Genomic DNA, 56,287 nt, shown 5'->3' with positions numbered 1-56,287 from the left:
CAGCGGCAGCGGGAACCCGAACAGCAGGGCGAGCACGGCGAACCACAGCGTGTTGATCACGGCGCGACCCAGCTCGGGGTCGCCGATCACGGCGAGGTAGTTGTCGAAGCCGACCCATTCCGACACGATCAGGTTCGTCTTCTGCAGGCTCATGATCACGGACTGCACGATCGGCGACCAGGAGAAGAAGACGAACACGAACAGCATCGGCAGCACGAACAGGAGGTTCGCCGCGCCGCCGCCGCGGTACCAGGTCAGAGGCGAGCGGCGGCGGGCACGTCGCACAGCGGGCGGCGGAGAGGTCTCCACCGCCGCCCGCTGCTCGGGGAGCGTCATCGTCATCGGCTGCTACTCGTCGAGCTTCGCCTGGGCGTCACTCTGGGCCTGGGCGAGGAGGGCATCGATGTCGGCGTTCTCATCGGTCAGCACCGTCTGCACGACCGTGTCGAGCAGCGAGTACACCTCCTGCGTCTTCACCTTCGGCTCACCGACCGGGGTCTGGTCCCAGATGCGGTCGCTGAACGGAGCCATCTGCTCGGTCGGCACATTGATGTAGTCCGCGATCCACTCGAGGGACTGGTCGTACAGCTCGCGGCTGAGCACCGGCAGCAGCGGGGTGCCGACGGCCTGGCCCGACTCGTTCAGAGTCTGCGCGTCGAGTACGGCGGCATCCTCGTCCATGAGCTTCTGCATGTAGTACCAGTCGATCCACGTGACACCGGCGGCCTTGGTCTTCTCGTCGATCTTCGGGCTCATCACCGCGATGTCGCCACCACCGAGCGTGCCGGGGTCGTCGCCTTCCATCGGCACGACCGTCATGCCGTAGATCGACGAGTCCATGCCGAAGTCGCGCACGAGGGCCGTGTAGATGTCGGACCCAGACGTGTACATGCCGACGTTGCCGGCCGCGAACTCCTGGTTGATCGTGCCCCAGTCGAGGTCGACCTTCGATCCGAACGACCCGTCCTCCCACTTGACCGCGTGCAGGAACTCGAGAGCGGCCTTCGTGCCGTCGTTGTCGATCGTCGACTCCGCCGTCCCGTCGCCGTTGTCGGTCTGGGTGCGGCCGCCGCGGGCGACGGTCTGCGAGGTGAGCTGCCACCCGCCCGTGTTGTTGATCGCCATCTGCGCGTAGCCCGCCTTGCCGGTGGCGTCGTGGATCGCCTTCGCGGCCTCGCGGATCTCGTCCCAGGTCTGCGGCGGGTTGTCGGGGTCGAGTCCCGCCTGCTCGAACAGATCGCGGTTGTAGTGCAGGGCGGCGGCGTAGGCCTGACGCGGGAAGCCGTAGATCTTGCCGTCGGAGCCGGTGACGCCGTCGAGGATGATCGGGTTGAACTTGTCGGTGTAGCCGAGGTCGTCGATCGCATCCGTGACGTCCATGAGCTGACCGTTCTCGAGCAGCGTCTTGGAGTCGGTGAACGGAACGGTGAAGACGTCCGGCAAGCTGCCACCGGCGAGTTGCACCGCGAAGGTCGGCCCCTCCCATTCGTACTCGACACCGATGATGTCGATGTCGGGATGCTCCTTCTCGAACTGCTTCTCCTGGGCGGCGAACGCCTCGTACGCTGCGGCATCGGCCCCGGGCGGGAACGTCGCGACGCGCAACTCGGTCTTGCCGTCCGCGCTTCCCTCATCTCCGCCGGCGGTGCAGCCGGCGAGAGCGCCGACCGTCGCCAGTGCGGCGACTCCGGCGACGAGGACCTTCGTGGGTGACTTCATTGTCTGTCCTTCCATGTGGTGCTGATCGGGTGGTGCAGGGTCAGAGGGCGCGCAGCGCAAGCCACGCGGTCGCATCGGGTGGGAGAGTGCCGTCGAGCGGCTGGCTCGAGAGCAGCAGTTCGTGATGCGCCGGCAGCGGCACGGGCGTGGCGCCGAGATTCGTGATGCTGAGGGTGTCGTCACCGCGACGGAACGCCAGCACGTCGGCACCGAGTTCGAGCCACTCCAGGTCGCTTCCGCCGAAGTCGGTCAGGCGGCGGCGCAGCGCGACCGCGCGACGGTAGAGGTTCAGCGTCGACTGGGGATCGCGTTCCTGCGCGTCGACGGCGAGCGGCGCCCAGTCGGCGGGCTGAGGGAGCCATGGCGCACCGCCGAACCCATACGGACTGGCCGACCCTGACCAGGGCAGCGGAACCCGGCATCCGTCGCGCCCCGGATCGACGCCCCCGGAGCGGAAGTGCATCGGGTCCTCGATCGCCTCGAGCGGAACCTCGACCTCGGGCAGGCCGAGTTCGTCGCCCTGATAGATGTAGAGGCTTCCTGGCAGTGCGGCGACGAGGAGTGCGGCGGCCCGTGCGCGCCGCGCGCCCAGTGCGGCGTCGGTCGCGGTGCCGAAGCGCTTGCGCTCGAACGCGAACGAAGAGTCGGCCTGCCCGTAGCGGGTGGCGGGGCGGGTCACGTCGTGGTTCGACAGCACCCAGGTCGCGGGTGCACCGACCGGAGCGTGTTCGGCCAGGGTGCGGGTGATCGAGGAGCGCATGGCCTGCGCGCTCCACGGCTGCGACATGAAGCCGAAGTTGAACGCGGTGTGCATCTCGCCGGGACGCAGGTATCGGGCGAATCGTTCGGCGTCATCGAGCCACACTTCCCCGACCAGCACGCGCTCGCCCTCGTACTCGTCGGCGACGGCGCGCCAGCTGCGATAGATGTCGTGCAGCTCGTCGCGGTCGATGTGCGGGTGACCCACGGCCGGGGCGGCCCCCGCCGGAAGGTCCGGCAGCGCCGGGTCTTTGACGGGCAGCGCCGCCGAGTCGATGCGCACGCCGGCGACGCCGCGGTCGAACCAGAACCGCAGCACATCCTCGTGCTCCCGGCGCACGTCGGGATGGTTCCAGTTCAGGTCGGGCTGCTCGGGAGTGAACAGATGCAGGTACCACTCTCCCGCGGTGCCGTCGGAGTTGCGCGTGCGCGTCCACGTCTCGCCCTGGAAGCTCGACACCCAGTTCGTCGGGATGCCGGAACCGTCGCCCCCGCGCCCCGGGTGGAACCAGAAGCGCTCGCGCTCCGCACTTCCGGGTGCGGCGTCCAGGGCCTGGCGGAACCACTCGTGCTGGTCGGAGACGTGGTTGGGCACGATGTCGACGATCGTGCGGATGCCGAGGGCCAGGGCCTCGGCGATGAGCTGCTCGGCCTCCTCCAGCGTGCCGAAGCGCGGGTCGATGCCGCGGTAGTCGCGCACGTCATACCCGCCGTCGGCCAGGGGACTCGGGTACCAGGGGGTGAACCACAGCGCGTCGATGCCGAGGCTCTTCAGGTAGCCGAGGCGCGAGCGGACGCCTGCGAGATCGCCGATGCCGTCGCCGTTCCCGTCGGCGAAGCTGCGCACGTAGACCTGATAGATCACGGCCGTGCGCCACCATCCGGCATCCGCGGGCAGGGTCACAGGGCGAGCAGGGATCGTGCTGCGCAGAACATCGGTGTCCACGGAACTCCTCGTCATCGGTGGCGATGTTCCGAATGTAGCTTTCCTCAGCACTTCGCGCAAGAACTAAACAAAATGTTGGAATTTTGCGATGACTTGCAGGCGCGAAGAAGTGCGGCGAGCACAGTGGCGCGCCGCGGCCGGCGTCAGGCGAAGGGGCCGGTGGAGGCGCGCAACACGAGCTCCGGCTCGAAGAGCAGTTCGTCACCGGGCTGGGTGTTGCCCGCGATCTGAGCGAGCAACAGCTCGATCACGGCGCGACCCATCGACTCGATCGGCTGACGTACCGTCGTGAGCGGCGGCTCGGTGCAGCTCATCAGGGCCGAGTCGTCGAACCCGACGACGCTCACCTGTCCTGGCACGGCATATCCCCCGCGCCGCGCCGCGCGCACGGCCCCGAGAGCCATGGGGTCGCTCGCGCACACGATCGCCGTCGCGCCGGCCTCGAGCAACCTCGTCGCACCCGCCTGCCCCGATTCGAGCGAGTACATGCCCCGCACCACGAGGGCGTCATCCAGCGGCGCACCGAGTCGGTCGAGCAGACGGCGCGCGGCCTCGAGCTTGCGCTGCGAGGGCACATGATCCTTCGGGCCCAGGAGCAGGCCGATGCGGCGATGGCCGAGCTGATGCACGTGCAGCACGGCCTGTTCCGCGGCGGCACTGTCATCGGTGGAGACGGTGGGGAAGCGCAGCTCCGGCACCCGGGCGTTCACGAGCACGGTGGGCAGGTTCACCTGCCGCAACCTCTCGTAGTGTTCATGCGCGGCATCCGCCTGCGTGTAGTTGCCACCGAGGAAGATCACGCCCGAGACCTGCTGTGCGAGCAGCAGGTCGACGTAGTCCGACTCGGTGACGCCCCCGGCGTTCTGCGTGCACAGCAGCGGCGTGTAGCCGTTCTGGGTGAGCGCGCCGCCCACGATCTCCGCGAAGGCCGGGAAGATCGGGTTCTGCAGTTCCGGCAGCACGAGGCCGACGAGTCGCGCGCGCTCCCCACGGAGCTTGGTCGGCCTCTCGTACCCGAGAACATCGAGCGCCGTGAGCACGGCCTGGCGTGTGGCGTCGGACACACCGGGCTTGTCGTTGAGCACACGGCTGACCGTGGCTTCGCTCACTCCGACCTTGCGGGCCACATCGGCCAGGCGCTTCGACATGGGGTCAGTGTACGCAAGTCCTTGCAAGAACGCGCAAGCGGCCTACTGCGGGTGTCAGCGGACGTTGCCGTTCGAGCAGGTCTGCTGAGCGGCCGAGTTGCCCTTGATCGTATCGGGCAGAGCCACGACGTTGTCGGGGGTCGCCGTGGGATCCGGCGTCGCCTCTTCGGTCGGGGCGGTCGGTTCCTCGACGATGACACCGTCGTTGCTGTTGTTCTCGTAGGTGATCTGCAGCTGCGCGTTCGCCTCGATCGCATCCCACAGCGCGGTCGCCGCCTCGTAGTTCGGCACGACCTTGTTCGGATTGTCAGAATCGGTGCCGCTCGGGTACTGCACGAAGACGATGTCCTCGAACGGCACCTCCTTCACGGCGAGGGCGATCTGCACGATCGTCATCGGGTTGTTGGCGAGCGATGTGCTGGCCTCGAGGTTGCTGAGGGCGGTGTTGGCGAGCTTGAGCATGACCGGCACATTGCCGAGCACCTCTCCGCTGATCAGCTTGCGCGCCAGGCTCGACATGTACTGCTGCTGGTTGCCGATGCGGCCCAGGTCGCTGCCGTCGCCGACACCATGACGGGTGCGCAGGAACTGCAGCGCCTGCAGTCCCTCGACCGTGTGATTTCCGGCCTTCAGATCGAGGCCCGTGTAACTGTCCCTGATCGGGTTGGCGAGGCAGACGTCGACGCCGCCGATCGCGTTCGTGATCTCGATCACGCCACCGAAGGTGACGGATGCCGCGAACTGGATCTCCTGTCCGCTGAGCTCCGAGATCGTCTTGACGACGCAGTTGAGCCCGGCATCCGAATACGCCACGTTCAGCGGCTGCTTGCTCATCGCCGAATGCACGTTCCCGTCTTCATCGGTGCACTCGGGGATCGGGATCATCAGGTCGCGCGGGAAGCTGACGACGGTGATACGGCGCGGCTCGTTCGACACGTGCACGAGCAGGTTCACATCGTTGAGATTGCCCTCCGAGTCGCTCCCGCTGCAGCGATCGCCGAACAGGGAGGCGTACTTCTCCTCGCAGGTGTCGACACCCGTGAGGACGAAGTTGAAGCCGCCCTCGTACTCGCCGATGTTCGGCGGCACGGCTTCCTGCCCTTCGAGCTCGACCGCGTTCGCGGCGACGGTGCTCGAGAGGTCGTAGGCGATGTAGGCACCGACTCCGAGACCACTGACCAGCACGACGGCGAGTCCGATCGCGATGAACTTGAGCAGCTGACCCACCGCACCCGGCGAGCGCAGCTGGCCGTGCCGCGCGATCGTGCGGCGACGTCGCATCTTCTCGCTCACTCAAGGGCCTTTCGGATCAGCAGTCGGTGCGGGGCCACCGTGCTCTACATGCGGAGGGTGTGGGATTCGAACCCACGAGACATCTCTGCCCACTGGTTTTCAAGACCAGCTCCATCGGCCACTCGGACAACCCTCCCGACAGACGAATCTGCCGACAACGCGTGAGTCTAGCCGAGTTCTATTCTCCCGCGTGCACCTGAGCGCGTGCTGGAAGCGTGTCCAGGGCGCGCGCGAGCCCACCGTCCACGACGTCAGCGGTGACCTCGTTCGCCGCGTCCTTGACCACATCGGGCGCCTGTCCCATGGCCACGGCACGTCCGCCGAGGGACCGTGCCCACCCGAACATCCCGATGTCGTTGCGTCCGTCTCCCGCGACGAAGACCCGGTCGCCCGCCAGCCCGAGTTCTACGCGCACCTGCTCCAGCGCGGTGCCCTTGTCGACGCCCTGCGGAGCGATGTCGAGCCACGCCGTCCAGCCGATCGCGTAGGAGACCTCGTTGAGGCCGGCATCGGCCACCAGCCGGTGGAAGTCCTCCTCGTCGTGACCGGGCGAGACCACGACGACGCGCGACACCGGCTCGGCGGCGAGCTCGTCGAAGGTCACGCGGCGTCCGCCGTCGAGCGTCCAGTCGTCGAGTTGCTCGGTGTACAGCCGCTGTCCGGATGCGAGCTCGACCATGTAGCGCGCTTCGGGCAGGCGATCGCGCAGCAGCGCGAGCACGGGACTGGGGTCGAAGGTCTCGACGTTCCAGCGTTCCCACCCGTCGCCGTCGCGACGCATCGTCACCGCACCGTTCGAGCACACCACGTACTCGGCCGTCATGCCGAGCTCTTCGACGTAGCGACGCGTCGCCATCCAGCTGCGTCCCGTCGCGATCGTCACGACGTGTCCGGCGTCGCGCACGCGCGCGATCGCCTCGGGCACGCCGGGGCTCATCGTCTCGTCCTGCAGCAGGATGGTGCCGTCGACGTCGAGCCCTACGAGCCAGAGCGCGGTCATGCGATCGGCTCCAGCACCTCGAGGCCGCCGAGGTACGGACGCAGCACCTCGGGCACGCGCACCGATCCGTCCGCCTGCTGGTGGGTCTCGAGCAGGGCGACGATCCATCGCGTCGTGGCCAGCGTGCCGTTGAGGGTGGCGACGTGCTGCGTCTTGGCCGCCCCCTCCTCGCTCGCGGGGCGATGACGCACGTCGAGGCGGCGCGCCTGATAGGTCGTGCAGTTCGAGGTAGACGTGAGCTCGCGGAACGCGCCCTGCGTGGGCACCCACGCCTCGATGTCGTACTTGCGTGCCGCGCTCGACCCCAGGTCGCCCGCGGCCACGTCGATCACGCGGTAGGACAGGCCGAGCGACGTCAGCATCTCCTCCTGCAGTGCGACCAGACGCAGGTGCTCCGCCTCGGCGTCGGCGGCATCGATGTAGACGAACATCTCGAGCTTGTTGAACTGGTGCACCCGGATGATCCCGCGGGTGTCCTTGCCGTGCGAACCGGCCTCGCGGCGGTAGCAGGTCGACCATCCGGCGTACCGCAGCGCACCGCGCGAGAGGTCGACGATCTCGTCCTTGTGGTAGCCCGCGAGCGCGACCTCGCTGGTGCCGACGAGGTACAGATCGTCGTCCTTGTCGAGGTGGTACACCTCATCGGCGTGCTCACCGAGGAAGCCGGTGCCCTGCATGATCTCGGGGCGCACGAGCGTCGGCGTGATCAGGGGCACGAAGTCGTTCTGCAGCGCCTTGTCGAGGGCGAGGTTCATCAGCGCGATCTCCAGACGCGCACCGATGCCGCGCAGGAAGTAGAAGCGTGCGCCCGAGACCTTGGCACCGCGCTCCATGTCGATCGCCCCCAGGAGCTCGCCGAGCTCCAGGTGGTCGCGCGGCTCGAAGTCGAACGCCGGCACCTCGCCGACACGGCGCAGCTCGACGAAGTCCGCCTCGCCGCCCACCGGAACGCCGTCGATCACGACGTTCTCGATGCGCCCGAGCGCCGCCGCCGCCGCATCCGACGCTTCGCCCGCCGTCACCTGCGCCTGCTTCACACGCTCGGAGAGGTCTTTCACCTGGGCGACCAGCGCCGCCTTCTCCTCCTTGGGCGCCTGGGCGACCCGCTTGCCGAAGGCGTTCTGCTCGGCCCGCAGCTCCTCATACGCGCTGAGTGCTGCGCGGCGCGATCGATCGGCCTCGAGTGCGACGTCGACGGTGCCCTGGTCGTTGCCACGGGCGGCCTGTGAACGGCGGACGATCTCCGGATTTTCGCGGAGGAGTGCGAGGTCGATCATTCAACGATTCTACGGGGCGCGCTGCATCGTCCCGCCCGGTCGTGACCACCGCCCGCGCGCACGGATGTCACACTCGCGCCGCGGCGATGTCTTACTCCACAGCGGTCGGCATCCGGCCGGACCGCAGCGAAAGGAAACCCCATGACCACCCGCGTCACCTCCCTGGACCAGCTGAACCTCGCGTTCGCCGATCGATTCAACGCCCGCGATCTCGACGGCCTGATGGCGCTCAACGCATCGGACGTCGTGTTCGTGCCCGCCCCGGGGCAGCCGGTCACCGGCGAGGCCTCCGTGCGCGGAGCGCTGGAGCAGTTCCTCGGCCTGAACCTCCCGATCACGATGACCGTGCGCCACGTGTTCGAGAGCGCGGGGGTGGGACTCGCGATCGCCGACTGGACCATCACCGGCACGGCTCCTGACGGAAGCGACATCGCTCTCGCCGGAACCACGGCCGACGTCGCGGTCCACGACGACGAGCACGGCTGGCGCTACGCGATCGACAACCCCTTCGGCACCGCCTGAGCCCGCGGGAGGTCGATCGGGCGATCGGCCTCCTCAGTCGGCCTCCATGCCGGTCCGACGGCACGCCGTCATCGCTTTACGAGCCCGCGCGATGCGCTGTCGGGCCGCCGCGGGCTCGATGCCCAGCCGGTCGGCGATCTGCACGGCTGACAATCCGTCGACGACCGTCAGCAGCAGCGGCGTGCGCAGCGATTCGGGCAGGTCGTGGATCGCGCTCAGTGCGCCGTCGAGGAAGACCCTGATCTCCGCTGTGTGGATCACGCTCCCCGGAGCGGGGGTCTCGTCATCGAGCGGGGCCTCCGGCCGACGCGCACGACGTCGAGCGAGATCGATCGCCACATGGCGAGCGATCGTGTCGAGCCACGAGCACAGGCGCCCCGGCTCCGGCGTGTCGAGATGTTCGATGGACCGCCACGCACGCAGCAGGGCGGTCTGGGCGGCATCCTCCGCATCATCGACCGGAACCCCGAGCGAGATGCTGCGGCGGCGAAGACGGTCGGGCTCCCCGGAGACCATGGTCGACAGCAGCTCCCGCGCCTCGGCGGCCCCGATCTCCGACCCGTTCGACCCCATCGGATCATCCTCCCTCGTCACCCGCTCCGCCGTGGACGGCGGCAGGTGGATGCCGGGTTTAGAGTAGCGCCATGACGAAGCCTGCTCTCGGCCGACGCCAGGCGGCGCTCGTCTACAACCCCATCAAGGTCGACGAGAAGCGCCTGCGCGCACAGGTGCGCGATCTGAGCCGCGACGCGGGGTGGGAGCATCCGGCCTTCTACACGACGACCATCGAGGATGCCGGTCAGACCGCGACCGCCGAGGCCCTCGCCCGCGGGGTCGATGTCGTGCTCGTCGCGGGTGGCGACGGCACCGTGCGGGCGGTCTCCGAGGCGATCGCGAACACCGGGGTGCCCCTGGCGATCCTGCCCAGCGGAACGGGCAATCTGCTCGCCCGCAACCTCGGTCTGCCCCTCGGCGACCCGGCGGAGATGATCCGTGCCGCACTCGGTGAGCACCGCCGCCCGATCGACATCGGGTGGGCACGGCTCACCCGCGGCGACGGCTCGGAGTCCGAGCACGCCTTCGTCGTGCTCGCCGGAATCGGTCTGGACGCCGACATGATCGCCAACACCCGCTCCGACCTCAAGAAGTCCGTGGGCTGGATCGCCTACGTCGACGGCGCCGCCCGTTCCCTCGCCGGCGCGAAGCCCTTCCGGGCCGTCTTCCAGGTCGACGACGGACGGCTGCACACCACCAAGGTGCACAGCATCCTGTTCGCCAACTGCGGCACCCTTCCCGCCGGGATCGCGCTGATCCCGGACGCCTCCATCACCGACGCGCTGCTCGACGTCGCCGTCATCCAGCCCACCGGGGTGCTCGGATGGCTCGGCGTCTGGCGCAAGATCTGGTGGGACAACTCCGTGCTGCGTCGGTTCCGCGCCGGGCGCCTCGTGCTCCAGCGTCGAGGCAAGGACGCGTCCGTCCACTACTTCCGGGGCGTCGCTGCCGAGGCTGCCGCTCCCCGGCCGATCCCGATCGAACTCGATGGCGATGAGTTCGGCGAGGCCGCCCGCATCACCTGCCGGGTCGACCCGGGGGCGCTGCTGCTCGCGCTCCCCGCAGGTCATTCGATCGCGGCGCTCTGACGGCTGCGGCCGTCGGTCAGCTGACGGAGACGGTGCCGTCGAGTCCGCCGCCGACGAGGGTCAGCACGAACCCGTCATCCTCGACGGCGTCGTCGCCGAAGCTCACGATGGTCGCGCGCGGCGCCATGTCCATGGTGCAGACCTGATCGGCGTCGGTGACGAACGTCACGGTGCCCGCGTTGCCGGATCCCTCGAGCGACTCGACGACGGGGGCGCACGATGACGAACCCCACGTCAGCAGCACGAGGCTGCCATCGTCGAACCATCCGGCGGACGGCTGGTACTCGGTCGAGGTTCCCGGTGTTCCGGTGGCTGCGGCATCGCCATCGAGATCGACGTCATCCACGACATCGCCGTACGTGACCTGCAGGGTGATGTCGGCCGTGGGGTCGACGCCTTCGGGCAGCGCTCCGATGCTCGCCCGCGGCGCGAGGTCGGCCGTGCAGGCCTTCTCCGCGTCGTCGGAGGTGGGATCGACGAGCGTCACGGTGACGGTCTGCCCGGATGCGGAGACCTGATCCACCTGCGGTACGCAGGTCGACGATCCCCAGGTGACGACCGCGAACATACGGCCGTCGTCGAGCAGCGCGCCCTCGACGTCGTTGGTGTCATCGGCGCCGGCGTCGCTCGGGGCAGGTGAGCTGGTCGGAGTCTGAGATCCGGGTCCGGCGGTGCAGCCGGCGACGAGCAGTGCCGCGGCGAAGACGCCGAGGACGGAGACGAGGACACGCGACGAGGAGGTCATGCCCTCAGGGTAGCCGCGCCGACCTGAGCGGCGCATCTCATGCCGACTCGCGCCAGACCACGTCGCACTCGAGGATCCGACTCTCCGGCGACGGCGCTTCGCCGCGCAACTGCGCCAACACCGACTCGGCTGCAGCACGGCCGAGCTCGTTGGCCGACTGCCGCATGGTCGACAGCGGCGGGTCGCAACGCAGCGCCCACGAGCTGTCATCGAACCCGACGACCCCGACATCACGGGGCACGTTCCTGCCGGACGACTGCAGCACGTCCATCGCTCCGGCCGCGACCGCGTCGCTCGCGGCGAACACTCCGTCGATGTCGGGGCATGCCTCCAGCAGGGCCCGCATCCCCGCCTGGCCGTCGGCGTAGGAGTACAGCGGCACGCGCTGCACGAGCCGCGGGTCGAAGTCGTTCCCTCGCGCGTCGACGAAGCCTGCCAGGCGATCCGCGCCCGAGTCGCGATCGAGGGCGGCCGCGATCATGCCGATGCGCTTCCGGCCCGTCTCCGCGAGACGACGCGTGATCTCGCGGGCCGCGCCGCGGTTGTCGATCGCCACGTAGGCCGCGTCGCCGATGTCGTGGGGATGCCCGACGAACGTGGCGGGCAGATCCAGCTGGGCGATCGCCTTCGTGATGGGGTCGCCCTCGCGCGCCGAGACGACGATGACCCCATCGATGAGGCCGCCCGTCAGGTAGCGCGCGAGGCGCTCGATATCGCGGGCGGAGTCGGCGATCAGGAACGAGAGCTGGTAGTCGGCTTCCGAGAGTGCGGCGTTCGCCCCGAGCAGGATCGCACCGATGTTGGGGTCTTCGATGAAGAGGGAGTGCGGCTCGTGCACGATCAGACCGATCGCCTGCGTGCGCTGCATGACCAGACTCCGCGCCGCGCGGTTGGGCACGAAGCCGACCTTCGCGATGGCCGCCTCGATCGCCTCGCGCGCCTCGCTGGAGACGTACGGCTGCCCGTTGAGCACCCGGCTGACCGTGCCACGCGACACTCCGGCTTCGGTCGCCACATCCTTGACCGTCGCCCTGTGCCTGCGTTCGCTGCTCATCACGACTCATCGTATGTGCACGCGCACAACTAGGGGTTGTTGTTGACACGGGCGAGTACGGGTGTTTACTCTGTACACGTTCACAGAGTCTCAACGCGGAGAATTGGCGCTCGATCCTGTGCACGTTCACAGATCGAGGAGAGCATGACCATCCCCGCACGGCCCTTCACCCACGACGGCATCGCATTCGGCTGCGATTACAACCCCGAGCAGTGGGGTCCCGAGGTGTGGGATGAAGACATCGCCCTGATGCGGGAGATCGGCGTCGACCTCGTCGCGATCAACATCTTCGGCTGGGCACACATCGAGCCCCGTGCCGGCGAGTACGACTTCTCGCGACTCGACGACATCATCGCGCGGCTGCACGCCGGCGGCATCCGGGTCAACCTCGGCACCGGCACCGCATCTCCCCCGGCCTGGCTCACCACCGCGCACCCCGAGATCCTGCCGATGGTCGAAGACGGCACCCGTCGCTATCCCGGAGGGCGTCAGGCCTTCTGCCCGAGCTCTGCCGTGTTCCGCACCGCGGCGCTCGCCCTGGTCGAGCAGGTCGCGCGACGCTACGGCGATCATCCGGCCGTGGAACTCTGGCACGTCTCGAACGAGCTCGGCTGCCACAACGCACTGTGCTACTGCGACGAGAGCGCCGCCGCCTTCCGCGTCTGGCTGCAGCAGCGCTACGAGACCATCGACGCGCTCAACGAGGCCTGGGGCACCTCCTTCTGGAGCCAGACCTACCGCGAATGGTCCGAGATCCTCCCACCTCTGGCCACGCTCTCCCTCCCCAACCCCGGGCAGGCGCTGGACTTCCACCGTTTCAGCTCCGACCAGCTGATCGACTACTACCGCGCCGAGGCCGAGGTCATCCGCCCGCTCAGTGAGCGCCCCATCACCACGAACTTCATGGTGACCACGCACATCGAGAATCTCGACTACTGGTCATGGGCCGGTGACATGGACGTCGTCGCGAACGATCACTACCTCGACCATCGCCTCGCAGACCCCACCGCCGAGCTCGCCTTCAATGCCGATCTCACCCGCGGTCTCGCCGAGGGCGCACCGTGGTTGCTGATGGAACATTCCACGGGCGCCGTGAACTGGCAGCCGCTCAACCTGCCCAAGGGCGAGGGCGAGCTGCTGCGCAACTCCCTCACCCACGTCGCACGCGGTGCCGACGGCGTCTGCTTCTTCCAGTGGCGCGCTTCGGTGCAGGGCAGCGAGAAGTTCCACTCCGCGATGCTCCCGCATGCCGGCACCGACACGGCCGTCTGGCGCGAGGTGTCGGAGCTCGGTGGCGTGCTGGGCCGGCTGTCCGAGGTCGCGGGCTCGCGCGTCGAAGCGCACGCGGCCATCGTCTTCTCGTGGGAATCCTGGTGGGCCACCGACGCCGAAGCACGCCCGAGCCAGGCGAGCGGCTACCTCGACCAGGTACATGCCGCCTCCACGGCGCTGCACGACCTGGGCATCACCGCCGACGTCGTGCGCCCGGGCGCCGATCTGAGCGGCTACGCCCTCGTGATCGTGCCCGGCCTGCACCTCGTGCGTGCCGAGGACGCCGCCGTGATCACCGACTGGATCGCCGCGGGAGGCACCGCTCTGATCACGTACTACAGCGGCACGGTCGACGAGCAGGATCGTGTCATCACCGGCGGATACACCGGCCCGTTCCGCGACGCCCTGGGCGTGCGCATCGAGGAGTTCGCGCCGGTGGCATCGGGCACTGCCGTGCAGCTCGACGACGGCTCGTCGGCCCGGCTCTGGTCGGAGCGCGGCCGGGTCACCTCGGCCGAGGTGATCGCCTCGTTCGTGGGCGGCGCCGCCGACGGTTCCCCCGCGATCACCCGCAATGCCTGGGGTGAGGGCACCGCCTGGTACCTCGCCACGCTGCCGGATGCCGCCGACTATCGCCGACTGATGGCGAGAGTCGTCGCCGAGACCACCCTGACGCCGCCGGCCGTCGTGACCGGCGACCTTACGGCGCTCGAACTCGTCCGCCGCCGCGGCGCCGAGCTCTCCCACCTGTTCATCGTCAATCACGGCTCGAACGAGGTGACCGTCGCTGCCACCGGCACCGACCTGGTCACCGGAGCCACCATGGCCGGGCACGTCGTCGTGCCCGCCGGAGCCGTGCGCATCATTCGAGAGGAGTCGATCGCATGACCGCCACACAACTGCTCGTGACCGAGACGGGAGGGAAGCGCAAGACCGCTCCGCGAGAGCGTCGATTCACCCCGCACAAGGGTGCGATCGCCTTCTTCGCGGCCCCCTTCGGCGTGCTCTTCCTGCTCTTCTACCTGATCCCCATCGGCTACGCGATCTACCAGTCGCTGCTCGTCGTCGAGCGTGACGGCACCTACGGGGAGCCGCAGCAGGTGTTCGGCGGACTGGCCCAGTACGCCAACGTGTTCTCCAACGCCCCCTTCTGGGAGTCGGTCGGACGCGTGCTGCTGTTCGGCGTCGTGCAGGTGCCCGTGATGCTGGGGCTGGCGCTGCTGTTCGCCCTGCTGCTCGACTCTCCCGTCCTGAAGGGCAAGAAGTTCTTCCGCCTGGCCTTCTTCGCCCCCTACGCCGTTCCCGGTGTGATCGCGGCGATCATGTGGGGCTTCCTGTACTCCCCCAACCTCTCACCGTTCACCGACGTCACCCGCACGATCGACTTCCTCTCCCCGGAGTTCGTCCTGTGGTCGATCGCCAACGTCGTCACCTGGGTGTTCGTCGGCTACAACATGCTGATCATCTACTCCGCCCTGCTGGCGATCCCCGCCGAGGTCTACGAGGCGGCGCGGCTCGACGGCGCGGGCCAGATCCGCATCGCCTGGTCGATCAAGATTCCGATGGTCGCACCCGCGCTGGTACTGACCACGGTCTTCTCGATCATCGGCACCTTCCAGCTCCTCGCCGAGCCGCAGGTCTTCCGTTCATTCAGCGCCGCGGTATCGAGCACGTTCACCCCGAACATGACGATCTACGCGACGAACTCCATCCCCAACACGAACCTCGCGGCGGCGTTCTCCGTCGTACTGGCGCTGGCCACCTTCGTGCTGTCGTTCACGTTCCTGAAGATCTCCCAGCGGAAGGCAGAGCAATGAGCATGCTGACTCTGAAGCGCGGTGCGACCGCCGACGACCTGACCCCTCGTGGGCCTCGCGAGAGCCTCATCTCCCGCGGCGCCGCGATGCTGATCATGGGTGTCTTCACCCTCTACTTCCTCACCCCGATCTGGTGGCTGTTCATCGCCTCCACGAAGGACCGCGGCGACCTGCTGACGACGGCCCCCCTGTGGTTCGCCGACTGGAACCTGTTCGAGAACATCCACGACCTCGTCACCTACGACGGCGGGATCTACCTGCGGTGGATCCTCAACAGCATCGGCTATGCCGGGCTCGGTGCCCTGCTCGCGACCGTGTTCGCCGGCATGTGCGGGTATGCACTGGCGAAGTACACCTTCCCCGGACGCGAACTGTTCTTCAACGTGGTGCTCGGCGGCGTGCTGGTGCCGGCCACGGCGCTCGCGCTTCCTCTCTTCCTCCTGTTCAGCCAGGTCAACCTGACCAACACCTTCTGGGCCGTGCTGCTCCCGAGCATCGTCAGCCCGTTCGGCGTTTACCTGACGCGCATCTTCGCCTCGGCATCCGTCCCCGACGAGCTGATCGAAGCCGGCCGCCTGGACGGCGCCGGCGAGGTGCGCACCTTCTTCACGATCTCGGTGCGGCTGATGACACCCGCACTGATCACGGTGTTCCTGTTCCAGTTCGTCACCATCTGGAACAACTTCTTCCTGCCGCTGATCATGCTGCGCAGCCAGGAGCTGTTCCCGATCACCTACGGACTGTTCGCCTGGAACACGCAGCTCAACCAGATCCCCGAGCTGCGCACGTACGTGCTCGTCGGCTCGTTCCTGTCGATCATCCCGCTGATCATCGCGTTCCTGATGCTGCAGCGCTTCTGGCAGAGCGGACTCGGCAACGGCTCCGTCAAGTGACCCCCGCCGTCGGATCCCCGATGGCTTCCCTGTAACCCGAAACACCCACCGAAAGAGGACGATCATGCAGCACACGAAGAGGGCAGTCGCCACCGGCGTCGCACTGCTCAGCGCCATCGCGCTGGCGGGATGCGCCCCGAGCACCGGGTCGGACGGAAGCGCCGACGCCGCCGCCTGCACCCCGGCAGACGGAAAGGTCACGCTCGAGTTCACGTCGTGGATCCCGGGCATCGAGGATGTCGTCGCGATGTGGAACGACGAGAACCCCGACATCCAGGTCAAGGTGCAGACGGGCCCGAACGGGAACTCCGGCACGTACCAGAGCTTCTTCAGCCAGCTGAAGGCCGGCAACGCCCCTGACCTCGGACAGATCGAGTACGACGCGCTGTCGAGCTTCCGCGTGCAGGACGGCCTGGCCGACCTTTCCGCGTGCGAAGACGTCGTCGCCGCGGAAGACGACTTCATCCCGTGGACCTGGGGTCAGGTCACGCTCGGCAGCGACGAGGGCGTGTACGGCATCCCGCAGGACTCCGGGCCCATGGCGCTCTTCTACCGATCCGACCTGTTCGAGGCCAATGGCATCGATGTTCCCACCACGTGGGAGGAGTACAAGGCCGCTGCGGTGAAGATCCGCGCAGCGGGCGGGTACATCACCAACTTCTCGACCGCCGACATCAACCAGTTCGCCGGATTCGTGTGGCAGAACAACGGCGGATGGTTCCAGAACGACGGCAAGGAGTGGACCGTCGACCTGACCGGTGACGCGACCACGCAGGTCGCCGACTACTGGCAGGAGCTCCTCGACGAGGACCTCGTCTCCACCTACCCGGCCTGGACCGAGGAGTGGAACAACGCGTACAACTCCGGCGAGGTCTGGTCGTGGAACTCGGCCGTCTGGGGCGCGAACTCCATCGCGAGCGGCGCACCCGACACCGCGGGCAAGTGGTCCGTGGCCGCATCCCCGCAGTGGGAGAAGGGCGGCACGAGCGCCGGCAACTGGGGCGGCTCCTCCGTCGCCGTGTTCAAGGGCAGCGACCACCTCTACGAGGCGTCGAAGTTCGCACTGTGGCTCAACACCTCGGATGAGGCGCTGACCGCGCTCAACAAGTCGGCGAACATCTACCCGGCGACCACCGACGGGCTGAACCTCGCCTCTCTCAAGGAGGGCGTCGACTTCTACGGCGGCCAGGCCATCTACGACGTGTTCGCCGAAGCGGCGTCGCAGGTCAACCCCGACTTCGTGTGGGGTCCGACCATGACGCAGACCTATGCCGACGTGTCGGACGGCTTCCAGAAGGCGGTCACCGGTCAGGGAACGCTGCTGGATTCGCTGAAGTCCGCACAGGATTCGACCATCTCGACGCTCGAGGCGCAGGCGATCCCCGTCGCCAAGTGATCTGATCCGTCATCCCGATGCCGCGGGAGTCAGCGCACAGCTGGCTCCCGCGGCATCGTCGTATCCGGGGACCTCTCCGGGCGCCTCTCCCGGCGGTCTGAGCAGTCGCATATGGTCGCTTCCCTGCGACAGATGCGACCATTCGCGACCACCTGCCCATGGAAGCGGGCGCACCGAATCGAGCGCTACTGCAGGGCCGAGGTGAGGCGGGCGAGGTTGTCGAGGATCGTGGAGCGCAGCGGCTGCTGCATCCACTCCTCCAGCGTGAGCTCGCGGCTGAGGGAGCGGTACTTGTCTTCGACCTCGCGCATCTCGGCGACGAACTCCTCGCCACGCACCAGCATCGACACCTCGAGGTTGAGACCGAACGAACGCATGTCCATGTTGCTGGATCCGATGACGGCGACCTCATCGTCGATCGTCAGGCTCTTCGTGTGCAGGATGTAGGGCTTGCGGTACATCCAGATGCGCACGCCCGCCTTGAGCAGCACCTCGTAGTAGCTGCGCTGGGCGTGATAGACCATGGCCTGGTCGCCCTCTTCCGAGACGAAGAGCTCGACGTTGACGCCGCGGTCGACGGCGGCGGTGACCGCCAGCAGCAACGCCTCATCGGGCACGAAGTACGGACTGATGATCATGATCCGCTTCTTCGCCGCGTACAGCAGCGCGAGGAAGAGGCGCAGGTTGTTCTCGACCTCGAACCCGGGGCCTGACGGCACGACCTGACAGTCGAGGTCACCCGAACCGATCTCGGCGTGCGCGATATCGATCTCCTCGAGCACCATGTCGGTCTCGCTGTACCAGTCGGCGACGAAGATCGCATTCACGCTCAACACGACGGGACCATCGATGCGCACCATCAGATCGACCCAGTGCAGGCCGCGCTTGATGTTCTTCGGAAGGTTGTAGGTCGAGTCGGTGACGTTCTGCGACCCGAGGAACGCGATCGTGCCGTCGACGACGAGCAGCTTGCGGTGATTGCGCAGATCGGGGCGCTGCATCCTGCCCTTGAGAGGCTGCACCGGCAGCATCAGGCGCCAGTCCGCACCCATCGCGTTCAGGCGGCGCACGGTCTCGCGATAGCGCGGCTTCCATCGGTTGGCCCAGTGATCGAGGAGCACGCGCACCTCGACGCCGCGGGCCGAGACCTCTTCCAGCGCCCGGAAGAAGTTGTCGGTGGAGTCATCGGCCTGCAGGATGTAGAACTCGACGTGCACGTAGTCCTGTGCCGTGCGGATCGCCTCGGCCATCTCGTCCAGTGATTCCTGGTAGTCCGAGATGAGATGTGCACCGTTGTCTCCGGAGAGCGGCAGCGCCCCGAGCCTCTGGTTCATCTGCACGATGGGCCCGAACCAGTCGGGAGCGTGCGGGCGCAGTGTGCCGAAGTGCAGGTGCTCGCTGGTCTCGGCGATATAGGCGTTGATCTGGTCCTGCTTGCGACGGCGCGCGCGCGGAAGGCGCGGGTTTCCGATCAGCAGGAAGAGGAAGACACCGACGAACGGGATGAAGAACACGGCGAGCAGCCAGGCCATCGCCGCGGTGGGACGCCGGTTGCGCGGGATGATGATGATCGCGGTGGCACGGATGGTGAGGTCGAGCACGAGCAGGAAGGCGGCGATCCACCAACCCCAGGTCTCCGCCGTCATCGTGTCCCCTCACCCGCGCCGCGGCGATCATGGCCGGTCGGCACGGTCTCGCGTGCGTTGGCTACACAGTAGCCGATGGGTGCGACCTCGCTCAGGAGCGGGGCGGGAGTCCGCGCGCTGCGCGCTCCTCGGCCTCGATCTGCGCGTGCACCTTGCGCTCGGTGCGGTCGAAACGCAGGATGCCGCGGACCACCATGAAGAAGACGAGGCTGACACCGATGGTCGGCAGAATCGACCATGCCACCGCGAGCCAGAAATTGTCCATGCCTCCATGGTACGCGGCCGTCACGGCCTTCGACTCCTCGTCCCCAATCAGAGGATGCGGCGCAATCCATCCCCATGCCGCGAAAAGCCCCTCGCGGTTCGTACGATCCGACCAGACTCGGGCCATGACCACCGTCCTCCGCGCCTCAGGCTCCGCTGAATTCCTCCGTATCGTCCCCGCGCTCGCGGGCTTCACCCCGCGACGCAGCCTCGTGCTGCTCCCCTTCCAGGGCGCCCGCACCTGCGGTGCCATGCGTCTCGATCTGCCGTCCGACGACACCGATCTCGACATGTTCGCCGACGCAGCGGTCGGCCTGATCTCCCGGGTCGACGACACCGATGCGGTCGCCGTGGTCGTGTATGCGGATGACTCGCCCGAGCACACCGGCGACGGCCTGGTGCTCCCTCTGGCCGTCGCGGTCGACTCCCTGCTGTGGCGCGCCGAGGAGGCAGGGCTCCGGGTCGTCGACGCGCTGTGCGTGACGCCGAAGGGCTGGTCCAGCTATCTCGCCGACGATCCTCGGCTGGGAGACCTCGACGAGCTCGCCCAGACCCCCGATGTCCCCGGACTCGGCGACGTGACCGGCGATCAGCTCGCCGGCGCCGAGCTGCCGCACTCCGACCTCGCGATGAAGGAGCGCGTCGCCCGGGCGCTGCGGGACATCACCGACGTCCTCGACCATGATGCGATCGGACCCCTGTCGGGCCGGGAGAACCCCGCGGCGCTGGCGGCGATCGCGGCGCTCGACGACATTCCCGCGTTCTTCGAGTCGCTGCTCGATGAGCCCGAGAACCTCCCGATCTTCGCCACGGCGGCTCTGCTCTGGTGCCTGGATCGACCGGTATTCCGCGACGTCGCACTCGCGCAGTGGGCGACGGGCGCCGACGGCGGAGCCCGCGCCCTCGACGCGCAGCTGTCCTTCGCCCGCAGTGGTCGCATGATCCCCGACGACCTCGGGTCGGTGTTCCTGGGCGTCGGGCCTGCTCCCGACGCCGACCGGCTGCGTCTCGCGCTCGCCGTCGTCAGGCAGACCGCCGCCTCGGCGCCCCGCGCCTCACGTCCCGGCCCGCTCACCGCGGCCGCCTGGCTCTCGTGGGCGCTGGGTCGCTCGAGCCACGCCGGACACTACCTCGATCTCGTGCAGGCGATCGATCCGGACTACGGCCTGGCAGCGCTGCTGCGCACGATGGTCGACGCCGCCGTGCTTCCCGAATGGACGTTCAGCCGCGCGAACGCGGCGTCGTCCGGTCCGACTACTTGACGAGGGGGAACAGGATGGTCTCGCGGATGCCGAGCCCCGTGATCGCCATGAGCAGGCGGTCGATGCCCATGCCCATGCCACCGGACGGCGGCATGCCGTGCTCGAGGGCCCGCAGGAACTCCTCGTCGACGGGCATGGCCTCGACGTCTCCCCGAGCGGCGAGCTTCGCCTGTTCGACGAAGCGTTCGCGCTGGATCACGGGGTCGACGAGCTCGGAGTATCCGGTCGCCAGCTCGAACCCGCGGATGTACAGGTCCCACTTCTCCACGACGCCGTCGATCGAACGGTGCTCCCGCACGAGGGGCGAGGTGTCGACGGGGAAGTCCATGACAAAGGTCGGGCGCACCAGATCGCCCTTCACGAAGTGCTCCCAGAGCTCCTCCACGAGCTTGCCGTGGGTGGCCTGCGGCGGGAGGTCCACGCCGCTGGCCTCGGCGAAGGCGATCAAGTCCTCCACCGCGTCGTGCGGGGTGACGGTGCGACCCGATGCGGCAGACAACGACTCGTACATCGAGATGCGGTCCCATTCACCGCCGAGATCGAACTCGGTGCCGTCGGCCCACGTGACGGTCGTCGAGCCGGCGACGGCGATCGCGGCCTTCTGCACGAGCTCCTGCGTGAGGCCGGCCATCTGGTTGTAGTCGCCATAAGCCTGGTAGGCCTCGAGCATCGCGAACTCGGGGCTGTGCGTGGAATCGGCACCCTCGTTGCGGAAGTTGCGGTTGATCTCGTAGACGCGTTCGATACCGCCGACGACGGCACGCTTGAGGTACAGCTCGGGTGCGATGCGCAGGTACAGCTCCGTGTCGAACGCGTTGGAGTGCGTGACGAAGGGGCGGGCGGAGGCTCCACCGTGCTGCACCTGCAGCATCGGGGTCTCGACCTCGAGGTACTCGTGCGACGAGAACGTCGCCCGCAGGCTGGCGTTCACGGCAGCACGCGCGCGCACGGTGGTGCGGGCCTGTTCACGCACGATCAGGTCGAGGTAGCGGCTGCGGACGCGGCCTTCCTCGCTCAGCTCGGAGTACGCATTCGGCAGCGGGAGGATCGCCTTCGCGGCGATCGTCCACTCGTCCGCCATGATCGACAGCTCGCCGCGCCGGCTGGAGATGACTTCGCCGTGCACGAAGACGTGGTCGCCGAGGTCGACGTACTCCTTCCAGTCCGCGAGCGACTCCTCGCCGACGTTCGCCAGCGAGATCATGGCCTGGATGCGCGAGCCGTCGCCGGCCTGCAGGGTGGCGAAGCAGAGCTTGCCGGTGTTGCGGCTGAAGACCACACGCCCCGCGACGCCGACCACGACGCCGGTCTCTGCGCCGGCCTCGAGCTCGCCGTACTCGGCACGCAGCGCCGGGATCGTGTGCGTCACCGGGACCGCCACCGGGAAAGCCCCTCCCGCCGCATCCGCGCGCTTCTCGATCAGGCGCTCGCGCTTGGCGAGTCGCACGGCCTTCTGCTCGTGGATGTCGTCGTCACCGGCGCCCGCGGAGGGGTCGATCGGGGACGGCTCGGGCGCGGCGGACGCGTCAGTCATGTGCGGGGCTCCTTGGAAAGTCGTGTCCAGTTTACCGAGGTGAGTACCTGCTCGTCGGCGGGCGATGGGTAGCCTCGAAGAATGGTCGTCACACGGATCGCCCGCACGCTCGCCGCGCTCGCCCTCACGCTCGCCGGTCTCGCCGCGATGCCGACCGCCGCTTCCGCAGCCACCGCACCTTCCGTCTCCTCGGCCCACTCCGCACATCCGGACGGGAGCATCACCGCAGACGATGTCGATGCCTTCTCCTACGCGTCGTGGGATGCCCGATACGAGCTCGGCCTCGACGACGAAGGGCGCCCACTCCTGCACGTGACCGAGACGCTCGTGGCGCGTTTCCCCGACTTCGACCAGAACCGCGGGATCGTCCGGGGCCTGCCCACCGGCTACGAGGGCGCGAGGATCGACACGCAGGTGCTGTCGGTGACCGACGAGGACGGCACCGACGTGCCCTACGAGACCGAGACGGACGATGGTGTCCTCTACATCCTCACGGGCACCGACGACTACGTGCAGGGACTCACGACATATGTCATCGAGTACTCGATGCGCGACGTGATCCTCGCCGCCGACACCGGCGTCGACGAGTTCTATTGGGATCTCCTCCCCTTCGACAGCACGCAGGCGATCGAGGCATTCCGCGCCGACATCGTGCTCGACGCCTCACTCGGAGATCACCTGACCGGCGAGGCGCGGTGCTATTCGGGCTCCTCCGGATCGACGCGGGAGTGCCCGATCCAGGGCCCGACCACCGACGGCGACACCACCGTGTTCCATGTCGAATCCGGCGAGCGCGCGGCCGGCGACGGAGTGACGGTGGCGATCGGTTTCGCACCGGGTACCGCCGTCCAGACCTCCGCCCGTCAGCCCAATCCGGTGACCGACACCGTCCCGGCGGTGGCCGCCGCCGGTGCACTCGCGCTGTCGATCGGCGGATGGTTCGCCGTGTCGGCATCCACCCGCCGCCGGCACACCGCTGACGGCATCATCGTGGCGCAGTACGACGTGCCCGACTCGCTGCCACCGCTCCTCGCCGCCGCGATCATCCCCGGCGCGAAGGATCCGATACCGGCGGAGATCGTGCATCTTGCCGTGCGTGGAGCACTGCGCATCGAAGAAGGCTCCGAGAAGGCACAGCCGCGCCTGCGCCGCATGCCCGGCGCGCGCACCGTCGATCCGCTCGACGCGGCAGCCCTCGAAGCGCTCTTCGTCGGGGCCGACGCCGACGGCGTCGCCTCTCTTCCCGCGTCGAGCGAGTCCTTCGCCACCCGGATGACGTCGCTCACGCAGAGCGGGAAGAATGCGGCGCAGGCGCAGGGGTTCACCACGCGCGCCCGCAGCGGCCTCGCGATGACGCTGCAATGGTGCGCGATCGGCATCGTCGGGATCGGTCTCGCGCTCGCCCTGTGGGGCGTGATCAGCGGCCGGCTCTCGGCGATCCCCGCCATGGTCGCGATCGGGTTCGGCGTCGTCCTCGTGCTGATCTCCAGCTTCTTCACGTTCTCGAAGCACACCGTCCTGACCCTCGAGGGCGCCCGCCGCCTGGAGTATCTGAAGGGCGTGGAGGAGTTCATCCGCGTCGCGGAGGCCGACCGGTTGCGGATGCTGCAGTCGTACTCCGGAGCGGAGCGTCGACAGGACGGTTCCGCGAACGTCATCCTGCTGTACGAGCGCCTGCTGCCGTACGCGATGCTGTTCGGCATGGAAGACGAATGGGGCCGCGTGCTCGAGAACGCCTACTCGATCGAGCAGCGCGGACCGGGCTGGATCGGCGATCCGACATCGCCCTATCTGCGTGTGCAACTCGCGGCCTTCGCGGTGACATCTCACGCCTCGGCCACCTACACCGCTCCCTCGGCGAGCAGCTCGTCCAGCGGCGGCGGTTCGTTCGGAGGCGGTTTCGCCGGCGGCGGAGGCGGCGGCGGTTTCTCCGGCGGTCGCTGACTAATTCATCCGCCGTTCGCGAGGAACGCGAAGCGCGATCAGACGAGCGGCGGTGGATCGGAGGCCTCGCGCAGCGCCCGCTCGACGGTCGACTGCACGAGTGCCGAGAGGTAACCGCCCGGGTTCTCGACTCCGATCTCCCGCAGTCGTGCCGTCGACTGACCGATGATCGAGCGGGAGAAGTCGGCTGCGGTCTGGATCGCGTCGGCATAGGTCGCACGATCCTCCTCGGCGATGACCACCGGTTCGCACCCCATCTCCACGGCGAGCGCCTGAGCGATCGGGAGCACGGCCGCCGGAGCCGTGACTGCCGCGAAGCTCGCCGGGAGCTGACGGAGATCGATCGAGGTTCCCGTGAAGGTGATGGCGGGGTGCACCGCGAGCGGGATCGCGCCGCGCTCGGCGGCCGGGCGGAGCACATCGATGCCGTAGGCGGGGTCGGTGTGCAGCACCAGTTGCCCGACCTGCCATCCGCCGACCTCGGCGATGCCCGACACGAGAGCGGGCAACTCTTCATGCGGGACCGCGAGCACGATCAACTCCGCACGACGCACGACCTCGAGGGCCTCCAGCACCGGCACATCCGGGAGCACCGCCGACGCACGTTCATCGTCGGAGCCGCTGGTGATGCCGACCACGGCGTGGCCTGCGCCCCCGAGGGCAGCACCGATCACGGGCCCGACGCGGCCCGCGCCGATGATGCCGACGCCCAGGCGTCCATCACGCACCATCAGGTCAGCCCTCGGCGGGAGGGACGACGGGCGGAGCAGGCGGAGCGACAGGCGGCGCAGGCGGAGGAGCCATAGGCGGAGCAGGAGGCGCAGCGGGCGGCGCAGGCGGAGCCACCGGCGGCGCAGGCCAGGCGGCGGGCGGGCCGACGGGCGGCGGAGGCTGCGTGACCGGGTAGCCTGCCGACGGTGCAGGCGGTGGCGTGACAGTCGGTGCAGGCTCCGGCGGGGCAGCAACCGGGTGCTCGCTCCAGCGATGGGTGGTGTCTCGCGACGCGGCGTCCGCGGCGGCGCGACTGACGCCGTCGAGCAGTGCCAGCGCATCCTCGCGCTCGAGACCCGAGAGCAGGCCGGTGATCGGTCCCGGAGCGGTATGGATCTGTGCCCCGGACACGCGCTGTGCGCGATCGATCGGACCCTGATTCAGGGAGACACCCTGCAGGCGGGCATACGGGAACACCGCGAGCTTGCGCCACACGACGCCGCGGCGCAGGAGCAGTCCGAAGTCGGTGAGGAGGAAGCCGTGACGCTTCCACGAGACCGGGCGCCGCCACCACGCACGCCGCGGCATGGTGCGATACGGATCATCCGCGATGGGGCCGAGCACACCGTTGTCCCAGATCGCCGGGATGTCCCCTGCGGGAACGTCGGGGAGGATCAGACCGAGCACCCGCTCCACATCGGCTCGCTTGCCGACCGGCAGCACGATGTTGAACTGCTGCGCGGATCCGGACTGCTGCTGGGCGGCGCTCTTGCCGCTCATACGGTTGATCTTGATCGTCCACCAGCCGAACGGCCGCCACAGGATCGACTGCGAGACCTCCACGGCGAAGATGCGGCCGGGTGGCAGAGTCTCGGTGACCGTCGTGAAGAGGCCGTACGTGATGCGCACGCCGTCCGGCGTCGGCGCGATCGAGTACCTCAGGGACTTCGAGATCTGCGCCCACGTGATACCGACGACGGCGATCACGAACGGCACCCCCATACCGAGTGCGATGCCCAGGATGATCACTCCACCTTCGCCATCGCCGTCCGAGATGAGCCCGATGACGGCGCTCCCCAGGGCGATCGCGAAGATGATGCCGAAGAACACCAGCCAGAGCAGTCCGGAGATGATCTGCGAACCGACGAGCCTGCCGGCGGGGATCTTGACGACGCTCTCGGGCGCCACGTCATCCATGTCGACGCCGGCGATCAGTCCGGTGACGCCGACGTTCATCGAACCGACGAGCTGCGCTCGGGCGGTGGCAGGGGCCGACGCCGCTCCGGAGGCGCCGGCCAAGGCGGTCTGCCGCGCCGCGCGTGCCCCCGAAGCGAGGCGCAGGATCTCGGCGCGCACACCCTCTGCGCGGGCGGTCGCGAGGTACTCGAGCTCCACGTTCGCGTCGTTGCCGGCGCCCACGACCTCGAGCTTGGCCAGGCCGATGATGCGCGCGGGGAACGGACGAGTGAGGTTCACGCCCTGCACCCGATCCAGCGGTGCGCGGCGATGCGAGCGGAAGATGATGCCCTTGCGCACCTCGACGTGATCGCCCGTGATGCGGAACTGCTGGAAGCGCCAGATGAACCAGAAGATCAGGATCAGGATCAGCACCAGCCCCAGCACCGCGCCGAGGGCGATCAGGATCAGGTTGTTGTCGAGTACCCAGTCCACGGGATCACCGCCGGCGTAGTCGCCGTAGTGGGCCTCCGGGGAGAAGATGTCGATGACCCAGGCGATGACGCGATCGCGCATGTTCGCGATCACGATGCCGGCGATGATGATCAGCGCCAACCCGCCCTTGAACAGGGGGGTCAGCGGATGCATCCGATGCCACTCGCCGTCTGCGAGCTCCGTCGAGCCTCCGACGGACGTGCTCGTCGCCGGGATGCCGGGGGTGGCGGGGAACTGCTCGCTCACAGGCCGGTCCGACGGGTCTCGGCGACCTCGATGAGCGTGTCCCGCAGCGCTTCGGCGGCGCGCTGCGTCAGGCCGGGGATCTGCACGCCGGTGGTCGCGGCGGCCGTCACCATCTTGAGCTGCGTCACACCGAAGGCGCGGTCCAACGGACCCTGGGTGATGTCGACGAGCTGCATACGGCCGTAGGGCACGGCGATCATGCGCTGCCACAGGATGCCCTTGCGGAACACGATGTCGTCGGCGCGGAGCATGTAGCCGATGGCTCGCGCCTGACGCGGCAGGATGATCAGCGTGATCAGGGTGATCAGCAGGATCACACCGGCCGGGATCCACACCCAGTCCTGCTCGAGCACGATGTTGAGGACGATCGCCACCGCGGCGACGACGGCGAGGAAGATCACGTTCTGCACGATCTGCGACACCACGTAGCGCGGAGAGATCTGGTGCCAGGTGCCGTCCAGTTCGAGCCGCGCCTCGTTGCGGGCCGTCTTCAGCTGCGTGTAGGTGCCCTGGTCGAGCGCGGGCAGATCAGTGCCCTCCGCGGGGTTCAGGGGCGAGGTCTCTGGGTTCTGAGTCATCAGGATCCTTCGGCAGAGTGCAGAACTGTTCGGCGACCAACGCAGCGATCACGAGCACGATCGCGCTCCCGATCAGGGCCACCATGGCCACAGTCGACCCTACCGGGGGATCGATGGGACGCGACAGCAGGAACACCAGCAGCCCGGCCCCGAAGCCGGTCATGATCGCTCCGACCAGGCTGGAGGCCCGCGCGAGGGTGGCGGCGCGCAGGGCGCGGAACGGATCGATGCGGATGCCGGAGCGCACGCTCTTGCGCACCGGCCAGGCGACGCCGAGCGATGCGCCCGCGATCAGCAGGAGCAGCACGGGCAGCAGGAGCGACGGGGTGAACGTCGCGCGCCCTGTGGCCGTGAGCAGCTGGTCGAGGAGGAATCCGCCGCCGGCCGCGAGCAACGCCAGCAGCGCCAGCAGACCGGGCGAGGTGCGAGTCATCCCTCACCCCGCGCGCGCAGAGCTTCGGCCAGGTCGGTGACTCGGCCGTGGCCCTGGAGCGTGGCGTCGGGATCGACGTCGAGCCAGGGGTCGAGCACGAACAGACGCTCGTGGGCGCGTGGATGCGGCAGCTGCACGCGCGGGTCGTCGGAGATCACATCACCGTAGGCGATGAGGTCGAGGTCGAGCGTGCGGTCGCCCCACCTCTCCTGCCGCTCCCGGCCGTTCTCGTCTTCGATGGCGTGCAGCATGCCGAGCAGGATCTCGGGCGCCAATCGAGTGGTGACCAGCGCCACCGCATTCACATAGCCGGGGGCGTCGGGGTCGGGCCCGTCGAGTCGCAGGGCGACGGTCTCGAACAGTGCGGAAAGACGCACATCGCTGACCAGCGGGAGACGTGCGATGCGCTCCGCCGCGCCTCGGATCGTCGCCTCACGGTCGCCGAGGTTGGCCCCGAGGGCGACGACCGCCTCGACGGGAGGGCGCCCGGGACGTGCCGGCGGGATGTCGGGCGGAATGGTCAGGTTGCGGCTCATGCCGTGATGTCCTCGAGGGGAGCGGCCTTGCGACCCCGCTGCACCCGGACCTCGACGTCGGCGAACGACAGCGGGATCGGAGCATGCGGTTTGTGCACTGTCACGGTCACGAACTGCACCCGCTCGTCATCGAGAGCCACATCGGCGATCCGCGACGCGAGGGTCTCGATCAGGTTCACGGGTTCGCCCGCGACGACAGCCGCCACCTTCTCGGCGAGCTCCCCGTAGTGCACGGTATCGACGACATCGTCCGACGCCGCGGCCTGCTCGAGCGACAGCGACAGGCGCAGGTCGATCGTGAACTCCTGCCCGTTCTCGCGCTCGTGGTCGTACACGCCGTGTCGCCCGAACACCGTCAGGCCGGTCAGAGCGATCTCGTCGAGGGAGTCCATGCCCCTAGCGTACGGGGGAGGCTCGATCCCCTGCTCCCCCGTTCGCCCACAGGGAAGCGCCGAACGGCACGGGTCAGCGGCCGTCCCACGCGTGCGCGATCGCGAGGGCGTCACGAGTCGCTGCGACGTCGTGCACCCGCACCGCCCAGACGCCGGCGCGCGCGGCGAATGCGCTCGTGACGGCGGTGGCCAGGTCGCGGCGTCGCTCGGAGACCTCGTCGTCGTCACGACGCGCCTCCCGCAGAGTGTCGGCGAGGAAGCGCTTGCGAGACGTGCCGATGAGCACCCGCTGGCCGAGACCCGTGATCTCATCGAGGCCGCGCAGCACATCCCAGTTCTGCGCGCCCGCCTTCGCGAAGCCGATACCCGGGTCGAGGATCAGGCGAGACGGAGCGATCCCCGATGCCGCCGCCTCGCCGACGCGCTCCTGCAGCTCCCCCGCGACCTCACGCGCGACACGGCGGTACTCCGCGTGGGCATACATGTCGTCCGAGAAGCCGCGCCAGTGCCCGATCGCGAAATCGGCGCCCGACTCGGCGACCGCCGCACGCATCTCCGGATCGGCGAGACCGCCCGAGACGTCGTTCACGATGCGGGCTCCCGCACGCACGGCAACGGCCGCGGTCGACGCGTTGAGCGTGTCGATGCTGACGGGCACCCCGGCTGCGGCGAGCTGCTCGATCACGGGGATGACGCGCTGCTGCTCGACTTCCGCTCCCACGCGCTCGGCTCCGGGTCGCGTCGATTCACCGCCGACATCGAGCACCGTGGCGCCGTCGGCCCGCAGGCTCAGCCCGTGCGCGACCGCACGGTCGACGTCGAGGTAGCGGCCTCCGTCGCTGAACGAATCGGGGGTGACGTTGACGATCCCCCAGATGACCGTCATTCCGAATGCCTGGACGAGATCGCCGCCGAAGCCCCGATCAGGGCGATCAGCTCCGCCCGTGCGAGGGGATCGGTGTACTCTCCGCGTGCCGCGATCGTGAGCGTGGATGCCTCGGGCTGGCGCCCGCCGCGCATCGTCACGCACCCGTGGCTGGCGTCGAGCACGACCAGCACACCGCGGGTGTCCAGGTGCTCGGCGATGGTGTCGGCGATCTGCTCGCCGAGCCGCTCCTGCACCTGAGGGCGGGAGGCGAGCGTCTCCACGACGCGGACGAGGGCGCCGAGGCCGACGACCTGCTCGCCCGGGAGGTACGCGAGATGTGCACGCCCGGCGAACGGGAGCAGGTGGTGCTCGCAGACCGACCGGAATCGGATGTCGCGCAGCAGCACCGCTCCCGACGGGAGGGTGTCGGGGGCCGGCCCACGGGTCACGCTGATGGTGCGCGCGAGCGGTGCCGCGGCATCCTCACCCACACCGGAGAAGAACTCCGCGTACAGCTCCCCCATGCGGGCAGGAGTCTGCCTCAATCCGGGACGATCAGGATCCTCGCCGATCGCCTCGAGCAGTTCGCGGGTGAGCCGTTCGACGCGCGCTCTGTCGACGGCCACGGTCACGCCGTCGCTGGTCGCGCCTGACCGGCAGCCGCCGATCCCGTCTGGGTGCGCGCGGCAGCGGCGGGGGCTTCGACGGAGGCAGCCAGGGACACATCCTTCTTCGGGACCTCGATCGGAGGCCGCTCCGACACCGGACGAGCCTCGCTCGACAGCCACAGCGGGCGCTCGGGGAGCTTCTTCACCTCGGTGAAGATCTCGGCGATCTGGTTGTGGTCGAGGGTCTCCTCCTCGAGCAGCGCGAGTGCCAGCTTGTCGAGGATGTCGCGGTTCTCGCTGATCACCGAGTACGCCTCGTTGTGCGCCTGCTCGATCAGCGCGCGCACCTCGGCGTCGACGCGCTCGGCGACCTTCTCCGAGTACTCGCGTCCGCGGCCCATGTCACGCGCGACGAACACGTCGCCGCCTTCGGTGCCCAGCTTGACCGGACCCACCTGGGTGGTCATGCCGTACTCGATGACCATCTTGCGGGCGATCGAGGTCGCCTTCTCGATGTCGTTGGATGCGCCCGTGGTGGGGTCGTGGAACACGATCTCCTCGGCCACTCGCCCGCCCATGGCGTAGGTGAGCTGGTCCTGCAGTTCGTTGCGGGTGATCGAGTACTTGTCGTCCAGCGGAAGCACCATCGTGTACCCGAGCGCCTTGCCACGCGGCAGGATCGTGATCTTCGTGACGGGGTCGGTGTAGTTCATCGCCGCGGCTGCGAGGGCGTGGCCGCCCTCGTGGTACGCCGTGATGAGCTTCTCCTTGTCCTTCATCACACGCGTACGACGCTGCGGACCGGCGATCACACGATCGATGGCCTCGTCCAGCGCACGGTTGTCGACGAGCTGCGCGTTCGAGCGCGCCGTGAGGAGCGCAGCCTCATTCAGCACGTTCGCGAGGTCTGCACCGGTGAAGCCCGGAGTCTTGCGGGCGACGACCTCGAGGTCGACGCTCTTGGCGAGGGGCTTGCCCTTGCTGTGCACCTCGAGGATCTTCTGTCGACCTTTGAGATCAGGGGCGTCGACACCGATCTGACGGTCGAAACGACCGGGGCGCAGAAGTGCGGGGTCGAGGATGTCGGGGCGGTTGGTCGCCGCGATCACGATCACGTTCGCGTTCGGGTCGAAGCCGTCCATCTCGACGAGCATCTGGTTCAGCGTCTGCTCGCGCTCGTCATTGCCGCCCCCCATGCCTGCGCCACGGTGACGACCGACCGCGTCGATCTCGTCGATGAAGATGATCGCGGGCGAGTTCTCCTTGGCCTGGTTGAACAGGTCGCGAACGCGCGACGCACCCACACCGACGAACATCTCGACGAAGTCCGATCCGGAGATCGAGTAGAAGGGAGCCCCGGCCTCACCGGCGACGGCGCGGGCGAGAAGGGTCTTACCGGTTCCGGGAGGGCCGTACAGCAGCACGCCCTTCGGGATGCGGGCACCGATCGCCTGGAACTTCGCGGGATCCTGCAGGAACTCCTTGATCTCATGGAGCTCTTCGATCGCCTCGTCGGCACCGGCCACGTCGGCGAAGGTGACGGTCGGCGTCTCCTTGTTGACGAGTTTGGCCTTCGACTTGCCGAACTGCATGACTTTGCCGCCGCCGCCCTGCATCGACGACAGCAGCCACCAGAACAGGAGGCCGAGCAGCACGAGCGGGAGCAGGAGGGAGATGAAGCCGTCGAACCAGGTGGCGCGCGGGACCGCGTCGTTGAAGCCGTCCTTCGGGTCGGCGTCGTTGATCGCCGTCACCACCTCGTCGGCGCGGGCGTCGACGTAGTAGAACTGCACCTTCTCGGCACCTTCGAACGCCTTCGAGAGCGTCATGTCGACGCGCTGATCGCCGTCGGTGTTGACCACCTCGGTGACCGTCTCGCCGGAGAGCAGCTTGAGGCCCTCTTGGGTGGTGATCTGCTTGGGCGCCCCGAGGTTCGAGATCAGCAGGAAGCCGCCGAAAAGCAGCAGACCGATCAGCGCCACGTAGATCAGTGGGTTCCGGGTGATCTTCTTCACATCCATGATCGGATCAGCGTATCGCGCGTGCGCTAGGCGACTGCTGTGCGTTCACCCACGGCGTACCGTTCACGCGGGCTCAGCTGTAGACGTGCGGGGCGAGCACGGCGACATCGCGCAGGTTGCGGTAGCGCTCGTCGTAGTCGAGTCCGTATCCGACGACGAAATCGGTGGGGATGTCGAATCCCACGTAGCGGCAGTCGATGACGACCTTCGCCGCCTCCGGCTTGCGCAGCAGAGCGAGCACCTCGATCGACTCGGCGCCGCGGGACTCGAAGTTCTCCAGCAGCCAGCTCAGCGTCAGGCCCGAGTCGATGATGTCCTCGACGATCAGCACGTGCTTGCCGTTCAGATCGGTGTCGAGGTCCTTGCGGATCTGCACCACACCGCTCGACTTCGTGCTGGCGCCGTAGCTCGACACCGCCATCCAGTCCATGGGGGCGTGGAAGGGGAGGGCGCGGGCGAAGTCGGCCATCACCATGACGGCGCCCTTCAGCACTCCGACGAGGATCAGATCCTTCCCGGCGTAGTCTTCCGCGACCTGTGTCGCCAGCTCATCGAGCTTGGCGAGGATCTCCTCCTCTGTGACGAGGATCTGAGCAAGGTCATCCTGGATCTCCGCAGCGCGCATGGATCGATTTTAGGCGAACGGATCGGATGCTCCGACCCAGAACGGAGGGATCCGGCTCGCACACCCCCTGACCGACGACTGGCGCACTACTCTGAGCGGTGAGACGGGCGCATGCCCCAGACGGAAGGACTCTCCATGGCTCTTGACGACATCCTCAAGCAGGTGCCGATCGACGACATCGCCGCAAAGCTGGGCGTCTCCCCCGACGTCGCCAAGGCCGCGGTCGAGCAGGGTGGCGCGGTGCTCCTGGGCGGGCTCGCGAAGAACGCGGCGACTGAGGAGGGGTCCTCGGCCATCGAGAAGGCTCTCAAGAAGCATGAGGGTGCCACCGGCGCATCCAAGGTCGACGATGTGGATCAGGCCGACGGCGGCAAGATCGTCTCGCACATCCTCGGCGCCGACGAGAAAGAGGTCACGGCGAAGCTCACCGAGTCGAAGGCGACGGCCGGTATCGACTTCGGCAAGCTGCTCCCGATCCTCGCTCCGATCGTGATGGGCCTCATCGCCAACGCGAACAAGGGCAAGGCGGAGACGGCGGATGCCGGCGCGCAGAGCTCCGGCGGGATCGGCGACCTCATCGGTGGCCTCATCGGCGGCGGCAACAACGGCAACGCCTCCGGTGGCGGCATCGGCGATGTGCTCGGAGGGCTGCTCGGCGGCGGCAGCGGCAACAGCTCCGGCGGCGGCATCGACCTCGGCGGCCTGCTCGGCGGAATCTTCGGCGGCAAGAAGTAGGCCGCCCTCGAACTCAGTCGCGCGCCGCGAAGACGATCTGTCCGCCGCGGCGCGCGGCAGAGCATCCGGGCAGATCGATCGGGCCCTGTCCCGACCAGTCCACGGCCAGTCGAGCGACCTCGAGGGTCTGGGTGCGCGTCAGGCTCACCCCGAACTCGCTGTCGACGACGAGTCGGATGATGCGGTTCCGCAGCGCGGCCGGGTTCGCGGCGAGCGCGGCGACACTGACGGAGATCCCGGCCTCGGCATGCTCGACGATGTCTTCGATGGTCTCGTGGATCATCTCGTCGAACGCCTCGGCGTCTTCACGCAACTGCTCCGCGGTGCGCGCCAGCGCCTCGGCGATCCCCGGTCCGAGATCGGTCTCCATCACGGGCAGCACCCGCTCGCGCACCCGCACTCGCGCGAACCGCGGCTCGCTGTTGTGGGGGTCGGTCCAGGGGGCGAGATCGGATGCCGCGCAGAACGCGAGAGTGGTCTCGCGACGCACCCCGAGCAGGGGCCGGATCCAGCGCAGCCCATCGGCATCCTCCCGATCCGGCGACATGCCCTGCAGGCTCGCGGCACCGGAGCCGCGAGCGAGTCCGAGCAGCACGGTCTCCGCCTGGTCATCGAGCGTGTGGCCGAGCAGCACGGCGACGGCTTTCTCGGCGAGGGCGACGCTGCGGAGAGCCGCGTAGCGCGCATCCCGCGCGGCAGCCTCTTCGCCCGCGCTCGACGCCCGGTCGACGTCGACCCTCGTCTGCCGCGCATCGACGACCCCGAGGCCCTCCGCGGCGACGGCTGCGGAAGCGGCGACGTGCGCGGAGCCCTCCTGCATTCCGTGGTCGACGGTCAGGCTCAGCACCCGGATACTGCGCGCCCGAGCCTCGAAGACGGTCGCAGCGGTCAGAGCCAGCGAGTCGGCGCCACCCGAGAGCGCCACGATCACGGTCGCTCCGTCCGGGAGGTCGGCGAGCGCGAAGCGCACAGCGAGGCGGATCTCGGCGATGGCAGGAGAGAGCGATGGCACATGTCCACGCTAGAACACCGACCGGAATCCCGCGCGCCTCGTGTCGCGGCGGCCGCGCAGTCCTACTCTGGCGCCGTGACGGATACACGCAGGACTCAGCGATTCACCACCGAGCGGTTCAAGGCCTTCGTCGACGCCGTCGTCGCCATCGCGATGACGCTGCTGATCCTCCCCCTCATGGAGTCCGTGTCCGAGGCGGCCTCGTCCGAGCTCAGCACGGCCGAGTTCCTCTCCGACCATTCGGGCCAGCTGCTCAGCTTCGGTCTGAGCTTCGTTCTGATCGCCAAGTTCTGGATGGGGCACCATCAGCAGTACCGCGACGTGGAGACGGTCACCCCGATGCTGCTGTGGATCAACGTCGCGTGGATGGCGACGATCGTCTGGCTTCCGGTGACGACGGCGATGCTCGGGCAGACGGACACGGATGCTCCGCAGGCCGTGATCTACATCGGCACTCTCATCCTCACCCAGGTGACGACGCTCATCGGCTGGGTGTATCTGCTGCGGCATCCGGAGCTCGGCACGACGTCCGTCACGACGATGCGTCACGGCATCGCGGGCGACGCCGTGGCGATCGCGCTGTTCCTGATCGCCCTCCTGATCGCCGTCTTCGTCGGCTCCTACGGTTACCTGGGCCTGCTCCTGCTCGTCCTGTCCGCTCCCGGGGAGAGACTCCTGTTCCGGCTGTCATCACGGCGCTCCGCCGCGGTCGGAGCGGGCGACGCCGACCCGGAGAAGACCTGACCGGCGAGTAGGCTGGTGCGCGGCATCCCACTCTTTTTCTACCGAGGAGCACACGCATGGGCGCACACGACGCCGTCATCGAGATCCCGCGCGGCAGCCGCGTGAAGTACGAGGTCGACCACGAGACCGGACGAGTGCACCTCGACCGCGTGCTCTACACGACCTTCGGATACCCGGCCGACTACGGCTACTTCGACAACACGCTGGGCGAGGACGGCGACCCGCTCGACGTGCTCGTTCTGCTCGACCACGCCATCTACCCGGGCGTCGTCGTCGAGGTGCGCCCCGTCGCCGTGCTGAAGATGAGCGACGAGGCCGGCGGGGACGACAAGCTCGTCGCCGTGCTGTCGAAGGACCCGCGCTGGGCGCACATCCAGGACATCGACGACATCGCCGAGTACACGAAGAAGGAGATCTCGCACTTCTTCGAGCACTACAAGGACCTCGAGCCCAACAAGTGGGTCAAGGTCGACGCGTGGGGCGACAAGGCCGAGGCCGAGCGCATCCTCGACGAGGCGATCGTCCGCTTCGGCGAGCAGAGCCACTGAGCTGATCGCAGACGGGCCGACCTGCCCTTCGACGCAGAAGACCCCCGGTTCCGCTCAGCGGCCGGGGGTCTTCTGCGTGGAGGGGCGTGTTCTCAGACGGAGACGCCCTTGCCCGCCATGAAGTTGATCGGGTTCGTGTACGCCCCGTTGATGTAGACCTCGAAGTGCAGGTGGCATCCGAATGATCCGCCGGTGTTTCCCGCATACGCGATGACCTGACCCGCGTTGACCCACTGACCGCTGCGCACGGCGAATTGGCGGATGTGCGCGTAACCGGTGGCGATGCCGCCGCCGTGCTGGATGCGCACGTAGTTGCCGTACCCGCCGTTGTAGAAGGCGGCGTCGACGGTGCCGGAGTGGGCGGCGTAGATCGCGGCCCCGCAGCCGTTGGCGAGGTCGACCCCGTAGTGCCAGCTCGAGGAGCAGCCGTTCGCGTTGCACTGCTGCGAGCGCGGACCGTAGCCGGAGCTGCGGTATCCACCGTGCGGGCGGACCCAGCCGCCGTTGCCCGGAGTGCCGCCGCCGCCGCTGTTGCCGCCGGCATTCGCCGCAGCCTCTGCCGCTTCGCGCCGCTTGCGCTCCTTCTCGCGCTCCTCGACGCCCTTCTGGTACCCGGCCACCGTGGTGGCGGTGGTGTCCTTGAGGGCGGCGAGCTGCGCCTGCATCGTGGCGAGGTTCGAGGACTGCTCGTCGAGCGCTGCCTGTGCGGCATCCGCGGCCTGCTGGGCCGCGACCATCTTCTGCTCGGCGATCTGCTGCAGGCGGTCGCGCTCGGTCGCGTGCGACGACTGCCTGATCGCTCAGCAGCTGCGCCGAGTTGCGGGCGGCCACGGCATCGTCGTAGACCGACTGGTTGAACTCGAGGAGCTTGTCCATCGTGCCGAGGCGCGACAGCAGTTCGTCGGCGTTGGCGGCGGAGCCGGCGAAGAACAGTTCGAGCGAGGTGTCGTCGCCGCCGTTGCGGTACAGCTGCGCGGCGACCTGACCGGCCTTGCGCGCCGACTCATCGGCGATCGCGGACTGCTCGTCGGCCTTGGCCTGCAGCTCCTCCGCCTTGGCGATGGCCGCGAAGTAGTCCTGCTGCGCCTTGAAGAAGTCATCGGAGGCGACCTTGGCCGCAGCCTGCGTCTCGGCGACCTTCTGCGTGAGCGACTGGATGAGTCCCTCGATGCGCGAGACCTCGGCCGCTTTCGCCGCCTGGTTCTTCTTGGCCTTCTGCACGTCGTCCCAGCTCGGGTACGACGCGGCGTAGGCGGCGGACACTCCCGAACTCACGCCGAACGCGCTCAAGGCGACGACGCTCAACGCACCGAGTCCGATGGCGCCGCGGCGGGTGATGCCGCTCTTCTGCAGGGCGCGCGTCTCGGCGGGCGTGGGTGCGCACCCGCATTCTGCGGATGCCGCTGCTGCTGCATCCGCCGTGGTCAGATCGTTCACACGGCCCCTTCCGCCGGTTTCACACATGTCACAGTAACAACAACTTTCACATCTGCACCAGAGGCGGGATGCCCGTCATATGACACGGGTGATGCCTCCATCGTCCTCCGGAACACGCCCGGGCGGAAGGAGCCGCGCCCTCGATTCGCAATTTCGCTTCGGCATCCCTTATGCTTGAGCGTCGGCAAGGAAGTCCCCCGGGACTGACTCGGCCCCATCGTTTAGCGGCCTAGGACGCCGCCCTTTCACGGCGGTAGCACGGGTTCGAATCCCGTTGGGGTCACTCGTCCGATACAATTGAAAACAAGTATGGCCCTGTAGCGCAGTTGGTTAGCGTGCCGCCCTGTCACGGCGGAGGTCGCGGGTTCAAGTCCCGTCAGGGTCGCTCCGTTCGACGGGCTCTTTCTTCGGAGAGAGCCCTTCGTCTAGGATGCGACAGGTTCGCCGGTCGCACGGCTCTGTAGCTCAGTTGGTAGAGCGCACGACTGAAAATCGTGAGGTCACGGGATCGACGCCCGTCGGAGCCACAGGGTGATCATTACAATCACCTTAGAAACCCTCGCCTAGCTTCTACATGGCGGGGGTTTTGCTTTGCCCCGGCGAGAGGCGCATGGCCCTCCGGGTGAGTGTCGTCGCATCGTGCCGCATCCCCGCGCAGATAGCGACCGAATGCGACTTCCCCGCCCGGGCGTCGGGCGCACATCGCCGCATCCCCTGGCTGAAGGCGACCGAATGCGACCGGCCCAGCGGGCCCGACGTCGCACTCTGTCGCATCGTCGCGACGGAAGCGACAACATGCACCCCCTCCCGCGAACGCGCCACTGGTCACGATCAGGCGCCCGGTGCCCCAGAATCGAAGCATCATGAACTCCGACGCTCCCGGAACCCGCCGTATCGAGATCACGCTGCGCAAGCCCTGGTTCGCGCTGTACGCCGGCGTCCGCCCGACGCTCGTGATCGAGGGACGCGGGCAGCCCGCGCAGTGGGGACTGGGAACCTGGAAGATCGCGGCGGACCACCCCGTGGCACTGGGCGTCTTCCTCTTCAACCGGTTATGGCGCTTCGGTCGGGCCGAGATCACTCTCGACCCCGACTCCCCCGCGCTGGACTACCGGGCGCCCGCGCTGCCGTTCATCCGCGGTCGCATCCGCGTCGTCCCCCGCTCCGACGCATCAGCCTGAGCGCAGACCTGCCGTCACCAGATCGCGCGAAGCACCCGCTGCACCTCATCGACATCCATGCCTTCCCGACGCGCAGCGACGGCGAGGTCTCTCGCCGCGTCCAAGACGGTGAGCGGTGTCGCCGATGCCCCTTCCGCGACCCGTGTGCCGCTGCCGACCCGGGTCTGCAGCGCACCCGACTCCTCCAACGCCTTGTACGCCTTCGCCACGGTGCGAGGTGCGACACCGAGATCCTGTGCGAGCTGACGCACAGACGGCAGCCGTTGCCCCTCGGCGAGCCCTCCGGTCGCGATGAGTCCTCGGATCTGATCGCGGATCTGCTCCGTCGGCTGACCGCCTGACGGACTCAGCGCGATCCTCATGCCGCGACCGGCACGCGACGCGGCGCCTGCAGCGGCACAGACACGGCAGACAGGAGCACGCTCATGCACAACGCCGCCCCGAGGCAGGATGCCAGCGCCCACGCGCCCCACAGCACCGGCGTCAGCGCGGCGAACGAGGTGCCGACGCTGATCGCCTCGACGCCCCCGGCACCTTTCGTCACCGAGGCGGTCGAGGTGCCGGCCAGAAACACGAGCACCGCAGCGACGTGCAGGGCGATGGCGCTGGAGGCGAGCCGGAGCACGGCCCGGATGCGGAAGCGCCGCGTCGCACGGTCTCCGTCGACGTCGGCGGAAATGGGAGGACTCGAGATGAGCACGAGGTTCGCGGCGACGAGCACGATCAGCGCGCCGAGCACCCAGAGCGCGGGGACCGAGTAGTACCAGCCATAGATCTCCGTGCCGCCGGACGTGCTTCCGAGTTCGATCCAGATCATTCGGTACTGCCCCAGGTCGTCCGGCCGGGAGAGCGCGCCCCCGAAGGCTGCGAGCCCGAGGCTCAGCGCGATGAGCACTGCGAGCGTCCACAGCGTTCCGCGGGAGGCGAACGAGAACGGCGTGCGCCGATCGAGTTCGGCCGAACCCCCGCCGCGGCGGATGGTGACCGGGAACAGCAGGACCATCAGCGCGAGGCATCCGACGAGGAGAGGCGTCAGGAAACGCCAGTTGATCAGCGGCGCCAGCACCTGAACGGCCGAGGGCGGCAGGACGGCGCGCAGGATCTGGGCGACCATCAGGATCAACAGCAGCGCCGCTGCGAGACCGACGGCCCATCGCACGCCGGAATCGATCGGCGGCTGAGTTCTCCGCTGCCGCCGCCACACGGCGACGCCGATGAGTGCGCCGATCAGCAGCGGCGATGCGAGCATCAGGACGAAGAGTGCGAACATGCCGACCTCCCGAAGTGTATTGACCAAGTGATACATACCGTATCACTTGTGCAATACACCCGACAGGGAGAGCTACTCGGTCCCGCCTTCGTTCTCACCCCGGATGAGCTTCTGGATCTGCTCTTCGGTCAGCGGCTGGATCGAACCCGACGACATCTCCACCTGAGGACTCGACGGAGATCCACCGATCGTGCACACCGACTCCCCCGCGTAGCCGTTGGTCTGCGCCGGCACGAGCACGAGCCACTCCGGGGTGACGGTCCTCTTCTCGATGCGCGCTCCGGCCGCATCGAATGTCACTCCGGGGTCGTACGTCGAGCGCGTCGCATCGATGCAGATCTGAGCCAGCTCCGCCTCGGTGAACGCCGCAGGCGTCTCGGGAGCCTGCGTCTGCGGCGGTGCCGTCGACGCCGACGGCTCGGGGGAACGCGTCGACGACTCGTGGGTTGCTGTGGGCGACGCCGACGGTTCTGCTGCGTTCGTCTCCGGGGCACACCCTGCGAGGGCCGCGGCGGAGAACACGATGAGGGCGACGGCGACACTGCGGATGATCCGTGGGGTGGTCATGCCCTCATCGTAGGCATCAGCCATGCGATGCGCTCGATCCCCCGCCACGGAGGCGACGAAGGCGTCGTCACTCGATCTGGAGGTAGGTGCCCCATCCCGAGCCGATCGGTTTCCTCGTGCCGAATGAGCCGTAACCGGTCCCCGGGTAGAGATAGAGGTCTCCCGCTGCGGTCCGTGCGATGAGGTCGGGATTACCGTCGCCGGTGTAGTCCGCTCCACCGGTGACCGCGGTGAATGCCGCCCAGCCGGAGCCGACCGCCTGCCTCGTGCCGAATCCGTTTCCCGCGCCCGGATAGAAGTAGAGCGTGCCGTCGCCATCGACCGCCAACAGATCGCCGCGACCGTCCTTGTCGAAGTCGCCCCCGACGAGGTGGACGAAGTTCTGCCACCCTCCTCCGATCGTCACGGCCGGGGAGACGAAGCCGCCGGCTCCGTCGCCCCGATAGATCGTGAGGACGCCGGCAGCTGTCACGCCGACCACATCGTGGCGGCCGTCGCCGGTGAAGTCCGCCCCGGAGGTGACGTGGAGCATCTGATACCACCCCTTGCCGGGCGTGGTGAATGCCCCGAATCCTCCGCCGGCCTTCCCCGCGTAGAACTCCAGCGCCCCGTCGAATCGGGCGACCAGGATGTCTGCGATGCCGTCGGCGTTGAAGTCCGTATGCGTGAGGTGCTTGCGATTCCCCCAGGCCGAGGTGATCACGGATGCCGAGGTGAAGCCGCCGGCCCCGTTGCCGCCGAAGAACTGCAGGTCACTGTCGGACGCCACGGCGAGCAAGTCGGCCTTGCCATCGCCGTCGTAGTCTCCCGTGAAGGCACGGAGGGGGCTCGTCGTGCCCAGACCGGGGAAGACCATCGGGATGAACCCGCCGCGCACGATGTTCGACAGACACGTGAACCCCTGGTTGACACCGGAGTACACCGAGCCGTTCCGCCACACCTCGAAGTGCAGATGCAATGCCGTCGTCGCCCCCGTCTTGCCGACGACGCCGATCTGCTGGCCGCGGACCACCCGCGTGCCGGGCGCGTACGTTCCCTGCGCGGCCATGTGCCCGTATCGCGTGACGTAGCCACCGGGGTGCTCGATGTCGGTGTAGAAGCCATATCCGTTGTTCGACGCGCGGGTCTTGATGACGCCGTCGTACGCAGCGAGGATGGGCGTTCCGCCCTGGCCGGAGATGTCGATGCCGTCGTGGGCGCGATAGTTCCCCCGGCATCCGTCACCCACCTTGGACTGGATGTTTCCGGACGCTGGATAGACCATCTGTCCGTCCGTGGCTGCCGCTGCGGACTCTCCCGGGGCGAGGTTCGGAGCGACAGTACCGATCAGCACAGCCAACACGGTCGCCATCGCGACGCGGACGAGCCGCGATCGTGATGTTCGCTTCATGTCGAGTTTCTTCCTGCTCGGCTGGCCCCAGGGACGCGATGTCCTCCGCCGTCACCGTATCAGCGCACCTGTCACAGCATGTCGAACACTCCGCCGAAGGGGACGCCCTCGTCTCCGTTGTCACGCGCATCGAACTCGACGCTCTCCGTCGAGATCACGACGTGGCTCGCGGCGGACATCAGCACGCTCACGGTGCGGTTGCCCAGCACCACGAAATCCACGAACCGCCCACCGGCCTGCGCCGCGAACTCGATGCGCTTCTTGATATCCGACACATCCTGTCCCTGCGCGAGGAAGAACCCGACGTCGTCGACCGCGACCTGGGTACGGATCATCGTGGTCTGGGGCTTCACCTGGGCTTCCTCGTCGCTGTGGTCCATGCGGCGAACGTAGGCCGATCTCCTCGATCGGAGAAGGGGATTGCGCCGAGAGACTTTCCGATGCAGGGGACCCGCTGCCGAGGGCGTACGGTTCTCAGTATGGGAAGACTGAGATACGACGGGACTTCGGATCCGATCCTCATAGAGGACACGACTCTGGCGCACCTCAAGATCGTCATCTCCACCAAGCTGCGGCGCCAGGAGAGTTTCATGATGACGTGGCTCCCCATCGGGGACGGGCCGGATCGACGCGCCACCGTCTGGATCCACCCGGCGATCCCCCTGCAGTTCGGCTACGACTCTCCGGACACGCTGCCTGTCGACCCGAAGCTCATCGCGGAGATGATGCGCGTGCTCAATGCGACCGGCGAACTCGTGCTCGATCACCTCATCGATCCCGCCTCAGGAGAGCGAAAGAACCCGTCGAAAAACTGAGGGCGCATCTCCCAGCCGACGCAACTAGGCTGTTAGCGCGCCATCGCTCGGCCATGCTCTTCGGTAGGTCGTCGCCATGTCGTCCATCCCTTCACGACATACTCGGTCCACGTCCACTCGCCCTCCCCCTCGACGGGACGGCAGCGCACCTCCTTGACGCGGGCCCGCCAGAAAGGCATGAATCATGAGCGAACCCTCCGGAAACGCCGATCGCGACGGCCAGCGCTCGCCCGACTTCTTCGACCAGCTGATCGAGACGACGCCGCAGGAGCAGTCCACCTTCACCGTGGGATTCCGCGGATACGACAAGGGCGAGGTCGACGCGGCGCTCGCGACACTGCGCTCGCGTCTCCAGCAGGCCACCGCTGACCTCGCAGACGCCGATGAGCGTCGCACCTCGTCGCTCGACGCCGTACGCGACGAGGATCGCGCGTCGCGCGAAGCGCTCGAGAGCGAGCTCACCGCCACCAAGGCGCAGCTGGCCGATGCAGAGCAGCAGGTGACGACGCTGACGTCCGAGCTGGTCGACGCCCCGCAGAAGACCGACGGCTCCGAGGCTCCCTCCCGCCAGCAGTTCGAGGCGATCCTCCGGGTCGCCGAGGAACAGGCCAACGTGCTCATCCAGAACGCCGCGGTGCAGGCAGACCGCCTGATGGCCGCCGCGCGCGAGGAGGTCACGGCTCAGCGGGCCGAGGCCGACGCGGATGCCGACCGCATCACCTCCCAGGCCCAGCGCGACGCCGACCAGGTGCGCCTCAAGATGGACACCGAGTACACCGCGCACGAGGCGCGACTCGAGCGCGAGGCGAGCCACGCCGCCGAGAAGGTGAATCAGGCCGCGCAGGAGGCGACCGCGATCCGCACCGAGGCCGAGAAGGGCGCCGCCGCGCTGCGCTCGCTCGTCACGCGCGAGACCACTCAGCTGCGCTCCGACGCGGAGCGCGAGGTGCGCGAGATGAACGCGCGCGTGCTCGAGTTCGAGGAGACCCTCACGCGACGCCAGGACGACGCGCAGCAGGAGTTCCTCGTGCTGCACAACCAGGCGGTCGCGCACGCGGAACGCATCACGACCGATGCGAACGAACAGGTCACCGCCTCTCTGGAGCACGCTCAGCGAATCTCCGGCAAGGCCGAGGACTACGAGCGCCTGATGCGCACGCAGTCGCAGTCGATCGAGGCCGACGCCCAGGTGCGCGCCCGCGAGACGCTCGAGCGTGCGCGGGTGAAGTCGCAGAAGATCGTCGATTCGGTCACCAACCACACGAGCGCCGTGCTGCGCGACGCGGAGGACCGCACCCGTCAGCTGCGCTGGCAGCAGCAGCAGCTGACGAGCTTCATGTCGGAGGTGCGCGAGCTCATCCGGCCCGACGGCGTGTTCTCCGACGAGAGTCCCGCAGCAGCGGATGCGCCGAGCGCGGAGGCCGTGGACACGGTCGATCCGGTGAATGCCGCACCGACCGAGGAGTTCCTCGGCGATGAGGTGCTGGATGACGAGATCATCGACGACGACGGCCCGCTCGAGAAGATCACGATCGACGTGGTCGAGACCGAGAAGAGCAGCAAGCGCTGAGCGGGGCGGTTCCGCCGCGCCCCTATCGGTGCGCGTCCGGCAGGTCCAGGCTGGGCTCATGACAGAAAGCGTGATCACGGTCCGCGATCTCCGCAAGGAGTACGGCGAGTTCACCGCCGTAGACGGAATCAGCTTCGACATCCATCGTGGAGAGACGTTCACCCTCCTCGGGCCCAACGGCGCGGGCAAGTCGACGACAATCGAGATCCTCGAGGGCTACCGGCATCGCTCATCCGGGCAGGTCGACGTGCTCGGAGTCGATCCGCAACGCGGCGGCCTGGAGTGGAAGTCGCGCCTGGGGATCGTGCTGCAATCCACCGGTGAGCCCGGATCGTTCACAGTGCGCGAGTTGCTGCGGGAGTTCGCCGGGTATTACCCACGGCCTCGAGACGTGGACGAGGTCATCGCAGCGGTCGGACTCGAGGAGAAGGAGCGCACGCGGGCGTCTCGCCTCTCCGGTGGGCAACAGCGGCGCCTCGATGTCGCGCTCGGGATCATCGGACGACCGGAGTTGCTATTCCTCGATGAACCGACGACCGGATTCGACCCAGAGGCACGGCGCCAGTTCTGGGATCTGATCCGATCACTCAAGGCCGAGGGCACCAGCATCCTGCTCACGACCCACTACCTCGACGAGGCCGCCCAGCTGGGTGATCGCGCGGCGGTAATCGCCGGGGGCACAATCGCGGCCATCGGAGCGATCGACGAGCTCGGAGGCGCGGACTCTCGCACACCTCTCGTTCGATGGGTCGATAACAGCGGCGTGCGGCGCGAGCAACGCACCGACCACCCCGGAGCGCTCGTCACATCTCTGCAGCGCGACAACGGCGAGCCCCGGGACCTGGAGGTCGTGCGGCCGACACTGGAGGACGTCTATCTCGAGCTGATCCGCGAGTTCGATGTTCATAACTCCTCCGAACCTGCCCCGGGGGCGCTCCACACACCCCCTGTGGCGCCGACTGCAGACACTGCCACCCCGGTTTCTGAGGAGTTGTGAACATGTCCAAAGGGATCATCACCGCCCGGTCGAAGTTCGGCATCGGACGCACGGTGGGCCTCGGTATCCGCCGCATCCGGTTCGAACTGCGCCAGTATTTCCGCGCAGGCGACCAGGTCTTCTTCACCTTCCTGTTCCCGACTCTGATGTATGTCGTGTTCGCGACGATCTTCACGGGCGACATCGGCGAGGGACCGGACAAAGTCAGCATGGCGACGTATTACCTGCCGGGGCTCGTCGCAGGAGCCATTCTGCTCTCCGGCGTGCAAGGCCCTGCTCTGGAGATCGCGATGGAGAAGAGCGACGGAACCCTGAAGCGGCTCGGAGGCTCCCCGATCTCCCCTGTCACCTACTTCATCGGAAAAGTCGGCGAGGTCTTCGTCACGGCGATCCTCCAGATCGCACTGCTTCTCGCTGTGGCCGTCGTCGCCTACGGAGTCGAGCTCCCCACCGATGCCGGCGCATGGGTGCGCTTCGCCTGGATCTTCGCGCTCGGTCTGATCGCCTGCACGCTCCTCGGAATCGCCCTGTCGGCCGTGCCTCGGTCGGGAAAATCCTCGGCGGCGGTGGTCATCCCCATCGTGCTGCTGATCCAGTTCGTGTCCGGCGTGTACATCGCCTTCTCGATGCTTCCGGAGTGGTTGCAGAACGCGGCGGGGGTGCTCCCGGTGAAATGGATCGCTCAGGGCATGCGCTCCGTCTTCCTGCCGGAATCGTTCGGCGCCGCGGAGGCCGGCGGCTCATGGGACACCGGCCTCACCGCCCTGATGCTGCTCGTGTGGCTCGTCGTCGGACTGATCCTCAGCCGGATCACATTCCGATGGATCCGGAGCGACGGGTAGAGACGCGCAGCCGACCGGAAACGACGAAACGCCCGGCACTCTGGTGAGCGCCGGGCGTTTCGGTGTGCTGAGGTTCTAGGCGCGGCTGAACTGCGCAGCAGCCGGGCAGTCGAACGGGTCTGCTCCTGCGGAGAGGCCGACGCGGTTGAGGTACTCGATCACGATCGCGTAGGACCGGCCGAGGCTCGTCTCGGTGTAGGGCACGTCGTTCGCCAGGCAGTAGTCGCGGACGATCCCACGAGCCTTCGCCAGGTGCGGGCGCGGCATGCTCGGGAACAGGTGGTGCTCGACCTGGTAGTTGAGGCCGCCCATGAGCGCCGTGGCCCACCATCCTCCGCGGATGTTGCGCGATGTGCGCACCTGCTTCGAGAAGAAGTCGAGGCGGGCATTGGGATCGATGATCGGCATGCCCTTGTGGTTCGGGGCGAACGATGCGCCCATGTAGACGCCGAACACGGCCAGCTGCACACCCCAGAAGGCGAACGCCATCCCGATCGGGAGGAAGAGGAAGAGCGGCACGAGGAACAGCGCGAAGCGCGCGGTGATGATGGCGAGCTCGATCCAGCGGCCCTTCACGTTCTTCTTCGTGAGCAGGTGCTTCAGACCGATGTAGTGCAGGTTGAGACCCTCGAGCGTGAGCAGCGGGAAGAACAGCCAGCCCTGCTTGCGGGTGATGAGCCGGATCAGCCCGCGCGATTTCGCGGCATCCTCTTCGAGGAACGAGATCGTGTCGACCTCGATGTCAGGGTCCTTGCCCACCTGGTTGGGGTTTCCGTGGTGTTTGGTGTGCTTCGAGTCCCACCAGGAGTAGCTCATGCCGATGCTGCCGGCGAGGATGCGAGCGAGCTTGAAGTTCGCGGGGCCGGAGCTCAGGATCTGGCGGTGCGCTGCCTCATGGGAGAGGAAGGCGATCTGCGTGAACACGATGCCGAGCGCGCCCGCGATGAGCAGCTGGAACCAGCTGTCGCCGAGCAGGATGAAGCCCGTGATGCAGCCGCCGAGAGCGACCAGGATGCCCGCCGCCACGAGGGCGTAGAAGCCGGTGGCCCGCTGCAGCAGACCGGTCTCCTTCACGACCTGGGAGACCTGCTTGTAGGCCTGCGCCATCGGGGGGAACTCGGCGTTGCCGGAGTAGGTCTGGCGTACACGTCCGAGAGTCGAACTGGTCGTGTCGAGCTGGGTGCTAGAGATGATGCTCTCCCGTCGATCGGAGCCCTGGAGCCTGATAAGCCCAAGGCAGCCGCCCAACGCTTACCTCACAGTAGCCCGAGGCGTATGCATCGATCGGAATACAATTCAGACCCACGACACGGCGTGTCGCGGGTCTGATCCCTGTCGTTCAGGCGCGTGCGCGGCGCGGACGCCGCCGAAAGCCCCGGGACTGGGAGTTCGGTGTGGAAAGCGCCTGCGTGAGCCGAGCGCGCTGCGTGCTCTCGAGTGCGCTGCGTGCGCGGTCGAGAGTCTCGAAGGATCCGAGGTCGGTGCCACGCTCGTCGCGGACGAGATGGGCGGTGCCGTCGAACTCCACGAAGCCGGCGAACTCGCCGGCACGCGTCGCGACGTGCACATCGGCGTCGGCCTGTTTCCAGGTCAACGGGTCGGAGGGTGGAAAGGTGGTGATACTCATGGTGATGCTCATTGCTGTGTGGCGGGCGCGCTTCGGCACCTCGCAGATCGAGAGATCGGAGCCGGATTCCGCACGCGTCGATGTGCGCGGTCCTGACGGGCCCAGATCAGTGGCGACGTGGAGGCCGAGAGGGGCGAATCACGCACGTTGCAGCATCAGTCTAGCAGATCAGTCCATTCCCGGGAGGGGACCCGTCTTCGCCGATCACCCCGCGGGCGGAGCCCCGCCGCCCCCGGGCCCGCCGGAGCCGCCCGGCGCAGAGCCTGCGGAGGGCGTCGTCGTGGTGTCGACACCGACGACCAGCGACGCCGTGTATCCGTTCGCCACATCACCGGCGACCGACGCGAGCTGCAGCGCACCGCCGTCATCGCCGAAGACGTTGTCGCTCGCGAGGGTCACACCGGCGAGGTTCCGGGTCGACCCCTCATACCCGGCCTCGCCGTACACCGTCGCGCACACGGATTCCGGCAGCGCCAGTTGGGAGGTCGCGATGGCGTTCGCCGAATCGGTGATCGATGCGGCATCCGGGTACACCTCGAAGTGGATGTGCGGCCAGCGACCCGAGTAGCACCCGGGGAAGATCGAGGTGAACGACACCCGCCCCTGATCGTCGGCGACCTGCACACCGCGGAGATAGGTGACGTCCTCGAGTCCTTCCGAGTACATCGAGTACTCGCCCTGCGCGGTGCAGTGCCAGGCGTAGACCGCGACGCCGGCGAACGGCACGTTGCCACCGGCCATGTCGAGGATCTGCAGCGAGAACGCGAGCGGCACTCCCTCGGCGGTCGCCGCGCCGTCGATCGATGAACGGATGTCAGCGCGCACGATGCCGGATTCCTCGAGCGCATCCGGGCCGTTGGACCCGTCGCCGGGGTAGGGACCCGCCGTCTCATCGGGGATCTCCCCTTCGACCGTTCCCGTCGACCCGTCCGCCGACGCGGTCGCCTCGGCGGAGGGCGTGGCGGTCGCCTCGTCGGTCCCGGAGGCGGTCGGCGCGCATGCGGCGAGCACGACCGCCCCGATCCCGAGGCCGGCGAGTCCGAGAATCCCGCGTCGGCTGACGAGAGTGCGCAGATCGAACGCGACGCCCTGGTCGACGACCTCTTCATCCGCACGGTCGAGGAGGCGCCCCTCATAGGCAGGGCCGTCGGGGGTCTGGGTCGGCTCGGGGATTCTGGTCATGATGGCTCCTCTCATCGGTCGTGCGGTGATCTCAGGATCACGCGCCCGTCCAGGAGCGAGCCATGATCGGTCTATGCGTCTTCTATGGACGCACCTTCGTTGGAGAGCCGTCGATCGCTGAGCGGAGGACGCAGCACGAGCACCACCACGATCACGACGAGGATCAACGCGGTGAGCGTGACCGGTACCGGCAGCACCGGATCGAGGAGGACGAGCAGCGCGCCGAGCGGGATCACCGTGTTGACCAGTCGATCCGCGCTCTCCCGGATCGCGATCCACCAGATGCCGAGCAGGAACACCGCGATGGGCACGGTCACCGTGAACGACGCCGCAGTACTCGACAGGTGGCTGTCGCCGGTGAGAACGTCGAGCTCGACCTCGATGCCCGCTGAGAACGCGGCAGCGGCGGCGAAGACGAAGTAGTGCAGATAGCCATACGTCAGGGACCGGCGGAACGACGTGATCGCACGGTGGTGCGGCGCCCAGAAATAGATCCACCACAGGGATGCCGTCACCACCAGTGTGAGCACCGCGATCGCGATGAGCGGCCCCAGCGACTCGACCTCGCGCAGCGCATCGATGATCGCGTTCGCGGAAGCGAGCAGGCTCTCACCGAGCACGATGAGCGTGAACAGGCCGTAACGCTCGGTGATGTGGTGGGGATGCCACGGAGTCTGCCTGCGGTACTCCGCGAACACCGGCACGCTCACCTCGAGGAGGACGAACACGGCGAAGGCGACGATCTGCCACGGCCCGCCGGGGATCAGCAGGAAGAGGATCCAGAGCACCTGGACCGCGGCGATGCCGACCGCGTACCTCCGGGTGGCCGCACGCAACTCCCCGGCGGACCGGGACGCGCGCAGCCACTGCGCGACCATCGCCACGCGCATCACGACGTACCCGATCACGACGATCAGGAAGTCGCCGTGCTCGAAGGCGTTCGGAATACCCGCCGCCAGAACCAGCACCCCACCCATCTGCACGATCGTCGTGACCCGGTAGAGCCAGTCGTCGGTGTCGAACGACGTCGCGAACCAGGTGAAGTTCATCCACGCCCACCAGATCGCGAAGAAGATCATGACGTACGACGTGATGCCGTGCGCGAAGTCACCGTGGCTGAGTGCGTGGTGGAGTTGCGCGGACGCCGTGCTGACCGCGACGACGAACACGAGGTCGAAGAAGAGCTCGAGGCTGCTCGCGGCACGATGCGGCTGACCGGGATCGCGCGGCAGCATGCGCGAGAGGCGGAAGCGAGGGGCTGAGGTGTTCTCGATCACGGGGGTCAGGATAGCCCCGGGCGCGATCCACGGGGCTTCCTTGACCCCGTTTGATCCACACGCACGAAATATCTTCCCTCCATCCTGTCGTTCCGCTATGCTGTCCAGAGTCTGCAGTGCCTGCTGTCAGCATCCGCCGTGTGGGACGGCGATCGCGAGTCCGTGGTGTGGGATCACGGAAGCATCAGCAGGAACCCGAGGGGTCGGGTATGCAGACGAATACCGCGAGCATCTGTTCGCGGTCTGGGGAAAAACTGGGGAAACACATGTCGCACTGGGGAATTCTGCGTACATCGAAGGCTTTCGGAGCCTCGGCATGACCTCCGTGGAGGATGCCTTGAGCATCGCTCGCACGGGAACCGGCTTCGTGCCGGTCGCCGCACCGAGAGCCACCAAGTCGGTGACGCGCACCGTGGTCACGCCGCGCGCCTCCGCGACGCTGGAACGACGCCGTCAGTGGGAGCGTCGCTATCGGATGAGACTGCGGATCACGGATGCGGCCGTCATCCTGTTCGCCGTCGCTCTGACCGCGACCGTCCAACTGCTCATGGGCGTCGCCATCGCCGAGGTCCTTCGCGGAGGCGTCCCCCTCGCCGCCGTGTGGTACCTCATGCTCAGCGCGCTGCACACGCGGGACGCCGCGTTGTTCCGTGCGAGCGCCACCGAGTACCGGGGCGTCGTGCACGCCAGCGGTCTCGCCTTCGGGATCATCGCGATCATCGCGGTGCTCCTGAACTGGAAGTCGATGCAACTGACGCTGCTGCTGGGGCTGCCCGTCGGTGTGTTGACTCTGCTCGTGACCCGCTGGATCTGGCGCCACTGGCTCCAGATCCAGCGGAGCCACGGGCGTTTCGCCTCGCGAACCCTCGTCGTCGGCAACAAGGACGACGTGGAGTACGTGGTGCGGACGCTGCACCCGATCGGCGCCTCCGGGTACCAGGTCGTCGGTGCGACCCTCCTCGACGGGAACGCCCGCGACATCGAGATCGGTGACGCCCGCTTCCCCGTGCTGGGCAACGTCAACACGGTCTCGACCGTGGCGGCCGAACTCGGCGCCGACACGATCATCGTGGCGAGCCGCCCTGAGGGAGACCCCGAGTTCGTGAAGCAGCTGAGCTGGCAGCTCGAAGGCACTGCCGCTGAGCTGGTGCTCTCGAGCCGGCTCACGGATGTCGCGGGTCCGCGCATCTCCTTCGCCCCGGTGGAGGGTCTGCCCCTCATCCAGGTGCAGATCCCGCGGTACGAAGGCGGCCAGCACGTCCTCAAGCGCGCGCTCGACATCGCTGTCGCCACGCTCGCGCTGATCCCGATCGCGCTTCTCGCTCCGATCCTCGCGCTGCTCATCAAGCTCGACTCCCCCGGTCCGGTGTTCTTCTTCCAGGAGCGCGTCGGCCGCGACGGGCGTCGTTTCAAGATGGTCAAGTTCCGTTCGATGAAGACGGACGCCGAGCAGCAGCTTGCTGCGCTCAAGGCACAGAACGAAGGCGCCGGCCTGCTGTTCAAGATGAAGGACGACCCCCGCGTGACGCGCGTCGGCCGGGTGCTGCGCAAGCTCTCCTTCGACGAGCTGCCGCAGTTCTGGAACGTCCTCATCGGCGACATGAGCGTCGTCGGACCGCGTCCGCCGCTGCCCAGCGAGGTCACGGCCTACGACGGGACGGTCTTCCGCCGCCTGTACATCAAGCCGGGCATCACGGGCCTGTGGCAGGTCTCAGGTCGCAGCGATCTCTCGTGGGACGAGAGCGTCCGACTGGACCTGCGCTATGTCGAGAACTGGTCCGTCGTGAACGACCTGCAGATCATGTGGCGCACCGCGAAGGTCATGGTGCAGCCCAGCGGGGCATACTAGTCCCAGACGCCGTTGTTCGATGTCGCCGGAAGAGGCGGCGACTTCGAGCGGGATCACAGTGAGAAGGGTGCTGAGGGGCACTCGCAATGAGGGGAACAATCATCGTGCCGTCTACTGTCCGAATACTCGGAACGCATGGCGTGCCGGCTGCATACGGCGGTTTCGAGACCGCCGCAGAGAACGTGGGTCTCTACCTGCGCGATCGCGGCTGGAACGTCATCATCTACTGCCAGATCCCCGGCGAGGGTCCCACGACCGTCGACGAGTGGAACGGCGTCCAGCGCGTGCTCATCAACGAGCCGCTCGACGGGTGGCGGGGAACGTCGTCCTTCGACCTGAAGTCGATCCGGCACGCCACTCGAGCGCATGAGCTCGGCGATGTCTGGCTGACGTTCGGCTACAACACGGCGATCTTCGACGTGATGCCGCGACTGCGGCGCATCCCCAACGTCATCAACATGGACGGCATGGAGTGGACGCGCAAGCGCTGGGGCGTCGTCAAGCAGGGCATCCTGCTCGCCAACGAACGCATCGCGGGTTGGATCGGCGACGTGCTCATCGCGGACCACCCCGTGATCGCCACCTACCTCCGCCGCCACTTCGGCCGCCGCCGGGTCTCGACCATCACCTACGGCGCACACGAGGTCACCGACGCTCCCACCGCTCCGGTCACCGAGCTGGGGCTCACCCCAGGCGAGTACGCGATCATGGTCTGCCGTCCGATCCCGGAGAACTCCGTGCTCGAGATCGTGACCGCCTGGTCACGCCACCACCGCGGCATGCCACTGGTCGTCGTCGGACCGTACGACCGCAGCGACGAGTACCACGCCGAGGTGATGGACGCCGCCTCCGACGAGGTGATCTTCCCCGGCGCGATCTTCGAGCCCGATCGCATGCAGTCGCTGCGCCACCACGCGACCGTGTACCTGCACGGCCACACGGTCGGCGGCACCAACCCGTCGCTCGTCGAAGCCATGGCCGCCGGCAACGCGGTGATCGCACACGACAACCAGTACAACACCTGGGTCGCAGGACCCGAGAACGCCTACTTCTCCGGTGCCGACGATCTGACCGCACTGCTCGACGATGTCATCGGCGACGAGCAGCGACGGCAGCGCATGGGCGCTGCAAGCCGCCAGCGCTTCCGCGAGGAGTTCACGTGGGAGAAGATCGGCAGCCAGTACGAGGCCGCTCTTCTGACCGCGCGTGACCGTCGCACTCCGAAGAGCGCAATCCCGCAGAACGCAGAAGGAATTGAGGTAGCGAAGTGATCGACGTCGCCGTCGTCGGGCTCGGCAAGATGGGGCTGTCCCATCTGTCCATGATCAAAGCCCACCCGGACGTGAATCTCGTCGGTGTCTGCGACGCCACGGGCTACCTGCTCGACATCCTGTCCAAGTACACGGGGGTGCGCACCTTCAAGGATTTCGTGAAGATGCTCGATGAGGCAAAGCCCGACGCCGTCATCATCGCGACGCCGACGCACCTGCACGCGGGCATGATCCGCGAGGCGATCAGCCGCGGCATCCACGTGTTCTGCGAGAAGCCGCTCGTGATCGATCCCGCCGAGAGCGTCGAACTGACCGCACTCGCCGCGAAGCACGGAGTCGTCACGCAGGTCGGGTACCACAACCGCTTCGTCGGGGCGTTCCTCGAGGTGAAGAAGCTGCTCGACGCGGGCGCGCTCGGCCAGGTGAACACCGCACTCGCCGAGGCATACGGCCCGGTCGTGCTCAAGGCGTCAGGAACCACGTGGCGCAGCCAGCGGTCGACCGGTGGCGGATGTCTGTACGACTACGCCGCGCATCCGCTGAACCTGCTCACCTGGTATCTGGGCGAGCCCGAGTCGGTCAGCGGCAGCCAGCTCACCAGCATCTTCTCCGCTCAGATCGACGACGCCGTCGCCAGCACCCTGCACTACCCGCACGGCACCGCCCAGATCATCGCCAACTGGTCCGATGAGTCGCAGCGCAAGATGACGACGAAGATCACCCTGTGGGGTGAGCACGGCCGCATCTACGCCGACCGGCAGGAAGTGCAGGTCTACCTGCGCGACACCGCTCCGATCCCCGAGGGGTACAAGGCGGGATGGAATGTGCGCTACACCACCGAGCTCACCGAGGCGCCCTGGTTCTATCTGCGCGGGGAGGAGTACAGCGCACAGCTGGACGCCTTCGTGCGGCGCGCACAGGGCGGCGAGAGCGACGGTGTGAACGACTTCACGTCGGCCGCCGTGACCGACGAGGTCATCGCGATGATCAGCCAGGATGCCGCCCGAGACGAGGCACGCCTCCACAGCGCCGCAGCGGGCACCACGACCGTGGAACGACCCGGACGTGTCAAAGAAGCGTGGCGCGTGCTGCGAGGGGGGAAATGACGATGACTTCGACCGTCGCACCGAAGATGGATCGCCTGCTGTTCGGAGACAACCAGTTCTTCGGCGTCAACCACATGTCGGAGGAGAAGGCGCGCGCGCAGCAGATGCGCTTCCAGGAGCTGGACGCCATCATGAACGTCCTCGACTCCGCCTACGACGAGGGGGTGCACACGTTCATGTGCACCACGCACGAGCGCATCGGCGAGGTCGTCGATCGCGTGCGCGCGAACCCCGAGCGCTACCCCGACATGAAGTTCTTTCCCGGCATGCCGTATGCGCACAAGTACGCGAACGCGGTGACCGAAGACGGCTTCCTCGGCGCCATCCGCAAGTTCCTGCCGGAGGACGGGCTGCTCGACAGCATCGCCCGCGGCACGTCTTCGCTCGCCCGCAAGGACATCGAAGGCGTCGCGACGCTCCTGATCGATGCGGAGATGAAGATGTTCGCCGGCGTCTCGACCCCGGTGATCTGGATGCAGAACGTGGTCGTCGACCTGCTGTCAGGACTCGGCTTCCGCGACGCCTTCCGCATCTTCGCCGACCACGTGCGCAAGAAGTACAACGCGGAGCCCGGTTTCATCACGATGAACCTGCCCCGCCTGCTCGACGACCTCGATGCCGTCGGCGTCGAGAATCCCATCGTGTGCTCGAACATCAACAAGATCGGGTTCCGGATGTCGGGCGGTGTCGACAGTTACCTCGAGGCGATCGAGAAGCGTCCGTTCCGCGCGGTCGCGATGTCGGTGTACGCGAGCGGGGCCATCCCGCCGCGTGAGGCGATCGAGTGGGTGTGCGGGCTGCCGAACCTCGAGTCGATCGTGTTCGGCGCGTCCAGCCGCGCCAACATCGCCTCGACCGTGAGCCTGGTCGACGAGTACTGGCCGAGCGCGAGCACTCCGACGCGATGACGGATGCCGTCGCCGCCAGCGGGCGGACCGTGTTGGTGGCGAACCCGTCGGCGGATCTGTACGGGTCCGACCGGATGCTCCTCGAGGCGGTGCGGGCGTTCCGTGCCGCCGGAGACCGCGTCGTGGTGACCTGCTCCGTCGACGGCCCGCTCGTGCCTCGGCTGCGCGAGGCGGGCGCCGAGGTGGTCGTGCTGGCCTCACCCATCATCCGCAAGAGCATGCTGTCGCCGCGAGGGATGCTCCAGCTGGTGAGGACGACACTGTCGGCGCTCCCACGGATGCGACGTCTGATCCGCGACACCGGAGCCGACGTCGTCTTCGCGAACACGCTGACGACGCCGTTCTGGACACTCGCGGCGCGGCTGTCGCGTCGGCCCGGCGTCGTCTACGTCCACGAAGCGGAGGCGTCGCTCTCCCCCGCCTCGCGTCGGCTGCTCACGGCGCCGTTGCGCCTGGCGACGGGCATCGTGTTCAACTCCGAGACGAGCCTGCGCGTGTGCCGCCCGTCGGCACGTCCGGGGATCGATCGGGTCTGGGTCGTCTACAACGGCGTCGAGGGCCCGGCGAGCATCACACCGCCGCGGGAGCGGATCGACGGCCCCGTGCGTGTCGCCTATGTCGGGCGCCTCTCCCCCCGGAAGGGGGTCGATCTCGTGGTGGATGCGATCGCCGCACTGCGCGAGCAGGGCGTGGAGGCCCAGGCCGACATCGTCGGCGACGTCTTCCCCGGATACGAATGGTACGAAGCGGAACTCCGCCAGCGGGTCGCCGCACTCGAGCTGCAGGACGCCATCCGTTTCGTGGGGTTCCTCCCCTCGGTCTGGGACGCGGTCGCCGGCGCCGACGTGGCCATCGTCCCCTCCCGCGCGGACGAGTCCTTCGGCAACGTCGTGATCGAGGCGATCCTCAGTGCGCGTCCGGTCGTCGTCGCCGACCACACCGGATTGCGCGAGGCCGCGGCCGGGTTCGAATCGACCGTGCTGGTGCGCTCGGACGACGCCGCGGCCTTCGCCGACGGCATCCGCCGCATCCGAGATGACTGGAGCGGATTCCGCGCGCAGGCGATCGCCGATGCGGAGCGCGCGAGCACCCGCTTCAACACTGAGCGGTACCAGTCCGAGATCCTCTCGGTGATG

54 protein-coding genes, 4 tRNA genes and 1 pseudogene (2 of these 59 cut by a window edge) are annotated in these 56,287 nt (G+C 67.8%); 24 read left to right on the top strand and 35 right to left on the bottom strand.

The features are described from left to right. The 8 genes from P0Y60_04645 to serS form a co-directional block, all read right to left on the bottom strand. Positions 1 to 342 carry the start of a sugar ABC transporter permease gene (locus P0Y60_04645; protein ID WEK62051.1) on the bottom strand. The gene continues 624 nt to the left of window position 1, outside the view, so only the first 342 of its 966 coding nucleotides appear in the window; the start codon lies at positions 340 to 342; the stop codon falls past the left edge of the window. Between the two features lie 6 nt (positions 343 to 348). Next, complete coding sequence (locus tag P0Y60_04640; protein ID WEK62050.1) at positions 349 to 1,719, bottom strand: extracellular solute-binding protein; 1,371 nt, start codon at positions 1,717 to 1,719, stop codon at positions 349 to 351. A 40-nt stretch (positions 1,720 to 1,759) separates the two neighbouring features. Further along, a complete protein-coding gene (locus P0Y60_04635; GenBank protein WEK62049.1) occupies positions 1,760 to 3,439 on the bottom strand; it encodes a glycoside hydrolase family 13 protein in 1,680 nt (559 codons plus the stop codon). Positions 3,440 to 3,567: 128 nt separating this feature from the next. Continuing rightward, positions 3,568 to 4,572 carry a LacI family DNA-binding transcriptional regulator gene (locus P0Y60_04630; GenBank protein ID WEK62048.1) on the bottom strand — a complete coding sequence of 335 codons (1,005 nt, stop codon included), beginning with the start codon at positions 4,570 to 4,572 and terminating at the stop codon, positions 3,568 to 3,570. Between the two features lie 54 nt (positions 4,573 to 4,626). Beyond that, entirely contained in the window at positions 4,627 to 5,865 is a 1,239-nt protein-coding gene (locus P0Y60_04625; GenBank protein WEK62047.1) for an LCP family protein, read from the bottom strand. A 51-nt stretch (positions 5,866 to 5,916) separates the two neighbouring features. Further along, positions 5,917 to 6,001, bottom strand: a tRNA-Ser gene (locus P0Y60_04620). Between the two features lie 42 nt (positions 6,002 to 6,043). Further along, complete coding sequence (locus tag P0Y60_04615; protein ID WEK62046.1) at positions 6,044 to 6,865, bottom strand: HAD family hydrolase; 822 nt, start codon at positions 6,863 to 6,865, stop codon at positions 6,044 to 6,046. Further along, a complete protein-coding gene (serS, locus tag P0Y60_04610) occupies positions 6,862 to 8,142 on the bottom strand; it encodes a serine--tRNA ligase (GenBank protein WEK62045.1) in 1,281 nt (426 codons plus the stop codon). Before serS ends, P0Y60_04615 begins: the two co-directional genes overlap by 4 nt. Before the next feature lie 141 nt (positions 8,143 to 8,283). Here serS and P0Y60_04605 point away from each other — a divergent pair, with 141 nt between their 5' ends. Next, a complete protein-coding gene (locus tag P0Y60_04605) occupies positions 8,284 to 8,664 on the top strand; it encodes a nuclear transport factor 2 family protein (GenBank protein WEK62044.1) in 381 nt (126 codons plus the stop codon). A 33-nt stretch (positions 8,665 to 8,697) separates the two neighbouring features. On the opposite strand, the gene P0Y60_04600 is transcribed toward P0Y60_04605, so the two are convergent. Further along, positions 8,698 to 9,237 (bottom strand): sigma-70 family RNA polymerase sigma factor, encoded by a 540-nt coding sequence (locus P0Y60_04600; protein WEK62043.1) that lies wholly within the window; start codon positions 9,235 to 9,237, stop codon positions 8,698 to 8,700. A gap of 71 nt (positions 9,238 to 9,308) precedes the next feature. On the opposite strand from P0Y60_04600, the gene P0Y60_04595 reads away from it, so the two are divergent. Continuing rightward, entirely contained in the window at positions 9,309 to 10,307 is a 999-nt protein-coding gene (locus P0Y60_04595) for a diacylglycerol kinase family protein (protein WEK62042.1), read from the top strand. A 16-nt stretch (positions 10,308 to 10,323) separates the two neighbouring features. On the opposite strand, the gene P0Y60_04590 is transcribed toward P0Y60_04595, so the two are convergent. Both P0Y60_04590 and P0Y60_04585 read right to left on the bottom strand, forming a co-directional pair. After that, positions 10,324 to 11,052, bottom strand: a complete 729-nt coding sequence (locus P0Y60_04590) for a hypothetical protein (GenBank protein WEK62041.1) — start codon at positions 11,050 to 11,052, stop codon at positions 10,324 to 10,326. Positions 11,053 to 11,089: 37 nt separating this feature from the next. Next, complete coding sequence (locus P0Y60_04585; GenBank protein ID WEK62040.1) at positions 11,090 to 12,106, bottom strand: LacI family DNA-binding transcriptional regulator; 1,017 nt, start codon at positions 12,104 to 12,106, stop codon at positions 11,090 to 11,092. A gap of 144 nt (positions 12,107 to 12,250) precedes the next feature. On the opposite strand from P0Y60_04585, the gene P0Y60_04580 reads away from it, so the two are divergent. The 4 genes from P0Y60_04580 to P0Y60_04565 all read left to right on the top strand — a co-directional run bounded on the left by P0Y60_04580 (position 12,251) and on the right by P0Y60_04565 (position 17,484). Next, entirely contained in the window at positions 12,251 to 14,266 is a 2,016-nt protein-coding gene (locus tag P0Y60_04580) for a beta-galactosidase (GenBank protein ID WEK62039.1), read from the top strand. Continuing rightward, positions 14,263 to 15,195 carry a sugar ABC transporter permease gene (locus tag P0Y60_04575; GenBank protein ID WEK62038.1) on the top strand — a complete coding sequence of 311 codons (933 nt, stop codon included), beginning with the start codon at positions 14,263 to 14,265 and terminating at the stop codon, positions 15,193 to 15,195. Before P0Y60_04580 ends, P0Y60_04575 begins: the two co-directional genes overlap by 4 nt. Further along, on the top strand, positions 15,192 to 16,088 hold the full coding sequence (locus P0Y60_04570) for a carbohydrate ABC transporter permease (protein ID WEK62037.1): 897 nt from the start codon (positions 15,192 to 15,194) through the stop codon (positions 16,086 to 16,088). The genes P0Y60_04575 and P0Y60_04570 overlap by 4 nt, the downstream gene beginning before the upstream one ends. 64 nt (positions 16,089 to 16,152) lie before the next feature. Further along, entirely contained in the window at positions 16,153 to 17,484 is a 1,332-nt protein-coding gene (locus P0Y60_04565) for an extracellular solute-binding protein (protein ID WEK62036.1), read from the top strand. A 185-nt stretch (positions 17,485 to 17,669) separates the two neighbouring features. On the opposite strand, the gene cls is transcribed toward P0Y60_04565, so the two are convergent. Beyond that, entirely contained in the window at positions 17,670 to 19,130 is a 1,461-nt protein-coding gene (cls, locus tag P0Y60_04560; protein ID WEK62035.1) for a cardiolipin synthase, read from the bottom strand. A 91-nt stretch (positions 19,131 to 19,221) separates the two neighbouring features. Next, a complete protein-coding gene (locus P0Y60_04555) occupies positions 19,222 to 19,395 on the bottom strand; it encodes a hypothetical protein (GenBank protein WEK62034.1) in 174 nt (57 codons plus the stop codon). A 124-nt stretch (positions 19,396 to 19,519) separates the two neighbouring features. Between P0Y60_04555 and P0Y60_04550 the strand changes: the two genes are divergently transcribed. After that, a complete protein-coding gene (locus P0Y60_04550) occupies positions 19,520 to 20,656 on the top strand; it encodes a DUF4192 family protein (GenBank protein ID WEK62033.1) in 1,137 nt (378 codons plus the stop codon). Here the strand turns inward: P0Y60_04550 and lysS are convergent. Further along, positions 20,649 to 22,190 carry a lysine--tRNA ligase gene (lysS, locus tag P0Y60_04545; GenBank protein WEK62032.1) on the bottom strand — a complete coding sequence of 514 codons (1,542 nt, stop codon included), beginning with the start codon at positions 22,188 to 22,190 and terminating at the stop codon, positions 20,649 to 20,651. The two genes, P0Y60_04550 and lysS, sit on opposite strands and share 8 nt — an antisense overlap. An 81-nt stretch (positions 22,191 to 22,271) precedes the next feature. Between lysS and P0Y60_04540 the strand changes: the two genes are divergently transcribed. Then, a complete protein-coding gene (locus P0Y60_04540; protein WEK62031.1) occupies positions 22,272 to 24,134 on the top strand; it encodes a DUF2207 domain-containing protein in 1,863 nt (620 codons plus the stop codon). A 38-nt stretch (positions 24,135 to 24,172) separates the two neighbouring features. On the opposite strand, the gene P0Y60_04535 is transcribed toward P0Y60_04540, so the two are convergent. From P0Y60_04535 to hpt, 10 genes are all read right to left on the bottom strand, one after another. After that, positions 24,173 to 24,865, bottom strand: a complete 693-nt coding sequence (locus P0Y60_04535; GenBank protein ID WEK62030.1) for a DUF2520 domain-containing protein — start codon at positions 24,863 to 24,865, stop codon at positions 24,173 to 24,175. Between the two features lie 4 nt (positions 24,866 to 24,869). After that, complete coding sequence (locus P0Y60_04530; protein WEK62029.1) at positions 24,870 to 26,762, bottom strand: PH domain-containing protein; 1,893 nt, start codon at positions 26,760 to 26,762, stop codon at positions 24,870 to 24,872. Then, complete coding sequence (locus tag P0Y60_04525; GenBank protein ID WEK62028.1) at positions 26,759 to 27,340, bottom strand: PH domain-containing protein; 582 nt, start codon at positions 27,338 to 27,340, stop codon at positions 26,759 to 26,761. Before P0Y60_04525 ends, P0Y60_04530 begins: the two co-directional genes overlap by 4 nt. Continuing rightward, positions 27,291 to 27,773, bottom strand: a complete 483-nt coding sequence (locus tag P0Y60_04520; protein ID WEK62027.1) for a DUF3180 domain-containing protein — start codon at positions 27,771 to 27,773, stop codon at positions 27,291 to 27,293. The genes P0Y60_04525 and P0Y60_04520 overlap by 50 nt, the downstream gene beginning before the upstream one ends. After that, positions 27,770 to 28,309 (bottom strand): 2-amino-4-hydroxy-6-hydroxymethyldihydropteridine diphosphokinase, encoded by a 540-nt coding sequence (gene folK / locus P0Y60_04515; GenBank protein WEK62026.1) that lies wholly within the window; start codon positions 28,307 to 28,309, stop codon positions 27,770 to 27,772. Before folK ends, P0Y60_04520 begins: the two co-directional genes overlap by 4 nt. Next, on the bottom strand, positions 28,306 to 28,701 hold the full coding sequence (gene folB / locus P0Y60_04510) for a dihydroneopterin aldolase (GenBank protein ID WEK62025.1): 396 nt from the start codon (positions 28,699 to 28,701) through the stop codon (positions 28,306 to 28,308). Before folB ends, folK begins: the two co-directional genes overlap by 4 nt. Before the next feature lie 73 nt (positions 28,702 to 28,774). Further along, positions 28,775 to 29,587 (bottom strand): dihydropteroate synthase, encoded by an 813-nt coding sequence (gene folP / locus P0Y60_04505; GenBank protein ID WEK62024.1) that lies wholly within the window; start codon positions 29,585 to 29,587, stop codon positions 28,775 to 28,777. Continuing rightward, positions 29,584 to 30,195 carry a GTP cyclohydrolase I gene (locus P0Y60_04500; GenBank protein ID WEK62023.1) on the bottom strand — a complete coding sequence of 204 codons (612 nt, stop codon included), beginning with the start codon at positions 30,193 to 30,195 and terminating at the stop codon, positions 29,584 to 29,586. Before P0Y60_04500 ends, folP begins: the two co-directional genes overlap by 4 nt. 2 nt (positions 30,196 to 30,197) lie before the next feature. Next, entirely contained in the window at positions 30,198 to 32,198 is a 2,001-nt protein-coding gene (gene ftsH, locus P0Y60_04495) for an ATP-dependent zinc metalloprotease FtsH (GenBank protein ID WEK62022.1), read from the bottom strand. Between the two features lie 73 nt (positions 32,199 to 32,271). After that, positions 32,272 to 32,823 carry a hypoxanthine phosphoribosyltransferase gene (gene hpt / locus P0Y60_04490; GenBank protein ID WEK62021.1) on the bottom strand — a complete coding sequence of 184 codons (552 nt, stop codon included), beginning with the start codon at positions 32,821 to 32,823 and terminating at the stop codon, positions 32,272 to 32,274. 135 nt (positions 32,824 to 32,958) lie between these two features. On the opposite strand from hpt, the gene P0Y60_04485 reads away from it, so the two are divergent. Continuing rightward, a complete protein-coding gene (locus tag P0Y60_04485) occupies positions 32,959 to 33,558 on the top strand; it encodes a DUF937 domain-containing protein (GenBank protein ID WEK62020.1) in 600 nt (199 codons plus the stop codon). 13 nt (positions 33,559 to 33,571) lie between these two features. On the opposite strand, the gene tilS is transcribed toward P0Y60_04485, so the two are convergent. Next, a complete protein-coding gene (tilS, locus tag P0Y60_04480; GenBank protein ID WEK62019.1) occupies positions 33,572 to 34,570 on the bottom strand; it encodes a tRNA lysidine(34) synthetase TilS in 999 nt (332 codons plus the stop codon). Between the two features lie 75 nt (positions 34,571 to 34,645). Here tilS and P0Y60_04475 point away from each other — a divergent pair, with 75 nt between their 5' ends. Together P0Y60_04475 and P0Y60_04470 are read left to right on the top strand one after the other, a co-directional pair. Next, a complete protein-coding gene (locus P0Y60_04475; protein WEK62018.1) occupies positions 34,646 to 35,314 on the top strand; it encodes a TMEM175 family protein in 669 nt (222 codons plus the stop codon). 56 nt (positions 35,315 to 35,370) lie between these two features. Then, entirely contained in the window at positions 35,371 to 35,862 is a 492-nt protein-coding gene (locus tag P0Y60_04470; GenBank protein WEK62017.1) for an inorganic diphosphatase, read from the top strand. Between the two features lie 92 nt (positions 35,863 to 35,954). Here P0Y60_04470 and P0Y60_04465 read toward each other — a convergent pair. Further along, positions 35,955 to 37,299 (bottom strand): annotated as a pseudogene (locus P0Y60_04465) (peptidoglycan DD-metalloendopeptidase family protein). A gap of 210 nt (positions 37,300 to 37,509) precedes the next feature. Here P0Y60_04465 and P0Y60_04460 point away from each other — a divergent pair. The 4 genes from P0Y60_04460 to P0Y60_04445 all read left to right on the top strand — a co-directional run bounded on the left by P0Y60_04460 (position 37,510) and on the right by P0Y60_04445 (position 38,480). Further along, positions 37,510 to 37,582: transfer RNA gene (locus P0Y60_04460), tRNA-Glu, on the top strand. 28 nt (positions 37,583 to 37,610) lie between these two features. Next, positions 37,611 to 37,684, top strand: a tRNA-Asp gene (locus P0Y60_04455). 69 nt (positions 37,685 to 37,753) lie between these two features. Then, a tRNA-Phe gene (locus P0Y60_04450) sits at positions 37,754 to 37,826 on the top strand. Between the two features lie 336 nt (positions 37,827 to 38,162). Continuing rightward, a complete protein-coding gene (locus tag P0Y60_04445) occupies positions 38,163 to 38,480 on the top strand; it encodes a hypothetical protein (protein WEK62016.1) in 318 nt (105 codons plus the stop codon). Positions 38,481 to 38,494: 14 nt separating this feature from the next. Here the strand turns inward: P0Y60_04445 and P0Y60_04440 are convergent, their stop codons facing one another. The 5 genes from P0Y60_04440 to P0Y60_04420 all read right to left on the bottom strand — a co-directional run bounded on the left by P0Y60_04440 (position 38,495) and on the right by P0Y60_04420 (position 42,087). Beyond that, entirely contained in the window at positions 38,495 to 38,842 is a 348-nt protein-coding gene (locus tag P0Y60_04440; protein ID WEK62015.1) for a GntR family transcriptional regulator, read from the bottom strand. Then, positions 38,839 to 39,750, bottom strand: coding sequence for a hypothetical protein (locus P0Y60_04435; GenBank protein ID WEK62014.1), 912 nt, complete (start codon positions 39,748 to 39,750; stop codon positions 38,839 to 38,841). The genes P0Y60_04440 and P0Y60_04435 overlap by 4 nt, the downstream gene beginning before the upstream one ends. A gap of 72 nt (positions 39,751 to 39,822) precedes the next feature. Continuing rightward, positions 39,823 to 40,317: a hypothetical protein gene (locus P0Y60_04430; protein WEK62013.1), complete on the bottom strand. Its 495-nt coding sequence runs from the start codon at positions 40,315 to 40,317 to the stop codon at positions 39,823 to 39,825. A 67-nt stretch (positions 40,318 to 40,384) separates the two neighbouring features. Continuing rightward, the gene (locus P0Y60_04425; protein ID WEK62012.1) at positions 40,385 to 41,707 is read right to left on the bottom strand and encodes a VCBS repeat domain-containing M23 family metallopeptidase; all 1,323 of its coding nucleotides are present in this window, start codon (positions 41,705 to 41,707) and stop codon (positions 40,385 to 40,387) included. A gap of 71 nt (positions 41,708 to 41,778) precedes the next feature. Then, positions 41,779 to 42,087 (bottom strand): hypothetical protein, encoded by a 309-nt coding sequence (locus P0Y60_04420; GenBank protein WEK62011.1) that lies wholly within the window; start codon positions 42,085 to 42,087, stop codon positions 41,779 to 41,781. Between the two features lie 210 nt (positions 42,088 to 42,297). On the opposite strand from P0Y60_04420, the gene P0Y60_04415 reads away from it, so the two are divergent. From P0Y60_04415 to P0Y60_04400, 4 genes are all read left to right on the top strand, one after another. Continuing rightward, positions 42,298 to 42,522 carry a hypothetical protein gene (locus P0Y60_04415; protein ID WEK62010.1) on the top strand — a complete coding sequence of 75 codons (225 nt, stop codon included), beginning with the start codon at positions 42,298 to 42,300 and terminating at the stop codon, positions 42,520 to 42,522. Positions 42,523 to 42,706: 184 nt separating this feature from the next. After that, positions 42,707 to 44,092, top strand: a complete 1,386-nt coding sequence (locus tag P0Y60_04410) for a DivIVA domain-containing protein (GenBank protein WEK62009.1) — start codon at positions 42,707 to 42,709, stop codon at positions 44,090 to 44,092. Positions 44,093 to 44,150: 58 nt separating this feature from the next. Next, positions 44,151 to 45,089: an ABC transporter ATP-binding protein gene (locus P0Y60_04405; protein ID WEK62008.1), complete on the top strand. Its 939-nt coding sequence runs from the start codon at positions 44,151 to 44,153 to the stop codon at positions 45,087 to 45,089. A gap of 2 nt (positions 45,090 to 45,091) precedes the next feature. Then, on the top strand, positions 45,092 to 45,931 hold the full coding sequence (locus P0Y60_04400) for an ABC transporter permease (GenBank protein WEK62007.1): 840 nt from the start codon (positions 45,092 to 45,094) through the stop codon (positions 45,929 to 45,931). 75 nt (positions 45,932 to 46,006) lie between these two features. Here the strand turns inward: P0Y60_04400 and P0Y60_04395 are convergent, their stop codons facing one another. From P0Y60_04395 to P0Y60_04380, 4 genes are all read right to left on the bottom strand, one after another. Then, a complete protein-coding gene (locus P0Y60_04395; GenBank protein WEK62006.1) occupies positions 46,007 to 47,179 on the bottom strand; it encodes an acyl-CoA desaturase in 1,173 nt (390 codons plus the stop codon). Positions 47,180 to 47,270: 91 nt separating this feature from the next. Then, positions 47,271 to 47,558: a hypothetical protein gene (locus P0Y60_04390; protein WEK62005.1), complete on the bottom strand. Its 288-nt coding sequence runs from the start codon at positions 47,556 to 47,558 to the stop codon at positions 47,271 to 47,273. 204 nt (positions 47,559 to 47,762) lie between these two features. Then, positions 47,763 to 48,740: an intradiol ring-cleavage dioxygenase gene (locus tag P0Y60_04385; GenBank protein ID WEK62004.1), complete on the bottom strand. Its 978-nt coding sequence runs from the start codon at positions 48,738 to 48,740 to the stop codon at positions 47,763 to 47,765. A 71-nt stretch (positions 48,741 to 48,811) separates the two neighbouring features. Continuing rightward, entirely contained in the window at positions 48,812 to 49,975 is a 1,164-nt protein-coding gene (locus P0Y60_04380) for a low temperature requirement protein A (protein WEK62856.1), read from the bottom strand. A 358-nt stretch (positions 49,976 to 50,333) separates the two neighbouring features. Between P0Y60_04380 and P0Y60_04375 the strand changes: the two genes are divergently transcribed. The 5 genes from P0Y60_04375 to P0Y60_04355 all read left to right on the top strand — a co-directional run. Then, the gene (locus P0Y60_04375) at positions 50,334 to 51,866 is read left to right on the top strand and encodes a sugar transferase (GenBank protein ID WEK62003.1); all 1,533 of its coding nucleotides are present in this window, start codon (positions 50,334 to 50,336) and stop codon (positions 51,864 to 51,866) included. 86 nt (positions 51,867 to 51,952) lie between these two features. Next, entirely contained in the window at positions 51,953 to 53,137 is a 1,185-nt protein-coding gene (locus P0Y60_04370; protein ID WEK62002.1) for a DUF1972 domain-containing protein, read from the top strand. After that, a complete protein-coding gene (locus tag P0Y60_04365; GenBank protein WEK62001.1) occupies positions 53,134 to 54,243 on the top strand; it encodes a Gfo/Idh/MocA family oxidoreductase in 1,110 nt (369 codons plus the stop codon). Before P0Y60_04370 ends, P0Y60_04365 begins: the two co-directional genes overlap by 4 nt. Positions 54,244 to 54,245: 2 nt before the next feature. Beyond that, positions 54,246 to 55,151, top strand: a complete 906-nt coding sequence (locus tag P0Y60_04360; protein WEK62000.1) for a hypothetical protein — start codon at positions 54,246 to 54,248, stop codon at positions 55,149 to 55,151. After that, positions 55,148 to 56,287, top strand: the 5' portion of a protein-coding gene (locus P0Y60_04355; protein WEK61999.1) for a glycosyltransferase family 4 protein. The gene runs 21 nt beyond the window's last position; only the first 1,140 of its 1,161 coding nucleotides appear in the window; the start codon lies at positions 55,148 to 55,150; its stop codon lies beyond the right edge, outside the window. The genes P0Y60_04360 and P0Y60_04355 overlap by 4 nt, the downstream gene beginning before the upstream one ends.

The sequence above is a fragment of the Candidatus Microbacterium colombiense genome, assembly GCA_029203165.1.
Classification (GTDB): Bacteria; Actinomycetota; Actinomycetes; order Actinomycetales; family Microbacteriaceae; genus Microbacterium; species Microbacterium colombiense.
This window is presented reverse-complemented; position numbering and strand designations above follow the sequence as displayed.

Excerpts from the sequence above, each read along its gene's own strand:
- lysS (WEK62032.1), bottom strand. The coding sequence starts at position 22,190 with ATGACTGACGCGTCCGCCGCGCCCGAGCCGTCCCCGATCGACCCCTCC.
- P0Y60_04370 (WEK62002.1), top strand. The coding sequence starts at position 51,953 with ATGAGGGGAACAATCATCGTGCCGTCTACTGTCCGAATACTCGGAACG.
- ftsH (WEK62022.1), bottom strand. The coding sequence starts at position 32,198 with ATGGATGTGAAGAAGATCACCCGGAACCCACTGATCTACGTGGCGCTG.
- serS (WEK62045.1), bottom strand. The coding sequence starts at position 8,142 with ATGATCGACCTCGCACTCCTCCGCGAAAATCCGGAGATCGTCCGCCGT.
- P0Y60_04380 (WEK62856.1), bottom strand. The coding sequence starts at position 49,975 with ATGCTGCCGCGCGATCCCGGTCAGCCGCATCGTGCCGCGAGCAGCCTC.
- P0Y60_04555 (WEK62034.1), bottom strand. The coding sequence starts at position 19,395 with ATGGACAATTTCTGGCTCGCGGTGGCATGGTCGATTCTGCCGACCATC.
- folK (WEK62026.1), bottom strand. The coding sequence starts at position 28,309 with ATGAGCCGCAACCTGACCATTCCGCCCGACATCCCGCCGGCACGTCCC.
- P0Y60_04640 (WEK62050.1), bottom strand. The coding sequence starts at position 1,719 with ATGAAGTCACCCACGAAGGTCCTCGTCGCCGGAGTCGCCGCACTGGCG.
- P0Y60_04520 (WEK62027.1), bottom strand. The coding sequence starts at position 27,773 with ATGACTCGCACCTCGCCCGGTCTGCTGGCGCTGCTGGCGTTGCTCGCG.
- folB (WEK62025.1), bottom strand. The coding sequence starts at position 28,701 with ATGGACTCCCTCGACGAGATCGCTCTGACCGGCCTGACGGTGTTCGGG.
- P0Y60_04415 (WEK62010.1), top strand. The coding sequence starts at position 42,298 with ATGATGACGTGGCTCCCCATCGGGGACGGGCCGGATCGACGCGCCACC.
- P0Y60_04615 (WEK62046.1), bottom strand. The coding sequence starts at position 6,865 with ATGACCGCGCTCTGGCTCGTAGGGCTCGACGTCGACGGCACCATCCTG.
- P0Y60_04565 (WEK62036.1), top strand. The coding sequence starts at position 16,153 with ATGCAGCACACGAAGAGGGCAGTCGCCACCGGCGTCGCACTGCTCAGC.
- P0Y60_04430 (WEK62013.1), bottom strand. The coding sequence starts at position 40,317 with ATGACCACCCCACGGATCATCCGCAGTGTCGCCGTCGCCCTCATCGTG.
- P0Y60_04420 (WEK62011.1), bottom strand. The coding sequence starts at position 42,087 with ATGGACCACAGCGACGAGGAAGCCCAGGTGAAGCCCCAGACCACGATG.
- P0Y60_04575 (WEK62038.1), top strand. The coding sequence starts at position 14,263 with ATGACCGCCACACAACTGCTCGTGACCGAGACGGGAGGGAAGCGCAAG.
- P0Y60_04585 (WEK62040.1), bottom strand. The coding sequence starts at position 12,106 with ATGAGCAGCGAACGCAGGCACAGGGCGACGGTCAAGGATGTGGCGACC.
- P0Y60_04390 (WEK62005.1), bottom strand. The coding sequence starts at position 47,558 with ATGAGTATCACCACCTTTCCACCCTCCGACCCGTTGACCTGGAAACAG.
- P0Y60_04385 (WEK62004.1), bottom strand. The coding sequence starts at position 48,740 with ATGACCAGAATCCCCGAGCCGACCCAGACCCCCGACGGCCCTGCCTAT.
- P0Y60_04440 (WEK62015.1), bottom strand. The coding sequence starts at position 38,842 with ATGAGGATCGCGCTGAGTCCGTCAGGCGGTCAGCCGACGGAGCAGATC.
- P0Y60_04485 (WEK62020.1), top strand. The coding sequence starts at position 32,959 with ATGGCTCTTGACGACATCCTCAAGCAGGTGCCGATCGACGACATCGCC.
- P0Y60_04410 (WEK62009.1), top strand. The coding sequence starts at position 42,707 with ATGAGCGAACCCTCCGGAAACGCCGATCGCGACGGCCAGCGCTCGCCC.
- P0Y60_04400 (WEK62007.1), top strand. The coding sequence starts at position 45,092 with ATGTCCAAAGGGATCATCACCGCCCGGTCGAAGTTCGGCATCGGACGC.
- P0Y60_04635 (WEK62049.1), bottom strand. The coding sequence starts at position 3,439 with ATGACGAGGAGTTCCGTGGACACCGATGTTCTGCGCAGCACGATCCCT.
- P0Y60_04600 (WEK62043.1), bottom strand. The coding sequence starts at position 9,237 with ATGGGGTCGAACGGGTCGGAGATCGGGGCCGCCGAGGCGCGGGAGCTG.
- P0Y60_04570 (WEK62037.1), top strand. The coding sequence starts at position 15,192 with ATGAGCATGCTGACTCTGAAGCGCGGTGCGACCGCCGACGACCTGACC.
- P0Y60_04550 (WEK62033.1), top strand. The coding sequence starts at position 19,520 with ATGACCACCGTCCTCCGCGCCTCAGGCTCCGCTGAATTCCTCCGTATC.
- cls (WEK62035.1), bottom strand. The coding sequence starts at position 19,130 with ATGACGGCGGAGACCTGGGGTTGGTGGATCGCCGCCTTCCTGCTCGTG.
- folP (WEK62024.1), bottom strand. The coding sequence starts at position 29,587 with ATGACGGTCATCTGGGGGATCGTCAACGTCACCCCCGATTCGTTCAGC.
- P0Y60_04580 (WEK62039.1), top strand. The coding sequence starts at position 12,251 with ATGACCATCCCCGCACGGCCCTTCACCCACGACGGCATCGCATTCGGC.
- P0Y60_04590 (WEK62041.1), bottom strand. The coding sequence starts at position 11,052 with ATGACCTCCTCGTCGCGTGTCCTCGTCTCCGTCCTCGGCGTCTTCGCC.
- P0Y60_04525 (WEK62028.1), bottom strand. The coding sequence starts at position 27,340 with ATGACTCAGAACCCAGAGACCTCGCCCCTGAACCCCGCGGAGGGCACT.
- P0Y60_04375 (WEK62003.1), top strand. The coding sequence starts at position 50,334 with ATGACCTCCGTGGAGGATGCCTTGAGCATCGCTCGCACGGGAACCGGC.
- P0Y60_04535 (WEK62030.1), bottom strand. The coding sequence starts at position 24,865 with ATGGTGCGTGATGGACGCCTGGGCGTCGGCATCATCGGCGCGGGCCGC.
- P0Y60_04595 (WEK62042.1), top strand. The coding sequence starts at position 9,309 with ATGACGAAGCCTGCTCTCGGCCGACGCCAGGCGGCGCTCGTCTACAAC.
- P0Y60_04425 (WEK62012.1), bottom strand. The coding sequence starts at position 41,707 with ATGAAGCGAACATCACGATCGCGGCTCGTCCGCGTCGCGATGGCGACC.
- P0Y60_04630 (WEK62048.1), bottom strand. The coding sequence starts at position 4,572 with ATGTCGAAGCGCCTGGCCGATGTGGCCCGCAAGGTCGGAGTGAGCGAA.
- P0Y60_04540 (WEK62031.1), top strand. The coding sequence starts at position 22,272 with ATGGTCGTCACACGGATCGCCCGCACGCTCGCCGCGCTCGCCCTCACG.
- P0Y60_04405 (WEK62008.1), top strand. The coding sequence starts at position 44,151 with ATGACAGAAAGCGTGATCACGGTCCGCGATCTCCGCAAGGAGTACGGC.
- P0Y60_04470 (WEK62017.1), top strand. The coding sequence starts at position 35,371 with ATGGGCGCACACGACGCCGTCATCGAGATCCCGCGCGGCAGCCGCGTG.
- hpt (WEK62021.1), bottom strand. The coding sequence starts at position 32,823 with ATGCGCGCTGCGGAGATCCAGGATGACCTTGCTCAGATCCTCGTCACA.
- P0Y60_04445 (WEK62016.1), top strand. The coding sequence starts at position 38,163 with ATGAACTCCGACGCTCCCGGAACCCGCCGTATCGAGATCACGCTGCGC.
- P0Y60_04435 (WEK62014.1), bottom strand. The coding sequence starts at position 39,750 with ATGTTCGCACTCTTCGTCCTGATGCTCGCATCGCCGCTGCTGATCGGC.
- P0Y60_04360 (WEK62000.1), top strand. The coding sequence starts at position 54,246 with ATGACTTCGACCGTCGCACCGAAGATGGATCGCCTGCTGTTCGGAGAC.
- P0Y60_04605 (WEK62044.1), top strand. The coding sequence starts at position 8,284 with ATGACCACCCGCGTCACCTCCCTGGACCAGCTGAACCTCGCGTTCGCC.